This is a genomic window from Corynebacterium segmentosum, assembly GCF_900637825.1.
Taxonomy (GTDB): domain Bacteria; phylum Actinomycetota; class Actinomycetes; order Mycobacteriales; family Mycobacteriaceae; genus Corynebacterium; species Corynebacterium accolens.
In genome coordinates this window covers 2,304,850-2,362,260 of record NZ_LR134408.1, presented here as the reverse complement: position 1 = coordinate 2,362,260, position 57,411 = coordinate 2,304,850, and the positions used below count along the sequence as shown (strand labels likewise).

The window sequence follows — 57,411 nt, the reverse complement described above, 5'->3', positions numbered from 1 at the left end:
ATTCCACTCCCCGTCCCTGGTGAGGTTCCACAACGAGGTCCAGATGACCGCGCGGCTGAGCCCATCCTGGACCTCGGAGAGGTGATCGCTAATGGTGGCAAGCGAAACGTCGTCGAAGCGGACCTTGGTGTAGGTGTGGTCGGCATCGTTAACCAGCAGCAGAGCCGGGGCCTTCTCACCCGCTGCCTCATCCACGATGGTGCGGTGACCACCGGCGGGAAGGTCGATGTCGAACTCGCGGTACTTGTTCAGGCGGGCATCAAAAAGCGCCACGCTCAGGCGGTGCGGGCGGGTCGTATCCTCGGCCTCGGCGCTCACCGCGAGCTCGGTAATCTTCTCGCCCTCCGTGTGCAGCTCCGGGGTGAGGGTATCCGGACCCCAGGTGCGCAGCCACGCCTTTGACCAAGAATCGAGGTCGCGGTCAGTGTGCTTTTTCAGGGCCGTGAGCAGGTCATCGAAGGTGGCCGCGGCAAACGCATGCTCCTGGAAGTAATCCCGCGCCCCCGCATAAAAGTTATCGCGGCCCACGTAGTGCACGAGCTGCTTGAGCACCGCCGCGCCCTTGGCATAGGTAATGCCATCGAAATTCTGGCGCGCGGCATCCACGTCTGGGATCTCGGCCTTGATGGGGTGCGTGGTGGGAAGCTGATCTTGCAGGTAGGCCCAGTTTTTGCGCTGGCCGGCGAAGTTGACCCAGGCCTCTTCGTAGGCGGTGGCGTGCACGGAGGCATCGGCGCCCATGAACTCGGCAAAGGACTCCTTGAGCCAGAGATCGTCCCACCACTGCGGGGTGACAAGATCGCCGAACCACATGTGGGACATCTCGTGCAAAATGGTATTTGCGCGAGCGGCCTTCTGGCTGCGCGTGGCCTTAGAGCGGAAGATATAGCTTTCCGTGAAGGTCACCAGGCCCGGGTTCTCCATGGCGCCGAGGTTATATTCCGGCACGAAGATGGAATCGTACTTGCCCCAAGGGTAGGCAAAGCCGAAGTTCTCGTGGAAATAGTCCATGCCCTGCGCGGTAAGCTCCAGGATTTCCTCGTCCAAATACTCAAACATGGAGGCGCGGGCAAAGGCGCGCAGCTGCGCGGAGTGATCGCCATCCGGCGAGTTCCAGGTGCGTTCTTGATACTTATACGGCCCAGCGGCAAAAGAGGTGAGGTACGTCGAAAGCGGCGGGGTGGGCGCAAAGCGGACCGTGGCATTGTCCCCGTGCTCCTCGCGCTCGGTCTCCGGCTGGTTGGAGAGGATCTGCCAGTCCTTCGGCGCGGTCATGGTGACGTGGAACGGCGCCTTGAGATCCGGCTGCTCAAAGCAGGGGAAGATGCGGCGGGCATCGGAAGGCTCAAGGTGCGAGTACAGATAGGTCGCGTCATCGGCCTGGTCGTGCATGCGGTGCAAACCCTGGCCCGTGCGCGAGTAGCGCGAGACGCCAGTGATCTCAATCGTTAGCTCCTCCCCCACCGGCAGTTCGTGGAGGCGGATAAGGCTGCCATCAAAGTCGACGTCCTGCGCCTGACCGTTAACCGTTACCTGTTCTACCGATTCTCCCAAGTAGTTCAGGAAAAGCTCGGGCTCGGTGGTGGTGGTGAGCTCTATGCGGCTTGTCGCACCGAACGTGGGGCTTTCCTTCACCTGAGATAAGTCCAGGTGCAGGTGGTATGCCCGCAGGTCTACTGCCGCAGCGCGCTCCCGAAGCAGCTCGTGTTGGGTTTTATCGCGTTGTGTCGTCATAGTTAGAAACTATAGTTACCGCAGCGGGAGATGTAACAAGGTATTGGATTTGGTAAGCGGAGTGTGGCGATGCTGGGCTCAGCATTCACTTCTGCTGAGATTTGATAATCGCTACAGCGGCGAAAGCAACGTATGCGATCAGTGCGCCAGCAGTGGCAAAGCTAAAGGATGCCATTGCGGAACTTGAAATGTTCTCTCGGACTGCAAAGCTCACAGCTGACACAATCCCGGCGGCTATCGCAATGGAATTAACGGCAAGTGGAATCGTCGCCTTATAGTGATGAATCTGCCAAGCGGTGACCGCCGTTCCAAAAAGCAGGCCAATAATTACAAATGCATTGTCTTGCATGTACATAGCCCACAGGCACGAGGAGACCGCCAATATCCCCAGCGATGCGTAGGTGAGGCCTTGTGAAGTAGTGGCCGTTTTCATGGTGTTCTCCTTGCGTCTCGTCCCGGCAATCAAGATCTGCCTGATTATTCGCGTAGGCGCAGATTCATACATTAAATCCACGTACCTCAGTGAGGCGTACACCATCATTATTGCATCCTAGGAGCAAAGGAAGGGTGAGTTTGCTCTGGTATGGGCGCCGTGCCACGCTAGCGCGGGCGCAAGATTGAAAGTCTTGGGCAGGGAATATGACTAAAGCCCGCAGCCGAGTGGGTACGCGGCGCGGGCTTTAGCTGTTGGTAACCAGGGGGCTGTGAGAGCCCAAGGTTTTCAAAGAAGTGCGATTACTGCTTGATGGCAGAAACCTCGAGCTCGATCTTGATGTCTTCAGAAACGAGGACGCCGCCGGTCTTGAGCGGAGCGTTGAAGTCGATGCCGAAGTCCTTGCGGTTGATCTTGGTCTGTGCCTCGAAGCCCAGGCGGAAGTTGCCGAATGGGTCCTCAGCGGTAGCGACCTCTTCAACCTTGAGGTCGACGGACTTGGTGGTGCCCTTGATAGTGAGGTCACCGGTGACGGTGCCGTTGCCGTCCTCATCAACGTTGACGTTGGTGGTGGTGAAGGAAAGCTCTGGGTACTCTTCCACGTTGAAGAAGTCTTCGTTCTTTACGTGGCCGTCGCGGTCCTCGTTGCCGGTGGAGATGGAAGCAGCCTTGATGGTGGCCTCTGCGGTGGAGTCAGCGATGTTCTCGGCGACGTTGATGGTGCCTTCGAATTCACCGAAGTTGCCGCGCACCTTGGTGACCATGGCGTGCTTGGTAACGAATCCGATGACGGTGTGCTCTTTGTCGATGGTGTAGGTACCTGCTGCGAGGGACATAATTGATTCTCCTAACGTTGTTGTTGATGTAACACCAACTACGATACCCGATTGGGCGTTTTAGTCAAGCCTTGAAGTAAAAATTCTTTTTCCAACCCGCTGACCTCGGTATTAAGGATGGCCTACAAGCTGGACCTCCCCCAGTGTTACCTCTTTTGACTTAGGCAGTTCTGTGATGACTATGAGCGCGGCATCGAATTGTTGGGGCGTTTCTTTGAGCTCCAGCTCCTCGTTTAAGTGCTTGAACTTTCCTTCCGCCAATTTGGGAAGAGAGCTCAGCTGCGGGTGCTTGGGATCGAAGTCGTCTTTATTAACGCCATAGATTTCGTAGTGCGCGCCATTGGACCTGGTGTGGGTCACGGTCATGACAGAAAGGTGGGCCGGGTTATCCAGGGTGACCAAGGCGCCGGAACCGGATTCCTTCGTGGACCAGGTGGTGATCGTCTTGCCATCGATTAGCTGCTCATTATCCTCGCCATCTGGCACCGTGATGGCGGATGATTCCTTGAGGTGCACCGGCGGGGTATCCGGGATCATCGTGGAGCCCTGCACGGTTTCGGTAACCGAACTGGTCTTTTCTACATCGCTGAGCAGGGACATCACCCACGTCGTCAGCGCCGCCATGCCTACGACGAAGATGGTGGCGAAAATGCCGATGACCACGACGCCAGAGCCCGAATAACCGCGGCCGCCAAAGCCGGGTTCTTGCTTCGGATCCTCTTCCTGCGTGGGCTCATCTTCAACGACCACGGGGAGGGCCTCGGTCTTTTCTTCCTGCTCTTCCGGGGCGAATTCGCGCAGGCGCTTGGCGATACCCGCCGAGGTCAGCCCCTCCGCCTCCTGCAGCTCTTCCAGCTTTTCTTCGCGGGTCTCTGCATCCGCAGCGTCAAAGGCCAGCCGTGCTGCTTCGAGTCGCTCTGCGGCCTCATCGGCGGTGAGGTTGGCGTCATCGGAAATATCGCGCAGCTTCTTCGGCGATGGTTCGGTGGATTCGACCAGCATGCTTAGCGCGGAGCTGAGGGCCGCGCGGTCGCTTTCTGCAGACGTCCCATCCAGCACCGCGGGGAAGGCAACCTTGACGATGCCGGAGGTGGATACGCGGAAGCGGTCGCGGTGCTCCACGCCGAGGATGAGGCCGGCGTCGTGGGCGGTGGCGGCATCGGCGAACAGCGGCGCGGTAGCGCGGGCGACGGAGTTGGGGTCGAGGTTATCTGCCTCTGCCACCTGCTTGAGGGAGGTGCCCTCAAACCAATCCGCCACCACCAGGCAGCCGGTGCGGTAGGACAAAATCTCGATATTATCCGCCATGGTCTCCAGGTTGAGCTCGGCCAAACGCCGCGTATTGCGGGAGATTTCGGCGGAGCGGCGGGCAGAGACCGTGGGCGTCGACGGCGCGATGGGCGCCTGGGTATTGGTATCGACGAACGTCAGCGCCACGAGGCGTCCGGTGGCTTGTTCGCGGGCCTGCCAGAACCGGGCGCCGGATACAGCGCCGTGATCCTGCAGGAGGCGGAAGCGACCGTCCGATACGGGGGCGCCGGGGACCAAGCGCGGGCCGCGGACGATACCGGCGGACATTGGTGGCGGGACCAAGGTGGCGTTGAAGGAATCCTGCGTATAGACCGGCTGGATTTCCTGCAGGTCTGGTTCCTCGACTTCGATGGCCTTAGAATTGTCCACCGTGATGAACCGGGACATTCCCGGGATGCGCTGGAGGGCGCGCGCCAGGTTCTGCACCTCGGGCAAGGAGGACTTGGACAGCACCAACCCAGTGATAATCACAAAGACGATGCCCAGCACGACGACCTTGACCAGCGAGACGATCGAAGGCAGCTGCTCCGGCAAGACCAATTGCATGAGCCAGTACAGCGCCCAGGACACAATCAGGCCTACCGCGCCGGCACCGGAGGACCAGAGGACCGTCTGGGTCACGGCCTTGCCGCCTAGGCTGCCCAGCTTGCGCTTGAGCAGGAAGCCGCCGATGACCGCACCGGAGACAAAGCCAAAGCCGTTGGCGGTACCGAGAAGGATGACCACCCGGTCCGGGTTGCTGGTCATCAGCGGTGCCAGCAAGGTCAGCACGATCTTGGTCAACGTGATGCCCGCAATGATGAAGGTGGGCGTCCACGCCTCTTCCCTGGCGTAGAAAACGCGCAGGTGCAAAAGCACCAACGCATAAGGGATCAAGGTAAAGGCGGAAAAACTGATGGTGAGGCCGAGCTGCTCTGCGCTATCTGCGCCGTAGGCGCCGTACTGGAATAGCGCGCGGGCGATGGGCACGCCGAAGCCCGTCATGAAAATGACGATGGGGATAAGCGCGATGAAGGTCAGCTTGGTGCCCAAGGTGAGGTCGCGCACCACGGCATCGACATCGCCATCGGCGGCATTGCGCGAAAGCCGCGGCATGATGGCGGTCAACAAGGTCACGCCGATAACGCCGTACGGAACCTGCAGCATCAGCCACGCGTTTTGGTAGACCAGCGGCGCACCGGCATCGGCATACGCCGCCACGCGGGAGGTGACCACGTAACCTAGCTGGGAGATGGCCACATAGGTAATAATGGCCAGCGCCATGCCGCCGAATTGCTTGATGCGGGCATCGAGGCCCCACTTCGGGCGCAGGTTGATGCCGGCCTTTTTCAGGTACGGCACAAGGATCAAACACTGCACGATCACCGCCGTGGTGGTGCCTAGTCCCAGCAGCATGATGTGTGGATCCGCCACCGGCGTAGGATCGTGCGGGTCGAGGCGGCCTGGCAAAAAGCGATACGCCAGAAGGACGCTGATGGAAATGATGTTATTAACCACCGGCGCCCAGGCACCAGGGCCGAAGATATTTTTGGTATTTAAGACCGCCTGGAAGAGGGCGAAAAGGCCGTAGAACAGGATCTGCGGCAAGAGCAAGAAGGCCAATGATGTCGCCTGCACGGCATTGGCCTTGGAATCTTCAGGCAGCATCATCCTCGTTAAGAACGGCGCGAAGATAACAGAGAGGATGGTGACGATGCCCAAGATGGAAAACGCCAGGGTAAAAAGTCTTCGGACGAAGGTTTCGCCGCGGTCCGAGTCCTCCTTTTCCGCGCGCACCAAGACCGGAACCACCAGTGAGGTCAGCACCGCGCCCAGCACGATTTCGGTGACCAGGTTGGGGATCTGGTTGGCGCTACTAAAGGCCGTACCCACCGTGGCACCAAGGGTCGCGCCAATCAGCATCTGCCGCAGGAAGCCGGTGATGCGCGAGAGCAGCGTGGCGATGGCCATCGTTCCCGTCGCCCGGATGACGTCCTGATTGGAGGCCTCGATTTCCGCATTGCGGCCAGTCAGCGCGGACTTATCTTCCTCAGGGGGCACAGTGGTGTTCTGCACTGAGGGCGTGGGCCGCTTTTCTGGTACCGGTGCGGGTGGAGAGGCGCGCACGATGCGGCCGCGCGCGCCGGCGGTAACCGGGACACGGTTTTCTTCCGCATTGGGGGCGGTATCCGTGGGGTCTACCGCGCCTGCAGGTGCCTTCTCCGCGTGGTGGGCCTGGCGGCCATCTTTTTCGGTCATAGAGGATACAACTTCAACTTTTACTTTTCAGCCTTGTGATTTTTGCGTCGGTGACGGCCAAGCCGAAAGAGCGTAGCCAAAACCAGCGCGAGAGCGCCGGCTATGCCGGCAGCGTATAAGGTTACGATACCGGCACGTGTCTGCACCGAGATAGTGATGGGCTGCGAAATGGTCTGGTTTTTAGGAGTGGCCAGCCACAGCCCAATGTCCGTGCGATCCGCGTCCTTCGGCATATCAGCGGTCATGGATACAGTAATAGAGCCCTTAGCGGGAATACGGACGCTTTTGGGCGTGTTGAGCCGCGCGCCATCGGGGGCATCGTATTGCAGCTTCGCCTCCACCGGCAATGGCAGGCCATTTTCGGCCACGATGAGCAGTGGCGATGACTCAGATACGCGAGTATAAACATTGCCCGGCGGGATGAGGGAGACGGAATCGCGCAGATCCCGCAGCGTATTGGAGTGCATCTCCATGGTGCGGGAAAAGGACTGGCGCGCTGCGGCGTGGGTGCTCAAGCTATCGCGATTATTAAGCGATAAGGAATTGAGGAGATCGCGGCGCAGTGGCAGCACGAATTCAGAGCGCGTCATGGTGATATCAGGGTCATCCACCACGATATTCATCAGCTCATCGGTATAGCGCGCCTGTTGCTCAACGCGGGCCAATTCGGGTTCCGAAAAGACGGCCGGATCGATAAAGGGGCTGCCGGTGGGAGCGTTCGGATCGCCCTGCTGCAATTCCACTGTGCTGATCCCACGGGGACGGGAGTGGCCGGAGTCGAGCAGTTCTTCCGCGGCGTCGAGTGCATGCTCGGCCGCGCTTGGGTCTAAGTAGTTGGGAAGCTTGGCCACGGTATCTTCCCCACCCGCGAGGCTGAGGGCCGCCCCGCCCGTGATGGCGCGAGACAGAGCAGAATCTTTGGCGTAGTCATAGCGCAGCTCCGGGTTGGAATAGCCAACCGTCTGCGGCTTGGAGCCGGTTTGGGATAGCAGGGCGCCAAGGGAGGCATCGAAAGTCGCGGCCTCGCCGGACCAGTTCGAATTATCCGCAACCAGGGATGGCACCGGCAATTTTTGGTCAATATAACCGGAACCTACCGCCAAGATATTGCTGGCCGGTGCCTTGCTCAGGATGCGCTCAATGGTTTGATTGCCGCGCTGCAAACCCTCAAAGAGAAGGGCGGGATTATTGGCCCGTGCCACAGCAGAGGCATTCGCATTGGCCCAGGGCATGGCGATGAAACAATCCAGTTCGCGCAGGCGCTCCAGCCACCGCTCGGCATCATTTTTTGCCTCGCCCGGCTCTCCCTTGTCATCGTCATTGCCCCGCGACCAAGAATCGCGCAGGCGCTTAGGGCGATCGCCCTGCGCGGGGCGCGTGGAATTGACCGTATAGCCTTGCGCCATGCGGTTGACGGTATCGAGCAGCGCGGGGTCGATGGCCACGCAGCCCGCTCCCTGCAGGTCATGATCCTCGTAGGTAGAAATCAACCTATCGAGGCGGCCGCCTTTGCGTAGCTCGTGGCCTAAATTATCGGAGGACAAGATGAGCTCTTCTCCCCCAAGCCCGCCGGGGACGATGTCCAGGTTCGCGCTGATGGGATAAACCACCGTGAGATCGTGCGGTTGGGAATCCTCGGCATCGTCGTGTTCTTCTTCTGGTGCCGCTTCTTCCGGTGCCGCGGCCGCAGCGGGATCTGTGGGGCCCTCTTCGGAGAACTGGGCCACGAAGCGCTCTTCTGCCAGGCTCACCGCATCGCCCTCGAGAGTGCCGGTCAGGGTAAAAAGCAGCGGATAGGCGCCCGGTTCATTGATGGCCAAGGTGCGCTCGGCATCCAATCCACTGGGTACGGTAAAGCTTAATTCCCGGGTTTCACCTGGTTGCAGCGGCGCGGTGATCATGCCCGGGCCGTAATAGGGAAAATCACCGGTGGCCATTTCCGTCCGCGCTTCTGCCGCATTAGCCACGCTATCGCCGCGCCGGCTAGTTATCTGCAGATCTTCTAAGGGCTGATCGGTGGGGTTGTGCACGCGGAAGCGCAGCCGCAGGTCATTGCCTACGGTAAAGGGCTGGGCATCGATAAGGTCCAGATCGGCGCGCTCCGGGCCGCGCGCGCCCAGCCAAGCCTGGATATCCATCTGCTTGTCCGGAGCAGAGTCCATTTGGGCCGCCGCGTTTGGTAGGAACAATCCCCAACCGGCGAGTACCGCGCAGCCGCCAGCCGCGGCGAGTGATTTCAGGCGCTGGTGCATTAGCGTGGGGTCGCTTTCCCTGCGTCGGCTTCCTTTCGTGCGAGATCGGGGAGGAGATCGTGCGCGATGCGCGCGAGCTTGCGTTCGTCCGCGTACGCCAAGTGCTCGATGAGTTCAGAAACGGGGATCCAGGACACCTCGGTCACCTCTGGATCCTCATCGTTCATGATGCCGTCCACAAAACGCAGGAGGTGGTGGTGCACCGTCTTGTGAATGCGCACGCCATCAGAGACGAACCAATAATCGATCACCCCGAGGTCAGCGAAAACCTCGCCGGAAATGCCGGTTTCTTCCCATACCTCGCGCTCCGCGGTGACCTCCTTGGCCTCGCCATTTTCCACATGCCCCTTAGGCATGGACCACAATAAACGCCCGCGACGGTCTAGGCGCCCGATAAGAGCCACGTAGACGCGGGACAGGTCCGCTTTACCGTTGCCGTCGACGCACTCGGCCAGCCCGGAGATTACGAGCCCGCCCGCCGAGGTTTCATCGCGGGTCTCCATGACGGTGGAGGTGCCGTGATTATTGCTACCGCGTTGCTGCCTGCGCTGCTGGTTAGTGCGGCGCGTGCGGTTATCCGGCCGCCGCCGGCGCCGGCGCCGGTTACGGCTACGGCCGCCTCCTTTGGAGGGGCCTTGCGCGGAGCCTTGTTCTTGGTTAGTCATCCCTGCCAATCGTAGTAGACTCTCACCCGTGAATTTTCAGGACACTCAGTTAATCGGCGTTCTTGCGCGCGCGGAGTCTACCGTGAACTCGCTCAGTGGCTTATTGAGCGGGCTGGTAGACAAATTCAGCGCGCGCGGGCATGCCCTCTACCTCGTGGGCGGCTCGGTGCGCGATGCGCTCCTCGGCCGCTTGGGCAATGATCTGGACTTCACCACCCCAGCGCGCCCGGAGGTGGTCAAGGAAATCCTGGATGAGTGGGCCGAAACGGTATGGGATACCGGCATTGCCTATGGCACCGTGTCCGCCGTGTACAAGGGCCAGCAGATTGAAATCACCACCTTCCGCTCCGATTCCTATGATGGGCAGTCCCGCAACCCCGAGGTCATCTACGGCGATAGCCTGGAGGGCGATCTGGTGCGGCGCGATTTCAAGGTCAACGCCATGGCCATTGAGCTGCTTGCCGATGCCACCTTTGAGTTCCACGATCCCCTCGGCGGCCTCCACGATGTGGCCAATAAGGTGCTCGATACTCCGGATAAACCGGAAATCTCCTTCCACGATGATCCGCTGCGGATGCTGCGCGCCGCGCGCTTTGCATCCCAATTGGAGTTTCACGTGGCAGACCGCGTGGTGGCCGCCATGCGCGATATGGCGGCAGAGATCCAGCGCATCACGGTAGAGCGCGTCCAAGTGGAGCTGGACAAGCTCATGTGCGGCAAAGCCCCGTGGGATGGCATCGACCTGCTGGTTAATACCGGGATTGCGGATTACATCTTCCCGGAGATCCCTGCCCTGCGCATGACCACGGACGAGCACGCCCAGCACAAGGATGTCTATGCGCACTCGCTGAAGGTGCTGCGCCAGGCCATGGATCAAGAAGAAGACGGCCCGGACCTGGTTTTGCGGTGGGCGGCGTTGCTGCATGACATCGGCAAGCCCGATACCTTCGATAACACCGACGGTAAGGTCTCCTTCCACCACCACGAGGTGGTGGGCGCCAAGCTGACGCGCAAGCGCCTGCGGAAGCTGAAATACCCCAAGGCCACGACGGAAGATATTGGCCAGTTGGTCTACCTGCACATGCGGTTCCACGGTTTCGGGGAAAATCAATGGACCGATTCTGCCGTGCGGCGCTACGTCAATGATGCCGGTGACCTCCTCCCCCGCCTGCACAAGCTGGTGCGCGCCGATTGCACCACCCGCAATGCCAAGAAGGCGCGGCGTTTGCAGCGAACCTATGACCAATTGGAGGAGCGAATCGCAGAGATCGGCCGCAAGGAAGACCTCGCACGGGTGCGCCCGGATCTAGATGGCAACGAGATCATGGAGATCCTAGGCCTCTCCCCTGGGCCCGAAGTGGGACAGGCTTGGTCCTATTTGAAGGAAATGCGCCTGGAGTACGGCCCCCTCGAGCGGGAAGAAGCTATTGCGAAGTTGCGCCAGTGGTGGGAGTCTAAACAGTGATGTTTGCCGATAGATTATTTAATGCCCTCGAGCGCAACGATCCCGCCCCAGGGCAACTACTCGTGTCCGCCCCAGGGATGCTGTCCCCGGAATTCGCCCGCTCCGTTATCTTATTGGTTGAGCACAATGACATGATGACCTTTGGCGTGGACCTCACCAAGCGCTCAGAAGTGGCCATTTTTAACGTGCTCCCAGAGTGGATGTCCGTCGTTGCTAAACCGCAGGCGCTGTATATCGGTGGTCCGCTCAACCAGCAGTCCGTCGTGGGTTTGGCGCAGACCAAGCAAGGCGTGGACCCAGATAAAGAAGAACAACTCAACCGCCTCGCACCGCGTCTAGCGCACGTGGATCTGCGCTCCAACCCGGAAGATATCGAGCCACTGGTCACCGGCATGCGCATGTTCGCCGGCTACGCCGAGTGGGGTCCCGGGCAGCTGGAGGAAGAAATCGAGGCCGGTGAATGGTTCGTAGCACCCGCCCTAGCACAGGATGTCGTGGCCCCAGGCCCGGCCGATCTTTGGGCCGATGTCATGAAACGCCAGCCAATGCCCCTGCCGCTGTATTCCACCTATCCCGTGAATGTGGATGATAATTAATTCCTAGCGGCCGGTATGTGATCGGTTACACTGACCCGTATGCGCGAGGAAATCCACAAGGGCATTAAAGACACGTGGGCGGCGGCTCTCGGGCTAATTCCATTGGGCTTGGCTTTTGGCCTCTTGATGGTGCAATCCGGCTTTAGCTGGTGGTGGACGCCCATATTTTCCATCGTTATCTACGCCGGTTCAATGGAGTTTCTCGCCATTTCCATGGTTACCGGTGGTGTCTCCGCGCTGTCCTCGCTCCTTACCGGGTTTATGGTGAATTTCCGCCATATCTTCTATGGGCTAACGTTCCCCCGCAAACGGATTAATTCCCCCGTGGGCAAGGCCTATTCCACCTATGCCCTCACGGATGAAACGTATGCCATCGTCTCGGCGCTCCCGCGCGAGGAGCGGCCTACCGGCACCCGCATTTTGAGCATACAAATCTTTTGCCAAATTCTGTGGGTAGGCGGCGGCATCGTTGGCGCGCTCGCCGGCCAGGTAATCCCCTCTTCTGTCGAGGGAATGGAATTCGCCCTCGTAGCCCTATTCGTTGTCTTGGCGATGGACTCCTTCCGCAATAATCAGGATCTGTCCCTGCCGCTATCGGCCGCGGCCTTGGGCATCCTCGCCGCATTCATTACCCCAGGGCAGCTGCTAATGGTCTCTCTGAGCGCCTATTTCTTATTGCTCATCATTCGCTACCTATCGCCTCGCGTTGATAACGCGCTCACCTGGCGGCTGCAGCCGCTTGCCTCCACGACCGTGAAGGAGGAGAACTAAATGCCAGCTGGAGTCAGTTTAGGGGCGATTGCTGCGGTCCTTATCCCTGTAGGTATCGTGACCGTTTTATTGCGCGAGCTTCCCTTCTCCGCAAAGAAGTGGATGAAGGATAGCGAGTTCTTTTCGCTGCTGGGGTTGATGATGCCCGTGGGTGTTATGACCATCTTGGTGGTCTATGCTGTTGCCGGACAGGCGGACGGCACCGGCGGCCTATGGCCAGTGTTGCTGGGCGTGCTGGTCACCGCCGGGCTGCACAGGTGGAAGCGGGATTCCGGATTGTCCATCTTCGGCGGTACCGCTTTCTACATGCTGCTGGTGAACGTGGTGCTTTAGTCCGCGCTTAGCTAAAGCCCAAACTTGGTGGTAGCTTCCGTCCACAGCGCCTCAAACTGTTCTTGGTCCATGTAGCGGGCGCTAATATCCGGGAACTCATCGTAGGTTTCGGGGTGCGGAACCACTTCCTGCGGCGTGTCGACGTTTCCCGTGGAACTATTAGGGGTTGCTACGCCGACCACGGAATCCGCGGGATCCAAAGCGATCATGCGGTGCATGCGGCAGCGCTGGGCGTCGTGTTCTTCTAACTCTGCGAGGTGGACCGCTGAGCCCACTCCCGGGACGGTCAGTTCGGTGCGCACATAAAGGTAATTAGCCATGGGCACCTAGTGTAGTTGCTCCTCGTCCTCCTGCGCGTACCGGGAGGCCAACACAGAACAGATCATCAGCTGCACCTGGTGGTAGATCATCAGCGGCAGGATCAAAAGCCCAAGGGACGTCGATCCTGAGGCGAAGATGACAGAGGCCATGGGAAGACCAGTGGCCAAGGACTTCTTGGACCCGCAGAATTGGATCGCGATGATATCGGCACGTGAGAATCCTAGTTTTCCAGAGATAAACCGCGTCAGCCACAACATGAAGATGACGAAGGCTGCGGCGAAAACCACGAGGAACACGATCTCCCAGACAGAGATGGAGGACCAAATTCCATCGACCACGCCCTTAGAAAAGGCCGAATAGACCACCATGGCAATGGAGCCGCGGTCCACCACCTTTGTTGCCTTGCTTTGAGCGAAGTCCGCAATCCAGCGCCGGGTTAATTGGCCCAATATGAATGGCGCGAGAAGCAAGAGGGAAATTTCCCCAAAGACCGAGGTATCGATATGCAGGCCGGAACCAGTACCCATGAGCAACATGACCAGGACGGGCGTGATGAAGACGCCGGCCAAGTTTGAGGTTGAGGCGGAGACGATTGCTCCAGATACGTTTCCCTTAGCAATGGAGGTAAACGCCACCGAGGACTGCACGGTGGACGGGACCAGCGTAAGGAATAGGATCCCCATGTACATATCGTCAGTGATGAACCCGGTAAGGGGCCGCAGGGCCAGACCGGTGAGGGGATAAATCACGAAGGTGAACGCGAGAATGGTGAGGTGGAGCCGCCAGTGCTTAAGGCCATTCAAGGCCTCTTGGGTGGATAAGCGCGCGCCGTAGAGGAAGAACAAGAGCGCGATCGCTACATTCGTCAGATTCCCAAATACGTCAGCAAAGGTGCCGCGGGCCGGTGCAATGATCGCGATTGCCACGGCCGCAAGGATGAGGACGATGAGGGGATCTGGCTTTTTGAGTCTGTGCAGCATGACCCAAAGTGTAAACCGTCGTGCGTGGTTCCACGAAAGGTAGTGGGGATATTTTTCGCCCCTGTGCTCTTCTTAAGCCGCATGGTTGCACGTGAAACCATGAGTATAAAGCGTGATATGCCGGCGTGTATTTATGCGGTGGAGACCTTTGAGCCTTCTTGGCTTACTTCGTACTCTTTGAGCGGGTCTCGGCCTGGGCCTTCGATGACTGAGCCATCCTGCAGGTTGTAGGACGTATGATGCGCCGGGCAGGTGGCAGTCATGCCGTCGATCTCCGTGATGGGATTTTGTTGGTGCGGGCAGGTTTGGGAGTAGGCCTTAAACTCCCCTTCTTTCGGCTGCGTGAAGATAACTCCGTCAACGATGATTCCGGAGCCTACTGGAATGTCCGTTGCCGCGATTTCCGCGGACGGTTCTGAGCCACAGGCCGCGAGGTATGCACCTGCGAAAGTCGTAGCGGATCCGAGCAAAAACATGCGACGCGAACAGATAGTCATAGCCTCTACTCTATCCTGAATGGTTCACGGCCGGAACATGATTTCGGCAACGGTTAATCATATGTCGGGGCAGCTAAAGTGAAATGGTTCTGTGTAGGTTTCACGTGAAACACGAAATTAGGACAGGTTGCCGTTCCAGGTTGCGACCGGCCCGGCCTCGGTGGGCGTGAGTTCATAGGTGCCGGAATCTAGACCTAAGTCATTAACGATGGGATGTGGCCCGTCCCCTCCTGCGGCGTGCGATTCAGGTTCGACGCGGTGGGAGTCGGTGACATAGGAACCGATGCTAAAAGTGGAGACGGCGATTGCGGCGAGGGCTGTGGTTTTCTTCATGCCTCCCATTGTCTACCCTTCCCCGCTCTAGGTGTAGTGGCGGAGCCGAGCTCTGCGGAACCTCTATGCGAGTTCTAGGAATTCCCACAGGAATCCCCGTAGGTTGTGGCACGCCACTATAGATGGAGTCCAACATAGGTTGGTTTCGTTAAATACCCCCTACTTAATTTAGCTGTGACGAAAAGTGTGCGACACCGTGGTTGGAATAATAACGTCACAGTGTCATAAAACTCTCCCTGCCCCGTACTTGTGTGGCGCGATTGCCGGACAGGAATGGGAGGGAGAAGGAAACTCGAAAACTAGTTATTTAATTATCAGAGTGGCGGGCGGCTTGGCGGAGGGCACCCAGATCAACCTCGGGTTGAGCGGCGGAGTCTGTGGCCGCCTCTTCCCCACTGCAGCCGCCGGAGCCACAGTTGCAGCTATCGCCACAACCGTCCTCATCGGCATGCGCTTGCTCATAAAGAAATGCCGCGCGGGAGCCAAGGTTTGAGCCGACGGAAAGCGAGAGGATGGCGATTACGAAAGTGGTGACCGGAATAAGCCACATCCAACCCTCCGCGCGGAAGGCTACGACGCCGCCGAAAAGCAGCGAAACTCCGCCAAGGGCCCAGAAGGGCCCCGCAACGGCGTGAGCATTATCCCACGCTTCACGTGACTTTCGGATCTCTTGTAAGCGCAAGCCGATGTATTTATTGCCGGGCAACCGCTTGGTGGCGGCGAGTGCGCCCACCGCGATAAGGAATACGGCAAGGATTAAAAATATGATTCCCACTGCGACCATATCCACAGTCTAATCCTGCAGGGCGAGATTGGAAATTAAGCTACGGGGTTGGTGTCTTAAATATAAGGTGCCTCGGGTAATATTCATTTTGGATCGACCGATAGATATTCGTTCGATTTTGCACCTGCACCACGCTGTCTCTCCTTCCGTTGGACCGCACCCAAGTGAGTCCCCGGACTGGGAACACCTAACCTGATTGTGATTGCATGAACCTCAAGAAAATAGCGGACTCTCTCCTTTTCCGCATCGTTCTCGCCATCGTGCTTGGCATTGTCTTTAGCCTCTTTGCCCCGGAGTGGTTTGGTCGAGCATTTGCGACCTTCAACGGGCTCTTTGGAAACTTCCTCAACTTCTTCATTCCTGTGCTGATTTTCGCCCTTGTCGCCCCGGCGATCGCCGGTCTTGGCAAGGGCGCAGGAAAATGGTTGGGGGTTACGGCGGGCATTGCCTACGGTTCCACCATTCTCTCGGGCTTGATTGCCTATGGCCTGGCAAAGTGGCTTTACCCCTCGATGTTGGCGGGCCAGACCCTAGTGACCAACGTGTCGGACGTGGATGAGGGCTCTCTCTCGCCTTATTTCGAGGTGGAGATGGCACCACCGTTTGAAGTGATGACGGCGCTCCTGCTTTCTTTCTGCATTGGCGTCGCCATGACGACGGTCAAGTCCGATACGCTCTATACCGTCACCAAGGAACTGGAAAATGTGGTGGTTAAGGTCATTTGGGGATTCGTTATTCCCATCTTGCCGTTCTACATCTTCGGCATGTTCCTTGGCCTGGGTATGAACGGCAATATTGGCGATGTCCTTTCTGCCTTCGCGAAGGTCCTGATCCTGGCCGTGGTCATGACGCTGGTGTACCTCGTACTCCAGTATGTGGTCGCCGGGGCCATTGCAGGTAAGAATCCGTTTAAGGCGCTGCGGAATATGCTGCCGGCATACTTCACTGCATTGGGTACGTCTTCTTCTGCTGCGACCATCCCGGTGTCCTTGGAATCCAGCTTGCGAAACGGCATCTCGAAGCCGGTCGCGAGCTTTGTGATCCCGCTGTGCGCGACGATTCACCTGTCCGGGTCCATGATGAAGCTGACGCTCTATGCCTTCGCCATCGTCTTCATGGCGAATATGGATATCAGCACTGGCACCGGTCTTGGCTTTATCTTCTTGCTGGGAATCATGATGATCGCCGCTCCAGGTGTCCCGGGTGGTGCCGTTATGGTGGCCGTTGGCCTCTTGGCGGACATGATGGGCTTCGATGACGGAATGGTCGCGCTGATGATCGCCGCTTATATTGCGATTGACTCCGTCGGCACCGCAGCGAACGTGACCGGCGATGGTGCCATTGCGATGGTCGTCGATAAGTTCGCCCGCGACAAGGTCGGTACCCTGAACGACGAAGAGGCGGAGACTGCGGCCTAGTTTCCCGTGAAACATTTGCGCCCCCTGGCTTCCCTACCCAACAAATGTGGGAGGAAGCCAGGGGGCTCTTTCGTGCGCTGCTACCTTTTAAAGGGCACTATTTCTTGGTCGCCTTCTTCATCGCGGAGATGAATTCGGTCAGCTCAGCGTGCAAGGCATCGGCATCCTCGATCGTCCCAGCGGCACCGGTTTCACGTGAAACATGGCGGTCGATGATCTTGGTGATCGCGGATCCAGTAATGGCGCCCGCGGCGTTTGCGGCGATGGCATCGGCGACGTGCTGCGGTGAGGAGATGCCGAACCCGAGCAGCACTGGTGGACCGTCGAAGCGCTGAATGCTGGCGACCACCTCGTCCAGGCCGGTGGTCTCGGATTCCTTCTCGGTGCCCGTGACGCCATCACGGGAGATGGCGTAAATATATCCCTGTGAATGCTCGGCAACGCCGGCGAGCGTGCGTTCCGCGGCGCGCGCAGGGGCGATGAAGATCGGGTTGATACCGGCTTCCTTTGCCGCGGCGATGAATGGGGCGCCTTCGCGCACGGGGACATCGGGAAGCAAAATGCTATCGGCACCCGCTTCTGCGAACTCCGCATAAAACCGGCCCACCCCGCGGGCGAAGGCAACGTTGCCGTAGATCAACATGCCGATGGGTAGATCCGGGAACTCGGAACGAATCGTCCGCACCTGTTCCAAAGCACTATCAAGGGTCGCTCCCCCATCGAGGGCGCGAATGTGAGAAGCCTGGATGGTGGGGCCATCCGCCACCGGGTCCGAGAAGGGGACGCCGAGCTCGAGGGCGTCCGCCCCGGCGGCGACTGCGGTGCGGATGATATCCACGCTCGCCTCAGGAGTTGGATCGCCCAGCATGATGAAAGGGACAAACGCGCCCTCATTCTTCTCACGCAACGCGGCAAAAAGTTTATCGTAACGGCTGCCCATGATTAGTTCTCCTTGAGTTGCAGTTCAGGGTGGGATTCCAAGGTGTGGCGGACATGGTCGATGTCCTTATCGCCGCGGCCAGAAAGTGAGACGAGGATGGTGATGTCTTCGGCCTTGCGCTTGAGGGCGTACGCCAGCGCGTGAGAGGATTCGAGGGCGGGAATGATGCCTTCCTTCTTGGACAAGAGTTGGAATGCCTCTAGGGCCTCGGCGTCCGTAATTCCCACGTATTTCGCTCGACCGGTTGCGTGAAGGTGCGCGTGCTGCGGCCCCACGCCGGGGTAGTCCAAGCCGGCGGAGATGGAATAGGATTCTTCCACCTGGCCGTCAGAATTGCGCATGAGGTAACTGCGCGCGCCGTGGAGGATGCCCACCGTGCCATTGTTAATGGTGGCCCCGTGCTCCCCGGAATCGAGGCCCGCACCGCCTGGCTCTGCGCCAACCAATTCCACTTGTTCTTCGTCGATGAAGTCTGCGAACATGCCGATGGCGTTGGAACCGCCGCCCACGCAGGCGACGACGAGATCGGGCAGGCCGCCCGTCTTCTCAATGAGCTGCGCCTTGGCCTCGGTAGAAATGACGCGGTGGAACTCGCGCACGATAGTGGGAAATGGGTGCGGCCCCGCCGCGGTGCCGAGCAGGTAATGGGATTCATGGAAGGTAGCGGTCCAATCGCGCAGGGCCTCGTTGACGGCATCCTTCAACGTCCCGGAGCCGGTATCGACGGGGATGACCTTTGCGCCCATGAGTTCCATGCGGAAGACGTTGGGTTGCTGGCGCTGGACATCCTTGGCGCCCATGTAGACCACGCACTCGAGATCGAGCAGCGCACAGGCCAAAGCGGTTGCGGTGCCGTGCTGGCCCGCGCCGGTCTCGGCGATGATTCGCTTCTTCCCCATGCGCTTAGCCAGGAGGGCCTGGCCGAGCACCTGGTTCGTCTTATGGGCCCCGCCGTGGACGAGGTCTTCGCGCTTTAGGAAGATCCGCGCTTTCCCGCCGAGCTTTTTTACCTCGGTAACGGGGGTCGGACGACCCAGGTAGTCGCGCAGCAATCCTGAAAGCTCTTCGCGGAAGCTGGGATCATTCTGGGCATCGACAAACGCCTGCTCCAATTGATCCAATGCGGGGATGAGGGATTCTGGCACGTATTGGCCGCCGAATTCCCCGAAGTATGCGGGAAGGAGTGTTTCACGTGAAACGGGCATGGTTAATCTTTCTTGTCAGGTTGGTTGAATAATCGGATGGTGCGGAACGCTTGCGATATCAGGGCGGCGTCTTTGTGCCCGGGGCGCGTTTCTAATCCTGAGTTCAGGTCGAGCCCTGCTGTTCCCACGCGGAGCGCGCCTTCCAGGTTCTCGAGATTGAGGCCACCGGCCAAGAGGCTGTGGGCCTTGATGTCATCCGGGATTGCCGTCCAATCAAAGCTGCGCCCGGTGCCTCCCCTACCCGAGTCGAGCACGAGGCGGTCCACGCTCGCGGCGAGTTCCGGCGCCATCTCTACCCACTGAGGGTCGGTCATGTCGATGGCCCGCCAGACAAACTCTGCGTCGGTGTCCGCGAGGGCAGCGCGTGCGCTTTCGATTAGTGCGAGGTCTCCATCCACGCTGCCCTGGAACGGGGCATGCAACTGGATTCCGGACAGGCCACGGCTTGTCGCTATCTCCCGCAACTCGGCGGGGTCGTCGCTGCGGCTCACGGCTACGTAGTCCAAGCCGTGTTCGGCGGCGATGATTTTCTCGGCGGTTTCACGTGAAACATTGCGCGGGGAATCCGGAGCGAAGATGAGCCCTCCGTAGCGGGCACCGGCGGCGCGGGCGGCTTGGGCGGTGGAGGCGGCGGTGATCCCGCAGACCTTATTCGCGCCAAAGAGCAGATCCCGGGCGGCGCGGTCGATGTCCTCGTGGGAGGTCAGCTGGGAGCCGACGAGGAAGGCATTGGCGTGGGCACCCAAGCGCCGGACGGTGTGGTTATCGCGGATGCCGGATTCGGAAACGACGACTTTATCGTTAGGCACGTACCTGGCGAGCTGCTCGGTGCGGGAGAGGTCGATGCTCAAGTCATGGAGATTGCGGTTATTAATGCCGATGATCTCCACCCCGAATGACAGCGCGCGGTCCACCTCCTCCTTGGTGATGGCTTCAGTCAAAACATCGAGCCCCAACTCATCCGCCAAGGACTTCAGTTGCGCAAAGGTCTCATCGTCCACGATGGACATCATGAGCAAAATCGCGTCCGCGCCGTAGTAGCGCGCGGCATAGACTTGAATCGGATCGACGATGAAGTCCTTGCACAAGACCGGCAGATGCGTGGACTGCGCCACGGTCTGCAGATGATCGTAATCCCCGCCGAACCGCTCTGGCTCGCACAGCACGGAAATGGCATCCGCGTAGCGGGAATAGACACGCGCTATATCGCCGGGGCGGTAATCCTCGCGGATCATCCCGAGCGACGGCGACGCGGATTTGCACTCCATAATGAAGCGATTGGTGCCATTGAGCGCCGCAAAAAGCGAACGGCGGGATGGCTCAAGCTTGTCCACATCTACGTGGGCGATGCGCTCGCGAATGCCGGCAAGGTGGGTGCGGCGCTTCGCCACAATCCCCTCGAGCACCGTCGGCAGTTTTTGTTCTGTCATTTCTTTTCCCTCGTGTGGCCTTCTCAGTATTCCGCTTGCTCGTGGATGCGCAGCCATCGGTCCACGTCCCCGCTATCGATGAGCTCCTTGGCGTGGGCGACGCCCTCTGCAATCGAGGCCGTGGTGCCAGCCAGATAAAACATCGCTCCAGCCGATGCCGCGACCGCATCATAGTGCGCCGGCTTGCCCGAACCATTGAAGATGGCGCGCACGTGCTCGGCATTATCCTGCCCGTCCCCACCGGCGAGCTCACTGAGCTCATGCTTGGCGATGCCCAACTCTTCCGGCGTCAGCTCATAGTGCGAAATCTCGCCATCTTTCAGCTCCCAAACCTGCGTGGTGCCGTGGGTAGCGATCTCATCGGTACCGGCGCCGTGGACGACGAGCGCCCGCGTGCGCCCCAGCTCCCGGAAGACCTCCGCGATCATGGGGCCCTGGGAGGGATTGGCGATGCCCATGATCTGTAGCTCGGGGCGGCCCGGGGAGAGCAAGGGGCCCAAGGTATTGAAGATGGTGGAGACCCCGAGCGCCTTGCGCACCGGTTGTACGTGGGCCACAGCCGGGTTGTAGGCCGGAGCGAAGAGGAAGGTGAAATTGGAGGCCTCGAATTGCCGGACGGCGCGGTCCACGTCGAGGTCCAGTGGAATATTTAGTGCTTCGAGCACATCGGCGGAACCGGACTTGGAGGAAACGGACCGGTTGCCGTGCTTAACCATCCTTACTCCCCCAGCGGCGGCAACCAAGGAGGCCGCCGTAGTGATATTGATGGTATTCGCGCCATCGCCACCGGTCCCCGCGGAGTCCATGAGGCCCTCACCAGTAATGGGAAATGGGTGGCCCACTTTCAGGAATGCCTTGGCGGCACCCGTGATATCCGCGAGGGTTTCGCCGCGGGTGCGGATATGGGTCAGCAGCGCGGAGATCTGAATATCGTCATAATCGCCCACGGCGACCGGGGTAAAGACCTCGGTGGCCTCCTCCACGGTGGGCGCGGGATTATCCAAGAAGGCTTGCAGTGTTTTCAGCGGGTTTTGGTTCGTCATTAGTGTTTTAGCTCCATAGTGGGATGAGTGGATAGTCGGTGGATGCAGCGGTCCAGCATGTCTGGGCCGCGAGGCGAGAGGATCGACTCGGGGTGGAATTGCATGCCCAGCGCCATGCCATCGTCTGTCTCGGCGGCCATGGCGATGGTCCCGATCTCTGCCTGCGTCTCCGCGAGCACCCGCATGCCGGTTGGCACCTGGGTGCACCCCAAGGAGTGGTACCGGGCCACTGGGACCTGGGTGCCGGGGACGCCGGGTTGTGCTGGATCGGCATCGGTGGCTAGCCCGGCGAAGACTGGGTGGGCGGCGCCGGCATCGGTAAGCGTCATGGGCATGGACTTGCCGTGCACCGGACCGCACGGTCCTACCCCGCCATCGTGGTATTCCAGCAGCGCCTGGAAGCCCAAGCAGACGCCGAGGATGGGAATGGTGCCCAAAGTGGCATCGATAAGCTCCATCATGCAGCCAGCGTCGCGCGGGTGGCCGGGGCCCGGGGAAAGGACAATAATATCGGGCTCGGCCGCCAGCACCTCCGCGACGGAGACACTATTGCGGTAGACGGTGGTGCGGTAACCGGCGAGGGCGTCGACGAGGTTATAGACAAAGGAATCGTGGTTATCGAGCAGAACCACGTGCGGTGAATTCATCGCTGTACCTCCAGGGTGGCGTTGTGCGCGAGGGCAATGGCGTGGAGAACGGCATAGGCCTTGTGCAGGGTTTCATCGGCTTCGGATTGGGGGACGGAATCGTGCACCACCCCGGCGCCTGCCTGGACGGCGGCCGTTCCGCGGTGCACGAAGGCGGAGCGAATGACAATGCAGGTATCCATGGCGCCGTCGCCGCGCAGGTACCCCACCGCGCCGCCGTAGGAGCCACGGCGTTTGTGTTCTGCCTGGCGGATGAGCTCGCTGGCGCGCAGCTTGGGCGCGCCGGTCAACGTACCCATGTTCATGCAGGCGCGGTAGGCATCGAGGGCATCGAAGTCCTCGTGCAACGTGGCGGTCACGCGGGAGACCAGGTGCATGACCCGGGAATAGCGATCCACTTGGAGCAGGTCCGCCACCCGCCGGGTGCCGGGCTCTGCCACGCGGGCGAGGTCATTGCGCGCGAGATCCACCAGCATGGTGTGCTCGGCTAGCTCCTTGGTATCCGTGCGCATTTCTAGCTCATTGCGGATATCCAACTCATCGTTGATCGTGCCATCCGGGTTGAGCCCGCGGGGCCTAGTTCCGGCAATGGGATAGAGCTCCACCTGCCGCGTCGCGGGGTCAAACTTCAGATTGGATTCCGGTGATGCACCGAAAAGCTCGTAATCTTCTCCCCGCAGATAGAACATATACGGCGAAGGATTGGTCTCCCGGAGCTGGCGGTAGGCCGCGAAGGCATCGGGGCAGTCCACCGTGAAGGTGCGGGCGGGGACGACTTGGTAAATATCGCCGGAGTCAATATTGCCCTTGAGCCGCGTTACCTGCTTGCAAAACGCGGCATCGTCAATATCCGCGGTCGCCGTCAGGGTCCCCGCGGTTTGGCCTGGCGCCGGATTCTCTATTGCGGTGATGGGCGTGGCGGCAAGCGCGTCGAGCTTGTCTTCCAAGCGGGCTTGGTCGATATCCCAGCCCTCTACGCGCGCCGTCTGCGTTAGGTGATCCACCGCGAGGACGGTCTGGGCCACGAGGAATTCATAATCGGGAAACTTATTGGGCCCCTCGCCTACCTCGGGCAGGTTTTCAAAGGTGGCCAAATAGTCATAGGCAAAGCCCCCCGCGACGAAGGGCAACAGGGGCGAGGAATAGGAATCATCGCGTTGCAGCGCGCGGAGGATATCGGCCGTCGATTCATCCAGCAGTCGCTGCCGTTCATCGGACTCGCTGGAGGGTGAGAACTCAAAGACAATCTCCGTGGTTTCACGTGAAACAATCCGGTCTGTGAAGCGCGATTGCAGCATGGTGATGAGCTGCTCCCCCGCCGGGCTGAATGCGAGTACGCGAACCCGCTGGCCGGTACAGGTCACTTTGGCCGCGGCATCGAGCACGGCGAGGCACGTGAGGTTCTTCTTGGTTTCAATATCCGCGCTTTCCAATAATAAGGAATCGCTCGGTTGCGCCAAGCTATGAAATAGCGCGGAGGCATCCCGGCAATAGGCAATATCGCGGGTGGCGGTGTATGTCATTGCAGTGCCCTTTCGGGAGTAACTGAGGTACAGAGTGCGAGGGACCCGGAGTATCCGCGAGCAGAAGGCACTGAAAACGCCGAAAGGCCCGCAGAAAGCGAGCCTAAAAATGGGGTGCGAAGAAAGGCCCGCGAGTTACGCGCGCCACCACCAACGAGTAGTCATTTTCTTCATGCGCACTAGCCTAGCCTAAATTTCTATAGGGCGGAAGAAACAAATGAAAAATATTCAAACCGGTTCTTATGTGTCTTTTATGTGTCGCCCGAAAGCGACCTAAGGAGCTCGACTCTGAACCACGTCGATCCAAGCCGAAATCGGAGTAGTGTGGTGTAAGTCTATATTTTCAAGAAAGGTGATGGTTATGAGCATCAATATCGAAGAGGTAATTGCAAAGGTTCCTACCCAATTGCTCATCGGTGGTGAGTGGCGCGACTCCGCCTCCGGGGAGACCTTCGACGTAGAAAACCCGGCCACGGGTGAGAAGCTCGCGACGCTTGCTTCCGCGAACTCAGAGGATGCCACTGCCGCCCTGGATGCCGCCTGCGCCGTACAGGATGAGTGGGCCCGCACCACGCCACGCGAGCGCGCAGAGATCTTGCGCCGGGCCTTCGAGCTCGTGCAGGAGCGCGCGGACGACTTCGCCGCGCTGATGACCCTTGAGATGGGCAAGCCCTTTGCGGAGTCCAAGGGCGAGGTCACCTACGGCGGGGAGTTCCTCCGTTGGTTTAGCGAGGAAGCGGTGCGCGATTACGGCCGCACCGCAACCGTTCCCGAAGGTACGTTGCGGATGATCACCCGCCGCAAGCCGGTGGGCCCTTGCCTGTTGATTACCCCGTGGAACTTCCCGCTCGCGATGGCCACACGCAAGGTGGCCCCCGCGGTGGCAGCGGGCTGCACGATGGTGCTCAAGCCGGCGAAGCTTACTCCCCTCACCGCGCAGTACTTCGCGCAGACCATGCTCGATGCGGGTCTGCCCAAGGGCGTGCTCAACGTCGTATCCGGCAAGTCCGCTTCCGCTATTTCGGAGCCGCTGCTTGCCGATGCCCGCCTGCGCAAGCTTTCCTTCACCGGTTCCACCCCAGTGGGCAGGACCCTGCTGAAGGGCGCGGCCGATAACGTTTTGCGCACCTCCATGGAGCTCGGCGGAAACGCGCCGTTCATCGTCTTCGAAGATGCGGACATTGATCAGGCGGTTAAGGGCGCGATGGGCGCTAAGATGCGCAATATCGGTGAGGCCTGCACGGCGGCCAACCGCTTCTTGGTCCACGAATCCGTGGCTGAAGAGTTCTCCGAAAAGCTCGTCGCGGAGTTTAAGAAGCTCAAGCTGGGCAACGGCATGGATGAGGGCGTGACCTGTGGCCCGCTCATCGAGCCTAAGGCCCTCGATAGCGTCTCCGGCCTCGTGGACGATGCCGCCGAGAAGGGCGCCACCATCCTTACCGGCGGCAAGCGCGCCGGTGGCGACGGCTACTTCTACGAGCCGACCGTCATTAGCAATGTTTCACGTGAAACACGCGTTTCTCAGGAAGAGATCTTCGGTCCTGTTGCCCCGATTATCACCTTCAGCACCGAGGAAGAGGCGCTCGAGATCGCCAACGACACCGAGTACGGCTTGGCGTCCTATGTCTTTACCGAAGATTCCGATCGCCTCTGGCGCGTGGCCGATGGCTTGGAGTTCGGCCTGATGGGCTTCAACGCCGGCGTTATTTCGAACGCCGCCGCCCCATTCGGTGGCGTCAAGCAGTCGGGTTTGGGCCGCGAGGGCGGCGCGGAAGGCATTGCGGAATACACCACCGTGCAGTACTTGGGCATCCGCGACCCTTATGCGAATGCCTAATACCGCCCAGCAATCACAGTTTAGAACGCTCTTATAACCGCGTTTGATTAAACAATTAAGTGCCCGCGGCGTATACTCACTCCCCGCATAATTGTGATTGCTTTCCTTCTCCCCGCACGCGGCCCTTCTGGGGCCGTGCGCGGTTGGGAGGATTTTTATTTTTTATTTGGAGTGAGTTTTGTCAATAACGAATTCAGCGGCAGCTCAGCCGCCATTGATTACACCCACGTTCCTTTTGGCGTGGGTGGCTAATTTTGGCCAGTTTCTTGTCTTTTACCTAACTGTGACGACCATGGCCCTCTATGCCGTCGAGAGCTTCGGGGCATCCGATACCGTCAGTGGTTTTGCCTCTAGCGCCTTCGTTTTGGGCGCGACATTCATGCGCATCGTCTCCGGCTGGTTGGTGGACCGCGTGGGGCAAAAGCGCGCCGCCCTGACCTCGCTGGCCTTGGTCAGCATCGTGACGGTGGGCTATTTCGTGGCGCATAACGTGGCCGTCCTGATCCTGGTGCGCCTGCTTCACGGCGCGGGCTATGCGCTAACCTCTACGGCGCTGATGGCCGTCGCCCAGTCCGTTATCCCCCAGCAGCGCCGCGCGGAAGGCACCGGCTACTTCGCCCTCGGCACGACGCTGGCTACCGCCTTCGGCCCCGCGGTGGGCTTGTTCTTGGCCAATAATATTGGCTATAACACCCTCTTCGCGGTCGCCCTAGGCTCCAATATCGTCTCCCTCGTGCTGGCGCTCGTGCTGCGCTACCCGGCGGAGCTCGATGAGGAAAAGCCGGCCTTCAAGTTGCGCAACGCGGTGCACCCCAACGTGTTGCCGATCGGCTTTTTCATGCTCCTGGTGGGCATCGCCTACTCCGGCGTGGTCACCTATCTCAATGCCTATGCGCGCGAAGAGGATCTGGCCACTGGTGCCGGCCTCTTTTTCATCGGCTACGCCGTAGTCATGCTCATCATGCGCTTCTTCTTGGGCCGAATCCAGGACCACAAGGGCGATAACTCGGTCATGTACCTGGGCCTGGTGTCCTTCGCCATCGCCCTTATCATCATGGGCTTTCCCAGCAATGACGTCATGCTCGTGGTTGCGGGTGCGTTTACGGGCATGGGCTACGGTACGCTAAGCCCCGCCTGCCAGGCCATCTCTGTGCGCTCTGTATCGGCCGCCCAGATAGGCGCGGGTATTTCCACGATGTTCCTCTTGATGGACTTCGGAATTGGCCTCGCCCCCTTCGGGCTTGGCCCCATCGTGAGCGCCACCGGCTTCGATACGATGTACCTCATCCTCGCCGGCCTCATCGTCGTCGCGGCGGTGTACTACTACATGGTGCACGGGCGCTACCCCAAGGCGAAGGCGCCCGTCGTCAGCGCCGCAGAGGGCACGCAGCCGGCCTAAAGCCGCAAAGATTTTTGGCTCCGGGTTTATACCCGGAGCTTTTTTGCGTGCTGGGGCGGCAAGCACTTGGCATCGACCACGCGCCGGGCCAGCGCCCGGTCCCCCATTTTGGCCGCAAACGCCATGCGCATGGTGATATCGTGCGCGGGAGCGGGGCCACAGGTTATGGCATCCCCCGCAGAAATGCGGCCGGGCGTGATGACGCGGAAGTAGACGCCGCAATCGCCGCGCGCGGTCCACCGCTTGAGCCAGCCCTTCTCCTGCACCCAGCCGGAAAAGGTAGCGCACGGCTGGCGGGGTATGGAGACCTCGAGAGTGGTCGTGCCGATGTGGAGGCGTTGATTGATAAGCAGCGCGGACAGGTCAATACCGCGCGTGGTGAGGTTCTCCCCAAAAGACCCCGAAGCCAGCGTGCGGCCCAGCGAATCCTCCCAATAATCCAGTTCCTCGCGGGCATAGGCATAAACGGCCTTGTCACTTCCACCGTGGTGATCGCTATCGCCGATAGAATCACCGCGCACGCCAGAACCATCGCCGTAATTGGGGCCGGGAGCGGAGATATCGATGAAGTCTTGGGGGCGCTTGTCGATGCCCGAAAACTCGTGCCTCCCGCTCGGATCCGGCCTGCGTACGGCGACGTTGGTGGAAATAACCTGCATATCAGTCACTGTAGTCGCGGGTAAGTGCCTCCGCAGTGAGAATATCCCGGTAAAACAGCTCCGGGGCCAGCGAAACCGCCTCCGCGAGCTGCGGGAGGGCGTTATCTAGCGCGGAGGCCACGGCTGGATCGGTGAGCTTCCCATTGGCCACCCCGCGCGCGGTAATGGCAAAAACATAGGAAATAAACGGCATCCAGGCAGAGCCGCCAAGATCCGTGTTTCCATCCCCAAAGGCATCGAGGGCGAGCAGGGTGTGCAATACCGACTTATCTACGCCCAATTGCTGCAGGGTTACCCGCAATTGCAGCGCGGTAGAGCGCAGGTTGGACATGGTTCCCAGGCGGGTCAGCGCCAAGTCGTTATTGAAGCACTCGCGCAGCGCGGCGATGCGGTGGGCGTCATCGCACAGCTGCGCGCTATCCGTTGCAGGCGTTGGGGCCTCGCCGGTGGCGCTCATGAGCAGCATGGGGCGGGTGACATCGTCTACGCCCGTGGTGGCCGTACGCCACAGCGAGGGGGAGCCGGAGTGTTCGACGTGGGCCTGGTTGGCATCGGCAAGCGCGGCGAGCACCGAAGAGGGTTCCGCTGCCTCTTCCCCATCGCCGTTAAAGGAACGGGTAATCAGGCCCGTGCGCACCAACGCACGCATGCGCTGGCCGCGCTCGAAGTCCACCTGCATGAGCGCATCGAGGCTGGCGCGCGGATCGGCCTCGATGTCCTTGATAACGCCCTCGAAGGTCTCCTTGGCCTTGGGGGCGAGGCGGCGCAGGGCGGCATAGGTCTCCCACGTGCCGGCGGTATTCTCGCTCTCGCCATCGTGGAAGATGATGAGCGAGCTCGCCGGCGGGTACTGCGGGGCGGCGAGATCGCTGGCCGGTTCATCCTCGCGGAAGTCCACGATGAGATCGCCCGCCTCGTGTAATTCCTCCGGCAGCTCGAAGCCCTCCTCCACCGGCTCCACGGGCAGCGGCTCGCTGGCGGGGTTGCCAAGCGGCCACGTCCACGCCAAGAGTTCCACCTCTTCTTCGTGGGTTTGCTCGGGTATCAAGATGCCATCTTCGATGGTGGCGCGGGCGACCAGCGGCGCCTTGCGCACCGTGGCGATGGCGGCATAGATCAGATCGCTTGCCGCGGTTGCCTCGTATTCCATCACGCGGCGGTCCATGCTGCGCTTTAGATGCGCCGCTCGCTCCTTATCCGGCAGGCCCTCCAGGTACTCCGCGTAGGACAGCGTGGACCACAGGAGGTAGAGCTCCAGCGAGGACTTCTTTGTCAGCGCTGCCTTGAGGGCGCGATTCGGCACGGAGAGAGTATTGGTCGCCTCCGTCGAGCCATTGGCGGTGACGAGATCCCGGATCTTCTGGTTCTTATCAATGACCACGAATTTCGCCAGCGGCAGCGGCTCCGGCGAGTGCACCGTAAAGAGCGCATCCGCATCCAGCTGATCCGCCAGGATGACCTGCTTATCCATATAATCCACGGGCTCGGCCGCGGTGCGCTTCACGCGCGTGCGGATGGTCGCCGGGATGACCTCAAAGGTCAGCTCGTAGCCGGCTTCGCTGCTGATGGTCTCCTCGCGCACCGATTCGTCTTCGCCAAATACGCGTTGGCCCTTTTCCATGTGAATGGGCTTATTGGGGGACGAGGCCAAGGCATAGCTAAACGGTGACAGGTTCCCCAGCGCATCGATGAAGCGGAAGTTGGTGCCGCGGGGCCCCTCGTTCTTGGAGCGCATGTGGAGGGTTTCGGCAAAGTTGAGATAGTGGACATCGACAAGCTCTTCGCCCTTAAACAGGCTAAAGCGATACCGGCCCACCCAGGGGTCCTCGAAGACGTCGCCGGGTAGAACCTCATGGATTCCCTCCGGCAGCTCATCTTCTAAGATTTCCTCCTCTTCCCCACCGATGGGGACATAGGTCAGCTGCAGGTGCAGTGGGGTATTGACCAAGAGGCGTGGGGATTTCGTGTACACCAGCTCGCCGTCCAACCCGCGCGCGTTGGGCAGGGACTTGACCGCCATATCCCAGGAAAAATCCGCGCCCTCCGCAACGGTGATGGTGGCCTTGTCCTGGCGCGGCACAGCGATGGAGAAGGAATCTTGTGCCGCTACCTCAAAGATGGACCAGCCTTCCCACGCGCCATGCGGGCGCGGCTGGCTATCCGGGGCGGGAGTTAGCTGCGTGCCGGTCGGTGCGATGAAGGTGTACGCGCCCTGCGGGATGGGCTGCGTGCTATCGACGGGCCGGTGCGCGGAATCGAGCAGCAGGCCACCATTGGCAATACCCGCAAACTCCAGCGTCTGCTCCGCAAACGTTACGGCAAGGTGGGTAAAGGGCTGCGGCATGGAAACCCACAAGCCAGGTTCTTCACCGGCGACGTAATAAAACTTGCGGGTGACCTCCGTGCCATCCAATAGCTGCGTGGTCACGGTCCATTGCGGGTCTTCTGGTTCATAGGCCGCGCTTACGGCTGGCAGGTAAAGCTCTAAAGTATCGGTATCCGGCGCGAGGCGAAGATGCGGGACCCCCTGAAAAACCGCCGCGTCTAGAAAAGATGATAGCTGGCTACGAAACTTCTCCTGGCTCATTTACACCAGCCTAGATCATTTTTGAAAAGATGTGGATTCTGCAGGCAGAGGGCAAAAAGAAGGCTTTCACCACCAAGAGTGATGAAAGCCTTTGCGCGCAATTGATCGCCCAGGATTAGTGGAAGAAGTTCCGCCACGCATTCGGGTTGATGGTGATGATGCCCAGCTTTTGCGCCAAGAAGGCAATGGCCCCGATGGCCAGCGAGGCGATACCGGCACCGGCGATGCCGGCGAAGAGCCCGCTCTTGGAGGAACCGTCACCGCCATTGTCATTGTTGCCAGGCTGATCGGATGCAGAATCGTCTGCTTGGTCGTTGCCGCCCTGGTCATCGTGCTTTACCCACCATTCATTCAAGGTGAGCTTGGCCAAGGTGGTGTTATCGATGTAGTCACCGCGCACGGGGTCGGTGTGGGTGGCCTTCGCGCGAAGGGCCTCGGAGCCAGCGCCCTTGAAGAAGAATGGGACCACCTGATTGGTGTGCTGCGTGGAGTACCACTGGTGGCCAGTGGGCAGGGTATTGCCACCGCCACCGTTCATGGAGTTGAACTTGCCCTCAGAGCGCTCATTGGCGCCGGAGAGGTATCCCGTTTCGTGGTCAGCGGTAACGACCAGCAGGGTCTCGTCCCAGGAGGAGTTTTCTTCTACCCAGTCGATGGCGGCATCGACGGACTTATTGAAGTCCTGTACCTCTTCGATATCGCGGGCGGATTCGTTGCCGTGGCCGCTCCAGTCGATGGCACCGCCTTCGATCATGACGTGGAAGCCCTCGTCATTTTGGCCCAGCGCGTTGAGGGCGCCGGTGGTCATGGTGGGAAGATCCACGACATCGTTAAACGGAATGTCATAAGGCACTGTGGACTCGCCGGAGCGCCCCTGCTGCAAGGTAGAGGCTACAGGCGCCAGGCCGAAGTACTTCTCCCCCGCCGCGACATCGCCTTGGGCCAAGGCCTCAAATTGCTCCTTGGTTTCGGCGTAGTTCCAGTCGGACTCGCCGGAAGACAGCTTGTTGTAGACCTCTTCAGATAGGTACTTGTACTTGGCCTCATCCTTCTTCTTATTGTCATCGTCGTAGAACGGGTGGCCGGCACCCATGATGACATCGAGATCGGAGTTGAACATCTCATCCGCAATCTCCAGGTAGTTATTGCGGGAAATGTTGTGCGCCGCCCAGGAAGCCGGGGTGGCGTGGCTAAACGGCACGGAGGAGACCACACCGGCGGACTTTCCGGACTTCTTGGCGCGCTCGGAGGTGTTTTCCTGCTCGTGGCCGTAATCGTTCACGCCCAGCTTGCCGTTATCGGTCTTCACGCCGGTGGACATGGCGGTGCCGGCGGCAGAGGAATCGGTGTATCCCTTATCCACGTACTCATGGCTAGCCCACGCCTTTTGTGGGTCATAGGAAGAGTTATTTGGGTAAGTGGTCATGGACAGGCGGTTGAAGTCTTCGAAGCGCTGCACGGATTCGCCGTCGAGTTCTTCTGGACCTTCGGCGCTAAATGCGCCGTCGACCAGGTACTTGGATTGGCCGGTTTCGTAGAGGTTATTGAATGCCACGTGGCCGTAGCCCATGCCATCACCAATCATGTAGATGATGTTCTTTGGGCCCTGGGATTCGGCGGCGGTGGCTGGGGCAATTGCGCCAGCGGTAGCCACGGTTGCGGCTACGGCAGCGGCGCCAATGCGGAGAGAGGTGCGCATGAATTGTCCTTTGTGGAAGTGAGAGACGAAGAGATGCCGGCCTTGCGAGCAAGAGAGAAATGACCCAGACATGGCTGGGTGCAAAGCCTTGAATTGAAGATAAAGGCGTGATTTAACCACGAAAGGAACTGTGCGTTAATAGCTCCTAAACACTGCCGGAACATCTCGTGGCGGGCCTTAGTCCTTGCCCCAGGCCCCCGCCGTCACCGCCGGAGTGCCAGTCCGGTGCCAGATTAGTGGAGCAAAACCCACCTCTGCCTACCCCGCGCCGGGCTGGGGCTATTACACTGTGTGTTTATGACTAAACCGAGCGATTCCACGTCGTACCGCTACACCCCTGAGCTGGCGAACCAGATCGAAAAGACTTGGCAGCAGTATTGGAAGGACCATGAGACCTTTAACGCGCCGAACCCGGTCGGTTCGCTAGCCACGGGTGCGGGCGAGCTGCCCAAGGAAAAGCTCAACGTGCAGGACATGTTCCCCTACCCTTCCGGTGCGGGCCTGCACGTGGGGCACCCGTTTGGTTATATCGCCACTGATACTTACGCCCGCTATAACCGCATGCTGGGCAAGAACGTGCTGCACACCATGGGCTACGATGCCTTCGGCTTGCCGGCCGAACAATACGCCATCCAGACCGGTACGCACCCGCGGACCACCACGATGGCCAATATCGACAACATGCGCCGCCAGCTGGGCATGCTGGGCTTGGGCCACGATCCGCGCCGCTCGGTGGAATCCACGGATCCAGAATTCTTTAAGTGGACCCAGTGGATCTTCTTGCAGATTTATAATTCCTGGTTCGATGAAGAGCAGCAAAAGGCCCGCCCCATTGCTGAGCTCATCAAGGAATTGGAGGCCAATAAGCGCACCACCAAGGACGGGCGCTACTACGAGGACTTGTCCGCGCAGGAGAAGGCCCAGGCCGTCGATGAGTTCCGCCTGGTGTACCTGTCCAACTCCACGGTGAACTGGTGCCCGGGCTTGGGTACCGTCTTGGCCAACGAGGAGGTCACCGCGGAAGGCAAGTCTGAGCGCGGCAACTTCCCGGTATTCCGCAAAAATCTGTCCCAGTGGATGATGCGCATTACCGCGTATTCGGATCGCCTGCTCGATGATCTGGAGCTGCTGGACTGGCCGGAGAAGGTCAAGTCCATGCAGCGCAACTGGATCGGTCGCTCCCGCGGTGCGGAGGTAACCTTCCCTGCGGAAGGCTACGGCATCGACGTGTTTACCACGCGCCCAGATACGCTCTTTGGTGCGGAATATGTGGTCTTGGCACCGGAGCATGAGCTTGTCGATGCCCTCTTGTCCCCTATCCCCTACGACGATGACGTGGACGAGCGCTGGACCTACGGCAATGATGACCCAAAGGAAGCCGTCGAGTCCTACCGCGCGGATATCGCGGCGAAGTCGGACCTGGAGCGCCAGGAAAATAAGGAAAAGACCGGCGTATTCTTGGGAACCTATGCCACCAATCCGGTCTCTGGCAAGCGCATCCCTATCTTCATCGCGGACTACGTGCTGACCGGGTACGGTACTGGTGCCATCATGGCGGTGCCCGCGCACGATACGCGTGACTATGAGTTTGCCCAGGCCTTTGGCCTGCCGATTACGGAGGTCGTCTCCGGCGGCAATATCGAGGAAGAAGCCTGGACCGAAGATGGCGCATTGCTAAACTCCGCCAACGACAAGGGCCTGGATCTCAATGGCCTGGATAAGGCGGAGGCCATTGCCCAGACCATCGAATGGTTGGAAGAGGACGGCTCCGGCCGCGGCAAGATTCAGTACAAGCTGCGCGACTGGCTTTTTGCTCGCCAGCGCTATTGGGGCGAGCCCTTCCCCATCGTCTATGACAAGGATGGCATGGCCCACCCACTGCCAGAGTCGATGCTGCCGGTTGAGCTGCCCGAGGTGGAAGACTACAAACCGGCCTCCTTCGATCCAGAAGATAAGGATTCGGAGCCACAGCCACCGCTGGCCAAGGTCCGCGACTGGGTAGAGGTAGAACTGGACTTGGGCGATGGCCCGCAGACCTACTACCGCGATACCAACGTTATGCCCCAGTGGGCAGGTTCTTCCTGGTACCAGCTGCGCTATATCGATCCCCGCAATAGTGAGGCCTTCTGCGATATCGAAAACGAGCGCTACTGGACCGGCCCGCACCCAGATGAGCATGGTGCGAACGACCCAGGCGGCGTGGATCTGTACGTCGGCGGCGTCGAGCACGCCGTGCTGCACCTGCTCTACGCCCGCTTCTGGCACAAGGTGCTCTTTGACCTGGGCTTTGTCAGCTCGCAGGAGCCGTACCGCCGCCTGTACAACCAAGGCTATATTCAGGCCTACGCCTATACCGATTCTCGCGGCGTGTACGTCCCTGCCGCAGAGGTAGAGGAAAAGGACGGCAAGTTCTACTACAACGGCGAAGAGGTCAACCAGGAGTACGGCAAGATGGGCAAGTCCCTGAAAAACGCCGTGGCCCCGGATGATATTTGCCGCGACTTCGGCGCCGATACCCTGCGCGTGTACGAGATGTCCATGGGCCCGCTGGATACCTCCCGCCCGTGGGCGACCAAGGACGTTGTCGGTTCGCAGCGCTTCCTGCAGCGCCTGTGGCGCCTGGCCATCAATGAGGACACTGGCGAAGTCGCTACTACCGATGCCGAGCTCACCCAGGATGACCTGAAGCAGTTGCACCGCACCATTGCGGGCGTACGCGATGATTACGAGAACCTGCGCCTGAACACGGTGGTGGCCAAGCTCATCGAGTACGTCAACTACCTGACCAAGACCTACCGCACCGAGGCACCGCGCGCGGCGGTGGAGCCCATCGCCCAGCTGGTCTCCCCCATCGCCCCGCATATTGCGGAGGAACTGTGGCAGCGCTTTGGCCACGATGAGACCATCACCTACGAGCCACTTCCCTCCTTTGAGGAGAAATACCTGGTAGATGATGAGATCCAGGTGCCAGTCCAGATCAACGGCAAGGTTAAATCCCGCATCAACGTCGCGGCCGATGCTGACCAAGACACCGTATTCGAGGCCGCTTTTGCCGATGCCAAGGTGGCTGACCTCACCTCCGGCAAGAACGTGGTGAAGAAGATCTACGTTCCCGGCCGGATGGTGAACCTGGTGGTTAAGTAACCAATGAGCGTGGACGTCTCGGGCCTCTCGCCGTCCAATCAGGACTATCTCAAGGCCCTGTTTAAGCTGGGCGAATGGCACGACGAGCCCGTGACGGTAAAGATGCTCGCCCAGCACATAGGCGTACGGCTCTCCAGCGCGTCGGATGCGGTGCGGCGGCTGGAGAAAAAGGGTCTCGTCACCCATACGCCGTATGGTGCCATCGGGCTGAGCACCGAGGGGCGTGCCTTTGCCCTCGCCATGGTGCGGCGGCACCGCCTTATTGAAACTTTCCTGGTGGAATCCCTGCACTACCGCTGGGACCAGGTCCACGCGGAGGCTGAACAATTGGAGCACTGCGTCTCCGATTTCTTTCTGGAGCGCATAGACGCTGAACTGGGGTTCCCGCGCCGCGATCCGCATGGAGACCCCATCCCCAGCGCCGCGGGTGACTACCCCGCAGACTACGCCGCGCCCCCCGCGTCCGAGCCAGGAGATCTGCGCAAACTCAGCGATTTAGAGCCCGGCGAGGGCGGTGTAGTCGACCGCATCAGTGATGCGGATGCCGATCTGCTGCGCTTTTTCAGCGAGAATAACCTGACCATCGGCGCTGCCGTGAGCGTGCGCGAAAGCCAGCCCTATTCCGGCGGGATGGCCGTGCGCGTAGAGGGTAACCAAAACGAGAATGCCCAGAATGAACATTCCGCGGCGTTTTCTTTGAGCTCCCATGCAGCCCGCGCCGTGTGGGTGCGCATGTAACTTTCCTGCCCCTCCTCTTTTGGAAGGTGGGTTATTTGCGCATGTCAACGGTGGTTAGTTGCGGCGTAGTTAAAAGTACGTTAGATCTGTAGTTGAAGCAGAAAGTGCGCTTCGGCGCAGCCACTAAGGAGCGAGATGACTACAGCCTCGACGCCACCCTGCGGCACTAAGACCGCCGCTAATCTTGTGTATTTTTCCTCGGTCAGTGAAAATACCCACCGTTTTGTCCACAAGCTGGGCTTTCCAGCGGCACGCATTCCTTTGCGGCCGAAGCGTGAAGGAATGCTCTATGTCACCGAGCCCTTTGTGCTCATCGTCCCGACCTACGGCGGCGGCAATATCAAGGCGGCGATTCCGGTGCAGGTGCGCCAATTCCTCAACGTTCCGGAAAATCGCGCACTCCTGCGCGGCGTCATCACCTCTGGAAATACCAATTTTGGTGAGGCGTATTGCTGCGCCGGGCCACAGATAGCCCGAAAGTGCGGCGTGCCTGAGCTCTACCGTTTTGAGCTGCTCGGTACCGACCGCGATGTTGCCCGCGTACGGGAGGGGTTGCAGGACTTCTTTGCGCACCACCTCTACCCCACCGCCCACGCGTCCATTGCCTGACGGCTAGGGCCTCGAAGACAAAGAAAAGAGAAAGTACCGATGAAATATCAAGAGCTCATTGAGCGATCCCAAACCCCGCCGCATTTTCGCCACGATGCCTCCACCCCGTTGCGCCCAGTGAACTGGAATCGCATCTGGGATGATAAGGATTTAGAGGTGTGGAACCGCCTGACCTCGAATTTCTGGTTGCCGGAGAAGGTCCCGCTTTCCAATGACCGCAACGATTGGTCGCGCATGGATCCAGCCGAGCGCGATCTCACCATTCGCGTCTTTACCGGCCTGACGCTACTGGATACCGTGCAGGCCACGGTGGGTGAAATCAGCCAGATTCAAGATGCCCGGACGGAACATGAGGAGGCCGTTTATACCAATATAGCCTTCATGCAGGCCGTGCATGCGCGGAGCTATTCCTCCATCTTTTCCACCCTGGCCAGCACCGAAGAGATCGAAAAATCCTATGCGTGGGCCGTGGATAACCCAGTGCTGCAGCAGCGCGCGACCAGTGTGATGGTGCATTACTACGGCGACGACCCACTAAAGCGCAAGGTTGCCTCTACCCTCTTGTCCTCCTTGCTGCTGTACGCCGGCTTCTATCTACCACTGCATTTTAGCGTGCACGGGAAGCTGACCAATACCGCTGACATGATCAGGCTCATCCTGCGGGATAAGGCGGTCCACGGCTACTACTCCGGATACAAGTTCCAGCGGGGACTCGACCACGCCACGGACGCTCGCCGCGAAGAAATGCGCGAATTCACCTTTGACCTGGTGCGCAAGCTCTATGACCTGGAGATGCGCTATTCCGGCGAGCTCTATGAACCATACGGGCTTATGGATGATGTCGCTACATTCGTGCGCTACAACGCTAATAAAGCCCTGATGAATCTGGGCTATCCCAACCTCTTCCCGTACGAGGAATGCCAGGTCAACCCGAAGATCCTTGCGGCACTCACGCCAGGATCGGATGAAAACCATGACTTCTTTTCGGGGTCGGGGTCCTCTTATATCATCGGCAAAGCCGTAGAGACCTCCGATGCCGACTGGGATTTCTAAAACTTACAAGTCTCCACAGAAAGGACACACATCATGAAACTTCTTGTACTCGTCGGCAGCCTGCGGCGGGAAAGCATTGCGAAAAAGATCGCCAACCACGCTATGGAACTCGTCCCCGAGCACGTTGAGTGCCAGCGCTATGACCTCCGCACACTCCCACTCTATGATTTCGACTACGACGATCCTGGCGTGGAGGATAAACCCACGCCGGAAGAGTACACCGATTTCCGTAAAGCAATTAAGGAAGCGGATGCCATTTTGTTCGTCACCAGCGAGAATAACCGGACCATCCCGGCGTGCTTAAAAAATGCCATCGATATCGGATCCAAACCCAATTCCGATGTCGCCTGGAAAAATAAGCCAGCAGGCATCATCAGCCACTCCGTCGGCCGCATGGGTGGTTATTCTTCCCACAAGAACGTGCGCCTAGCCCTGTCCTACTTCGACATGCCGATGCCCGGTCAGCCCGAGGTATTCTTGGGCAATTCTCCCCAGCTCCTTGGTGAAGACGGAAAGATCGAGCCGTCCAGCACCATCGAGTTTGTGAAGGACTACCTCGAGCGCCTTGTAGCCCTGGTACCTGCGGCTCCGCAACAGTAGGAGCTACCTCCTCCTAGCGGCGAGGCGGTTAATCCCAGTACTCCGTGGCGCATAGCGCGATGCCGTGCGCCCGGATTCCCTGGCCCGCCTCAACTGGGGCATCAACGATGAGCGGGAGTCCATCGATTTCGCATACCCAGTACTCCCCTCCCCCAAATTTATTGGTCTTTTTCTCGACGTTATTCACGGTGCCAGCTAGCTCGACCTGCGGGTTGAGCAGGCTGGGCTTGTAGTTTTTATAAAATCGTTCAGTCGCTGGGGATCGCAGCGAAAACTCCGCCGGTTCCGTTAATTCATAGTCCAGCGCAACGACTGCGGGCCGCACGCGGCCGCGCAGTTTTTCGCCGCCCACGGGGTTGCCGGTGGGAAGCGTGAAGGGGGCATCGCTAAGCACTGCCCACCGGAAATCTTCCATTTCTAAGATGCCAATAAATGGCATGGCGCGATATAGCGTTGCCTCAACGTCTTCCCCGCCTCGGAACGACGGCAATACGGTCCACTCCCCCTCGTACTCCATCGCCGTGACGGCGATGCCAGAGGGATCCGCATAGTAGAGCACTTGATCAAAAGCAGGCGCATCCCACAGGGTCCGGTCTGCGGGAAGCTCCGCGATGAGTTCTTCCGTGTCCAGGAAATCGAATCCGCAGGCGCTAAAAAGTTTATCCATGCCCGCCATCATAGACAGGCGTCTGCTCAATCGGAGTTGCGGGCGGTCTGAAAATAGGCCAATTTTTACTTAACAGAAACTAAATAATGAGAAAAGCAACCGAATACTAACACCAATAAATAGGTTATAAAAAGCGAAGTACATACGGTTAAACCGGCAAAAGTATGGCGCACGCGAATTATTGGTACGGTTAATCCAAGCCGTTTTATAATGTTGGGGGTTGATGGGTCAACTGTCACAGTCAATACATGGTTGAGTAATCAACTGCGCAGGGTATAATACCATTTAAGTCAAAAGCTAAAGGGAGAGATGCCGTGCGCGCAGAGGAAAGTGCAGCGTGGGCGGACTTTGTAGCGATGCAGCGCGCGTTGCATAAGGAGTTGGCCAACGCGCTGCATGCATCCGCGAATGTGAGTGAGGCCGACTATGCGGTGCTGGCCGTTCTGCAGCGCCGCCGTGGGCAGAGCACTCGGCCGCATGAGCTGGCCGCGGAACTTGGGTGGGAGAAATCGCGGCTGCATCGACAACTCGTCCGGATGGAGCGGCGCGAGTTGGTAATAAGGAGGCACGCGGAGGAGTTGGGACCCCGAGCTATTGCAGTCACAGTGACGAAAGTAGGCGAGGAAGCATTCGCTACAGCACTGGAGAGCCATACCGCGAAGGTGGATGACAAGGTGGTCTCCGTCTTGACGGGAGAGGAATTGCAGCAGTTGGGTTTCATCTCCAGAAAAATCATGCGCAGCTTAACGGGCGATACCTAGAACCCAAGGAGTCGATCGCACAAGAAAGGCACCCCGTCACTGACGGGGTGCCTGCCTATTTGTAGGTCCTAAAGACTAAGACCTTAGGAAATCTTCAACACCGTGCGGCCGTGGTGGCTGCCGTTGATGAGCGATTGCGCTTCCTTTACCGCATCTTCCAGGGGAAGGGTATTGGTCAGGGACTCCAGGATGGACAGGTCCAGGGTGCGGGCGAGGAGCTGCCAAGCATTCTGGCGGTAGTGCAGTGGGGCATCGACGGAGTTCACGCCGGCAAGGTGCACGTTGCGCAGGATGAAGGGCATGACCGTGGCGGGCAGGTCGGGGCCGCTGGCCATACCGGTAGCGGCAACGGTGCCGCCCCACTTGGTGCGGGCCAGGACATTGGCCAGCTCCTGAGAACCGGAGGTGTCTACGGCGCCGGCGTAGATGGCCTTTTGCAGGGGCTTGCCCGGTTCGGTGAATTCGGCGCGGTCGATGACCTCGTGCGCGCCGAGCTCGTGGAGGTAGTTGGCGTAATCGTCGGGGCGGCCGGTCATGGCGTGGACCTCGTAGCCGGCATTGCGCAGAAGGTTGACGGCGATGGAGCCGACGCCGCCGGTGGCACCGGTGACGAGGACGGGGCCCTCGGGAAGCCCGCGCAGCGAGTTAACGCACAGTGCCGCGGTGTAGCCGGCGGTACCGACGGCAGCGGCCTGTTCCGCGGTGAAATCTGCTGGCAGGGCAACGGTGGCGCGAGAATTGACGCGCTGTTTCGGGGTGTAGCCGCCGTGGCGGAATTCGCCGAGGCCATCGCCGAAGGAGGCAACGAGGGTGCCCACCGGCAGGCGCTGCACGTTGGACTCGGATACGGTACCGACCACGTCGATACCGGGCACCAGCGGGTTGGTGCGGACGACGCCGGGATCGCCGGTAATCGCCATTGCGTCCTTGTAGTTCAGCGAGGAATAAGAGACGTCAACGGTCAGGTCACCCTCGCCCAGGAATTCCCCTTCCTCAAAGGAGGTGGTGACGGATTTATCTTCGTTACGGGTAACAAGTAGCGTGCTCATGCTCACCATGATACGTGAATTGTGATGCAACCATTTTTGGGCAGCTAAAGGTCGGGGGAGCAGAGCTTGGCGATGTCCCCCGCGGTCTGCTTGGCAAAGGGGCTCACCCCGGTAATGGTTGCGGATCCTGGGCCCGTCCAGGTCCCGTAGCCGACGAGGAACAGGCCCTTGACGGTGGGGGTGCGGCCATCGAGAAGCGCGCGGAAAGGCCCCAGCGCCGGGCGGAACCCGGTGCACCAAATGAGGTGGTCTGCCTCCACCTCATCGAGGCTGGAGAACATCGGGGAGGCCTTAAGAAGGCCCTCATCGCGGGCGCGTTTGACGGGAGGAACAACGACGATATCGCCCAAGTTGGTATCCGCGCCGGGATCGGGCTCGCCGCGCATCATGGCGTTGAGGCGGGCGCGGTTGCGCTGAAAGAGCACCCGGCCGTCAACGTCATCGGGCATCCACCGCGGCGGCTTCGCCGTAAACCACGTGGTGTCTACGCCGGAGAGCACGAGCTCTGCGGCTATCTGGGCCCCGGAATTGCCGGCCCCAACGACGGCGACGGACTCACCGCGGAAGGGATCGGGCCCGGGGTAGACCGCCGAGTGCCATTGCCGCCCGGCAAAGGAACCGGGGTAGTAGGGGATAAACGGCGAGGACCACGTGCCGGTAGCCGCGACCACGGTGCGCGCGGTGAGGTGCTCATCATCGGTGGTGACGTGAAAGCGCTCGCCACCGTGGGTGACCTCCTGGACCCGCACTGGCCGGCGTACGGGCAGGTCATAGCGTTGCTCGTAGCGGGTGAAGTAATCGATGACGTGGCTGGCGGGCGGGAAGCCCTCATAGTGGGGCATCGGCCAGCCGGGCAGGTTGGAGGAGGCGCTATTGCTAAATAGCGTGAGCGATGGCCACGCGTGACGCCAGGCCGCGCCGGGGGCGGGCTCGGCATCAAGGATCTGGAAATCGAGGCGCTTTTTCCGCAAGTAATAGCCCGTAGCTAAACCTGCTTGGCCGCCGCCGATAACGATACAGTCCAGCATTAAATCAGTTTCCTTTCGCGGGCCACAGTTACCGCGGCAGTGCGGGTGTCTACGCCCAGCTTTTGATAGATGTGAATGAGGTGTGTTTTCACGGTGGCCTCAGAAATAAAGAGCTGGTTGGCCAGTTCCTTATTGGACGATCCGGTCGCGAGGGCGCGCAGGATCTCCAGTTCCCGGGTGGACAGGGATTGCTCCGGCTGCCCTACGCGCTGGGCCAATAAGTTTATTACCTCTGGGGCGAGGGTGCGCTGGCGCGCGGCGGTGTTTAACACGGCTTGGTGCAGCTCTTGCTCGGGCGAGTCCTTAAGCAGATACCCCATTGCGCCGGCCTCGACCGCGGCCAAGATATCGGCTTGGGTGTCATAAGTGGTCAAGATGAGCACGGGCGGGCCACCTGCTTCGGTGACCTTCTTGGTGGCGGTGATGCCATCGACACCTGGCATTTGGATATCGCAGACGACGACGTCGACTTCGGGGGCATCATCGGTAAAGAGCTTGTCCACGTCCGCGCCGTTATCGCCTTCCATGACCACGCGGACATCGGCAAAGGTATTAAGAATCGCGCGCAGCCCGGCGCGGACGACGGGGTGGTCATCGATAAGCATGACATTAACCATGGGGCTGCTCCTTGAGGGGGATTCTAATGGCAAGGGCGGTGCCGTCGCCGGATTCGAGGCTCAGGGAGCCACCGACGCTCTCCACGCGCTGGGACAATCCTTGCAGGCCAAAGCCGCTATCGCCGCCGTGGCGCGGGGGCTCAACTACACCGTGACCATTATCCACGACGTCCAGGGTGACCGCATCCTCAAAAAGACCCAAGGTGACCACCGAGCGGGAGGCGTGCGCGTGCTTGATCACGTTATTAAGGCCCTCCTGCGCGGCGCGCACGACCACCTGCTTGATATCGCCGGGCACGCCCCCGCTGCCGGAAACGACGAGGTCAAAGGTAGTGTCCTCACCAAGGGCCTCCGTGCGCCGGCGCATTTGGGACAGGATGGAATCCAACTGAGTCTCCAGGCGCTCATCGGGACCGGCGAGCTCGCGGACGAAGCGACGGGCCTCGGCCAGGTTCTCGCCCGCGGTGTCCTCGATGACGGCGAGCTGTTCGTTCTTGGTCTCTAGGTCATCGGTATTCCGGGCGGCGCGTGAGAGTAACAGGATGGAACTCAACCCTTGGGCCACGGTGTCATGGATATCCCGGGACAGGCGTTCGCGCTCTTCCAGGCGCCCGGCCTGGTGCTCGCTGGCGGCCAGCTCGGCCTGGGTTTCTTGCAGCTGCTTGGCGATGTCCCTGTGGTGCGCCGCCTCCGCCTGCAAGCGGCGCTGGATATAAAACACGCCCGCGGCAAAGGTCGTGCCGATAAGCGGGCCGATGGCCGCGGCGATGGACCAGCCATCCGGATGCAGCCACGCCGGAATGAAGGCGGCCGCCGCCCATAGCGCCGTGATGGAGATAAGCCCTGGCCACTTGGGCAAGGCACGCAGGAAAACGAAGATAAGCGGGAACTCGAGCCACATGAAATCCTGCGCGTGGACCATGAGCCCCAACCAGAGCAGGCACAGCCCGGTGAGCCAGAGCCAGGTGGGAATCCAGCGCGCGGCCGCGTACACCGCGGCTAGGCCGATGGCCAAAAGGATGGCGCGGGCGTCCAAGCGGTCATCGATATAGGCGCGGGCCACGCCGAAAAGCAGCAGGAACGCGAACATGGCGTGCAGGCCCCAGAGCCATAATTTCTGTCCAGAAAACACAATTTCCTACAGTATCTGCCGGAGGGTGGATGAGGGATCAACCAGTTGGTTGACTGGAGGTTCAACTAGGCCGCCGATTACTTCTGACCTGCGCAAAGGGACTATAGAAGTATGTTCTTAGCTATTCGTGAAATCACCGCAGCGCGCGGCCGCTTCGGGCTCATCGGCGGCACCGTGGCGCTTATCACCCTGCTCTTGGTTATGCTCTCCGGTCTGACGGAGGGTCTGTCCAAGCAAAATACCTCGGCGCTTGAGGCCGTGGCGCAAGATCACCCCTACGTCAGTTTTTCTACCGAAGAGCCCGCCTATAACGAGTCCGAGATCCATGAAAAGGATCTTTCCGGCGATGCGATTGCCTTGGGCATCGCGCAAACCAAGCTGGAGGGCGAGGGCGCGGTAGGCGTGATGGGCCTGCCGGCCGGTACGACCATCCCCAATACCAACGCCACCATTCCGGAAGATGGCGCCGTCCTGTCTGACACGATTGAGGCCTCCGGCACCGTGAATATCGGCGGGGTAGACCTTTCCGTAGAGGGCACCGTCGCCGAAACGCAGTTCTCCCACTCGCCGGTGGTATGGGTATCTACCCAAACCTGGCAGGAGGTAAGCCACGCCCCAGGGGACGTAGTCGGTACGGTTGCCCTGCATTCCAAAGAGGTCCCCGGTTCGGTCGAGATGTCTGATTCCTTCTCCGGCCTGCCCGCTTACCAGTCCGAGCGCGGTTCGCTGCTGACCATGCAGGGCTTCCTCTACGGCATCTCCGCGCTGGTCACCGTGGCCTTCCTGACGGTATGGACCCTGCAGCGCACCCGCGATCTCTCCATCCTGCGCGCCCTGGGCGCCACGGTGCGCTACCTGCTGCGCGATGCCCTGGCCCAGGCCGCGCTGATTTTGGCGGCCGGCACCATCCTCGGCGCGTTCGTCGGCTGGCTGCTTGGCCTGCTGGCCTCCGGCACCGTCCCCTTCGACGTATCCGTGCGCACCATCATCATTCCCGCGGTCGGCATCTGGATCCTGGGTATGGCCGGTGCCCTGGTCTCTACCCGCCGCGTAGCCAAAGCCAACCCCCTCGATGCATTGGGAGGAAATGCCTAAAATGTCCACCATTCTTGATATTCTCAACGCCACCGTCACCTTCCAGGACGGCACGACGACGACCACGGCGCTTGATGATGCCACCTTTAGTGCCGACTCCGATACCCTCACCGCAATCGTGGGCGAGTCCGGTTCCGGTAAGTCCACGCTGCTCTCCGTGGGCGCCGGGCTCATCACCCCGGACTCCGGCACCGTAGAGGTCAACGGTACGAACTCCATCATCTTCCAGCAGTCCAACCTGTTGTCCTCGCTCAAGGTGCGCGATCAGCTGCTCATCATGGATCACATGGCCGGGCGCAAGCTGCGCAAGGATCGCGCCGATGAACTGTTAGAATTCGTTGGCCTTAAGGGAATGGGCAATCGCCGCATCGGCCAGCTTTCCGGCGGCCAGGCCCAGCGCGTCAATATCGCGCGCGCCTTGATGGATGAGCCGAATCTACTGCTTGCCGATGAACCCACCTCCGCCCTCGACTCCCACCTTTCCCAGGAAATCATCCGCCTGCTGCGCGATATTACCCAGGAGATGCACACCGCCACCGTGCTCGTAACGCACGATCGCTCCTTGCTCACCTTCGCCGACCACGTGGTGGAGGTTAAAGACGGCCGCGTGAGTAAGCGGGACGCTAGCGTTGCATAACGAGCAATCGCGCGATGGACTGGGGCATCGCCGCAGCGATCTGGGAAGCGGAACAAATGCCGAAACCATCGGGGGTATGCGCCGCGATGGCGGCCGCGTGCTGGTGTAGGGCGGCGGCGTGGAGGATCTCCATAATGATGTACTCGGCATCGGCCTTTTCGTGGTCTACCTGCGCGATCGTCGCGCCGAGGATGCCGGATAAAACGTCGCCGGAGCCGGCGGTGGCCGCATAAGAGTGGCCGGCATTCATCCCATAGATGGCGTGGCCGGGCGCGGTCACCGTGGTGATTCGGCCCTTGTGCAGGATAAAACAGTCCAAGTCCTCGGCCAGCTCGCGCTGGCGCGGGCCCACGCCCTCGCTGAGATCGAGCTCGCGGCCGAAGGTAGCCTCGTAGAGGCGGCGGAACTCACCGGCGTGTGGGGTAAGGATGACCCGCGGGTGGGAGCGGACGCGATCGCGCAGATCGGCGCTTTGGGCGAGCAGCGTCAGGGCATCGGCATCCAGGATGGTGGGCAGCCCGCGATCCAAGACGGCGCGGAGCTCACGGGCCGCTGCTTCATCGGTGCCGCGGCCGGGGCCTACCACCCACGCTTGGGCATGCACCTTATCCTCGGCGTTCGGGTGGGGAACCACCTCGGGCAGGTGGGGGACCACGGCATCGTTATCTATCACCCGCACCATGGAGGGCGTCGCGCGCATCGCGCCGGTAGCCGCCAGGATGCCCGCGCCGGGATACGCGTTGCTGCCAGCACAGATGGCGGTGACCCCGCCGGTGTATTTCGTGCTCGAAGCCTGGGGAGTGGGGTCCACGATGGGCCCCGTGCAGCCCACGGGCTTGGGGGCGGTGACGTGGCCTAGGTGGGCATCGGCAAGCACGGGCTCCGCGGGCCACTGGAAGGGGAGTTCGATGGTGGGCTCGTTGGCGATATAGCCCGCCGGCTCTGCGGTGGCCGTTAGCTCCTCCGCAAAGGAGCGCGGCGCGTTGGGCAGCTGCAGATCGCAGAGGACCACCGTGCCGCATTCCGGGGCGAAGACGTGGCCAGCGCGCGCCCAACCGAAGCTCACGGTAATCGTTGCCTCGACCGCGTTCTCCGCGGCCACGCCCGTATCGGCGTTGATGCCAGAGGGGATATCCACCGAAAGCACCGGGGTATCGTGCTGCTTGGCCGCGCGGTACGCGGCAAGGCCCGCACCGCTAAGCCCGCGGGTGGAGTTGAGGCCGGCGACGGCATCAATGAGTAGGCCGGTAGCCTCCGCGTGCGGTTGATCTGTAATGGTCCCGCCGGCAGCGGTAAAAGCTTGCAGCGCTGGGTCGTGCGCAGCATCGGCGACGAGTATCGCGTCAACGCCATAGCCCTCCTCGGCGAGGAAAGCGCCTGCATAAAGGCCATCGCCGCCATTGCCGCCAGGCCCGGCGAGGATGGTGATGCGGCGAGGCGCAGGGCCCGTCAGTATGGATTTCGCCGCGGCAGCAACGCCTCTAGCGGCCAGGCGCATGAGCTCATCATCGTGGCTCTGCTGCGCGAGGAGCGCGGATTCGGCGGAACGAACGGTGGATACACTATAGGCAGGTCGCATGCCCGCCACTATAGGCCTTAAGCAGCAGATTGGCAGGTGGGGCACCAGAAGAGGTTTCGGCCCTCCATTACTTGTTCCGTAATCGGCGTGCCGCAGACATAGCAGGGCAGGCCGGCGCGCCGGTAGACGTAGACTTCGCCGCCGTGATCATCCTTGCGCGGCTCACGCCCCATGGCCTCGGGGGAGTGCTCGGCGCGCACGGTATCGATGCGGCCGTGCTCTACGCCGTAGTTCATGAGCTCTACCAGGTCTTTCCAGATGGCGAAGAATGTTTCACGGGAAACATCCTTGCCAGGGGTGAAGGGGGAGAGGCCGGCGCGAAAGAGGGCCTCCGCGCGGTAGATATTGCCCACACCGGCATACAGGTGCTGGTCCATCATGAGGGAACCGATGCTGCGGCGGGACTTGCTCACCTTGGCCCACAGGACTTCAGGATCGGCATCGGCGCGGAGCGGATCTTGGCCCACTTTGGTCAGCCGCGCCTGGTAATCCTCCTCCGTGAGCAGCAGGCAGAATTGGGGCCCGCGCAGCTGCGCGGCCTGCGCCCCATTGTCTATGCGTATGCGGATCTGCCCGCGGGTGTCCTCGCGGGGTTCGAAGCTGAGCTTGCCGATGAGCCCTAGGTGAATATAGAGGATATGTGCCGGGTTGGCGGCGGTGAAGTGCACGAAGAGGTGCTTGCCAAAGGCCTCTGCGTGGTCGATTTCTGTACCGTCCAGGATGGCCGCCTCGGTGGCAAACCGGCCTTGCGGGCTGGTCACGCTGAGTGGCATCCCGCGATAGTCAGCGTTGAGTGTGAGGGCTAGGCGGTGGATCACGTGACCTTCAGGCATAGCTTCAGTGTAGTGACATCATTGGTCGCCCCCCCAACTAGGGCGCGTGGCGCCGGGGGATGAAAAAGAGTAAACTCGAAGCGCGGATTGATTTTATTTCTATTGAAGGGTCGATAAATCATGACGCATAAAATCGGTTTTGACCGAGAAAAATACATTGAGCTGCAGTCAAAGCACATCCAGGCCCGCCGCGAAGAAATCGGCGGAAAGCTCTATCTGGAAATGGGCGGCAAGCTTTTCGATGATATGCACGCCTCCCGCGTGCTGCCGGGCTTTACCCCGGATAACAAGATCGCCATGCTGGAGCGCATCAAAGAGGAAATTGAAATCCTCCCGTGCATCAACGCCAAAGACATTGCCCGCCACAAGGTACGCGCTGATTTAGACATCCTGTATGAAGACGACCTCCTGCGCTTGGTGGACGTATTCCGCAGCCGCGGTTTCTTGGTTGAAAACATCGTCATGACCCAGGTGGAAGACGGAAATGCGCAGGCAGAAGCGTTCATCGAGAAGCTCGAGCGCCTCGGCCTTAAGGTAGCCCGCCACCGCGTTATCCCTGGCTATCCCACGAATACGGACCTCATTGTCTCCGAGGATGGCCTTGGCAAGAACGAATTTGCCGAAACCTCCCGGGACTTGGTGGTTGTCACCGCCCCTGGCCCTGGTTCCGGCAAGCTTGCCACCGCACTATCGCAGGTCTACCACGAGCACCAGCGCGGCAATAACGCTGGTTACGCCAAGTTTGAGACCTTCCCCATCTGGAATCTTCCCCTCGAGCACCCGGTCAACCTCGCTTACGAGGCCGCCACCGTGGACTTGAACGATTCCAATATTATTGACCACTTCCACTTGAGCGCCCACGGCGAATCCACGGTGAACTACAACCGCGACGTTGAGGCCTTCCCGCTGCTGCGGACCCTGCTGGAAAAGCTCACCGGCACCACGCCGTACGAATCGCCCACGGACATGGGCGTGAACATGGCCGGCTACTGCATTACCGATGATGCGGTCTGCCGCGCCGCCGCCCAACAGGAAATCATCCGCCGCTACTTCAAGGCCAAAGTAGAAGAAGCCCGCGCCGGGCTGGGCGATGAACAGTCTGAACGCGCCGCCGTCGTCATGGCGAAGGCTGGCATAAAGGCCGATGACCGCCCGGTGGTTGGCCCGGCCCGCAAGCGCGCGGAGGAAACTGATGGACCCGCCTCCGCGATGCAGCTTCACGATGGCACCATCATCACCGGCCGCACCTCCCCGCTGCTGGGCTGCTCCGCGGCGATGCTGCTCAATGCCCTCAAGTACCTGGCCGGCATCGATGACGATACCCACCTGCTTTCACCCGAATCGATAGAGCCAATCCAAACGCTGAAGACGAAGCACCTGGGCTCTTCCAACCCCCGCCTGCACACCGATGAAGTGCTCATCGCGCTATCCGTATCCGCCGCGAAGGACGAGGATGCCCGCAAGGCGCTGGAACAGATCAAGGAACTCGCCGGCTGCGACGTCCACACCACCACCATCCTGGGCTCGGTGGATGAGGGAATCTTCCGCAACCTTGGCGTGCTCGTGACCTCGGATCCGGTCTTCGCCCGCAAGAAGGCGCTCTACCAAAAGCGCTAAGGAATTGGGGATCTTGCCGGTAGCGGGCCTAAGATTATGGGCGTGACTATCGGCAAAGTTCTCCTGTATTATTGCTTTACCCCCATCGAGGATCCCACCGCCGTCATGCTATGGCAGCGCACCCTGTGCGAGTCCCTGGGCTTGAAGGGGCGCATCCTCATTTCGGAACACGGCATCAATGGCACCGTCGGCGGCGACATGGATGCCTGCAAGCGCTACGTGCGCCAAACCCGTGAGTACCCGGGCTTTAAGCGCATGCAGTTCAAGTGGTCCGATGGCGGAGCCGAGGATTTCCCGCGCCTATCGGTCAAAGTGCGCGATGAAATCGTGGCCTTTGGCGCGCCGGGCGAGCTGAAAGTAGATGAAAACGGAGTCGTTGGCGGCGGCACGCACCTCAAGCCGGAAGAGGTCAACAAGCTGGTAGAAGAGCGCGGCGATGAGGTAGTCTTCTTCGATGGCCGCAATGCCATGGAAGCAGAGATTGGCAAGTTCAAAAATGCCGTCGTGCCGGATGTGCGCACCACCCATGATTTCATTGAGGAACTGGAATCCGGCAAATATGACTGGATGAAGGACAAGCCGGTCGTCTCCTATTGCACCGGCGGCATCCGGTGCGAGGTCCTTTCCTCCCTGATGAAAAATCGTGGATTCAACGAGATTTATCAGATCGATGGCGGCATCGTGCGCTACGGCGAAAAGTACGGCAATGATGGGCTGTGGGAAGGCTCCATGTACGTCTTTGACAAGCGCATGCACCAGGAGTTCGGCCAAGGACTAGAAGACCCGGGCTTTATCCAATTGGGTCACTGCGTGCACTGCGGCAAGGGTACTAATACCTTCCACAACTGCATTAATGAGGACACGTGCCGCCAGCAGGTGCTCATTTGTGATGACTGCATCCAACACGTAGAGACCCAGCACTGCGGGCGACCAGATTGCGCTAAGGTAGCTGCGAATCTAGTCGATCAAAATTCGAAGTTTTGATTATGGATTGTGAGAAGTTGCTAGGACCTGGCCCCTGTTTGGTGGACACTTGATATCCAGCCCGGTCGGGCTGGCAAGATTGATAATCTTGCCATCATGTCCAGGTACTGAGAACAGTTCACACGCCATGGTGTGGCCCCCTATAAGGAACAAGGAACGCTGAGGTTCTCTCGCTGAACTCAGCATCAGCAGAGCTCGGCATCAACCGTGCCTCGCTACATTCATGGGGTCAACAAGTGCGGCCCCGGAAAGCGTGTCCGCATAAAAGCGCTGCATGATAAAGCCCAAGAGGCGAATGATCCTGAGACGGATCCGCCAACTAGAGAAAGAAAATGCGAAGCTGCGCGAAGAACGCGACATTCTGTACAACGCCGCGACATAGTGTGCTGAAATATTGTGCTTCACGCAGAATCACAGGAGTTGTGCTTCTCAGTGTTTCTATAGTCACCGAATAGAGTACTCGCCTTGTACGGATGTGTGATGTGTTAAAGCTCAATCGCTCCTCGTTTTACACATGGGTGCCCACCTGTAAAAGCGCAGGATAGAAGATGCAGTCTGACGGTCTTGATGGTCTTATTGGTGCAAGAATAAAGACCATCTTCGACGATGAGCACGGGCTTTACGGTACTCCAACGCATCGCCGCGCCCCTCAAAGAAGACCCGGCGTATACCCCGGCTAATTACAAGAAAGTTGCAGAATCATCACAAGCCATGAGGTTGCGTGTGGGCTTATATGCTTGATGGTCATGGCCCCTACGACCGTTTTTGACCGCGCAACTATTTGTCACAACCTCACCTCCGCTCGTGGTTTGATACTGCCACGGAAGTCGCGCACGCGACTTCCGTGGCCCGTGCGCGATTGTCACGTACGGACGCTCGCAGCTACCGCTAGCGTTTGTCTGACACAACCAGGTCGTTCGAAATAACTGCCCCTTTCCATGGAAGCGTGGGCTTTGCTTTCGTTCATTCTTTGGGTGACACAATCTGTGCGACTGATAGACTGGCTCCAATTTTCTTTCAATAAATGAAATAGTTCATCGCTTTAAAAATAAACTCGTACCAATTAGGAAGGTCGCGATAGACATCGTAGCCCAGGAAAAAACAGAGAAAGTATAGCCAGCGTGGTCGATGCAATATCCGCCGAGAAGAGCGCCTAGCGGAACTACGACCATGACTGCTGTTCGCATCGAAGATAACCCGATTCCGATTTTTCCTTCAGGGAGTTGACTTACGAAAAAATTCATTGCCGCCACGTTGATCAGCACAACGGATGCCGACCACAATGCGTTGGAAATTGCGGTAAAAGCGAATGCGGGAGCGTCCAAGATGACTACGGATAGAAAAGCTAGCGTGGCAAAACCTGTCCTAACGTTGCTATTGTGACGAGTTCTGCAAATTTAAATCTGTCAATGATCCGTACCGCTAACAATGAGGCGAGGAGCCCTGTGATAGCCCCGACAATTTTCAGGTTGGAAAATTCTGAGGGGCTCATGCTCATTTCGCGTAGTAGAAAAAGAGTCTTGGGGGAGTCAATAAAAGCTAGTCCAAAGTTACCGGCTGCGATAAGAAGCACTGGAACCAAGCTTTCTCTATCGTGAGCGATGAGCTTAAATCCCGTTAGCAGCGAGCTCTTTTCCTTTTCCGACATTGTTTCTTGATTTTTACCGGAGGTACTAGCAATTGCGGAGCCGGAAGATTGCCGAATTAACTTTCTGACGGGGAATGCGATCATCACTAGCGCACATAAAGCTAAGGCCGCAACCCCTATGTAGCCCCCTTTATAGAACTCCTTGGCTGCGATAAGCGCCACTACAGCGGGGGCTAAAATTCCGATTGTTTTATCTGTCGATTCAAGCCGAGGAACGAGTTTTGAGTCCCCGAGTGAGGATTGAATTGAAGTGGCAGTAATTATCTGAGAGTTATCAATGAAAATACCAACAACAGATTGAAGCACCTGGAGAACGAGAACGGTCCAAAAAGATAAGCCGTCACAAACATAGAGCCAAGCAAGTGCAATTAGAACTGACGCTTTGACAGCTAACGCTGCAACTAGGACAGTAACCGGCCGTAGACTGTCAACCAGTCTTCCAATTGGGACTGCTGACATTAGATACAGAATGATCGATACGGAACTGAGTATACCTAGGTCTGTGCCGGTAAAACCCAGTTGGGTTACCACTATTATCTGCGTTATTAAACTCGCGGTGCTTCCAGCTAGGGCATCTAGCATATTGGAGCTAACGAAGTATGTTTCGAGACGTTTCATTCGTTCCCATCACTCTTACGGTTACGTCCACTAGTGTGGTGTATCTGGAGCCCGTGGTAAGCCTCGTTCCGGTGCACAATAAGGCGATTATCGTGGCTACCTTTCGAATCAACTTTTACCTATCCTCGAAAGGAAGTTACCCGCAAGCTAAATGCAAAAATAGATGGCCACCTGGGCTATTACTTTGATGATAGAGCAGCTAACGCTAGTGCTGGAAGAAGATAATTACCGCAACGGGACGTATCCGAAACCGGAGATTCTAATTGCGGACCTGATCCTTCGACGTATCTAATTTCTGGGGGTCAGGCCCGTGCGATTCTCTATACGGCAGCCGAGTCCACCAGAATTAGCTGGATATCGCTAATGGCCCAGATCATGAAATTGAAGGCCATCACCCAGAAGATCGCCATCCAGCTACGCCAGCGCAGGTAGCGGCGCAGTTTGCGCACCATAATGATCGCGCAGCCGATCATGCCCAGCAGCGGGATGATCATGGTGGAAATGGCAAAGAAGGTGCGTTGGCCCTCGGTGCACAGCCAGCTCGCGGTGCCGTCCTCACACAGAGGGCCGCCGCTAAGGCGCGAAAAGAGTGCTACGCCGAAGCCATACAGCGCGGAGATAACTAGTACGGACACCATGTACCAGATGGCTTGGCGGGTGGAGCGCCGGTTGGCGGCGGCTACCTCGACGGGATCGGGCTCGTCTGCCAAATCATCGAAGCTCTGCGGCTCGGGTCGGCGCAGGTTGGCATAATCGGCGTCGGTGGTTAGGTCGTTTTCGGGGTGCTCTGGGCGCGAGCTCATGGATCCAAGCCTAGTCGGTCGCGGGGTGAATGAGTACCGGTACGCGAATATGAGGGAGCAACTCGGTTGCGGTAGAGCCCAAAAAGACCCGCGCGATGGGCCCCTGCGGGGCAGAGGCCATCAACATCAGATCGCCCTTTTTCCACTTGAGCGAATCAACGGCACCGGACCACCCGGCGCCAGAACCGATCTCGGAGGTGACCTCGACCTCCGGGTAGGCATCTTGGATGTGGTCGCGGGCACGGTCGAGCATGGCCAATGAATCCTCGTGCCACTCCGCGGTGAGCTTAAGCGCAATATCGCTTTTATCCTTCGACGGGGAATGAAGCAGGTCATCCGCTGAGAAGGCCAAGATGCGCAGTGGTAGATCCCAGCGATCCGCCAGCGCGGCTGCGCCCAATAATTCCCTATCCGCGCGCTCACCGCGTTCAGTAATGACAAAATTGAAGCGGGTTACGCCGTGCTTCGATAATTTGGCCTTGCGTGGGATAAGCCCTAAGGGTAGTGGCGAGTAGTGCAGGAGGGTATCCGCGGTGGAACCGGGGAAAAAGCGGCCCTTGGGTGCGGCCTGGTTGGGGCCTAGAAGGATGATATCGGCCTGAAAATCCTGGGCCATCTCAGTAAGGAGCTGGGGGCGGGAGGGGCCATCGACAAGCACGGAGGGCGTATCGTTCCAGTACTTTTCCGGGATACCTGCCTCCGTCAGGGCCGCAGCGGTGGCTGTCGCGCATGCTTGCTTCTGCTCTTTAAACCATTTTTTGTATTTCCCGCCCAACTTGGACAAAGACGTCGTGGTCCAGGGCTGGAAAACCGTGGAAATAACGCGCACCTCAATCACCGCGGTGCGCGATAGCCAGGCGGCGAATTCGAGGGGTTCCGTACCGGAAGAGGAAGGACTCCAAGAAATGAGGATGCGCAGCGGCTCTTCGGCCGAGCCCTTGTGCAGGGTCGGCAGCAGCGGTTGGTGAGATTTTTTGCCCATAGAAAGAATATGTATGCGAAAGCTTAGTGAGTACTAAAGCTCATTATCGTCTGTTACGGCCGCAAAACTAAAATTGCATGTGGCCGCAAGCGCGCTACTCGCTATCCATAGTGGGGCGGTAGACATCCGCAAGCTTGGAAATGACCGCGCCCATCTCGCGCGCGGTGGCCAAGTCCTCGGGCTCGAGCCACCGCATAATCTCTGCAAGGGCCGCGGCGCGTTGCCCGGAAACTATGGCCAATTCGGACTCGCCCAGTTGGGTGAGCGCGACGAGCACGCCGCGGCGATCTTCCTCATCGCGGTGGCGTTCCACGAACCCGCGGCGCTCTAGTTGGTAGAGCGCGTTGGACGCGGTGGGCATGCGAATAAGCTCCGCCTGGGCAATGGTGGATACGCGGGAAGGCCCGCGCAAGCGCAACTGATTCATGATGGAGACCTGCGAGGTAGTCAGCGATGAACCCTCTGCGGTGCGCTGGAAAATAAGGATTAACTTATTGAGCGCCGGTTGGATATCCCGGGCTACCTCTACCGCGTCCTCGTAGTCGGACGGGGACTTCGTTGGGTCCGTCTCATCATGGTGTTGCGTCATAAAACTAAATTCTATCGTGCACTACCGCCTGGCGGTAGTATCGCGACGAAAAAATTAGCTTCCCTTAATAAAATCTTCCAGCTCGTTGCGCGCGACGTCGTCGGCCTTCTGTACTGGAGGGGACTTCATTAGGTAGGAAGAAGCGGAAAGTACCGGTCCGGCGACCTTGCGGTCCAAGGCGATCTTGGCGGCGCGGACGGCATCGATAATAATGCCGGCGGAGTTAGGGGAGTCCCAGACCTCGAGCTTGTACTCCAGGTTCAGTGGGACCTCGCCGAATGCGGAACCCTCCAAGCGGACATAGGCCCACTTGCGGTCATCCAGCCACTCCACGTAGTCCGAGGGACCGATGTGGACGTTGCGGTCTGCGCGCTTGCCAGCGATAGGGGAATTGTGCACGTTGGAGGTCACGGACTGGGTCTTAGAAATCTTCTTAGACTCCAGGCGTTCGCGCTCCAGCATGTTCTTGAAGTCCATGTTGCCGCCCACGTTGAGCTGCATCGTGCGGTCCAAGCGCACGCCGCGGTCTTCAAAAAGCTTTGCCATAACGCGGTGGGTAATGGTGGCACCAACCTGGGACTTGATGTCATCGCCCACGATGGGCAGGCCTGCGTCCTCAAATTTCTTGGCCCACTCTGGGTCGGAAGCAATGAAGACCGGCAGGGCATTCACGAACGCGCAACCAGCGTCGATGGCGGCTTGGGCGTAGAACTTATCTGCTTCTTCGGAACCAACCGGCAGGTAGGAAACAACAACCTCGGCACCGGCCTCGCGGAGGGCAGCTGCGACATCGGCAGGAGCTTCGTCCGATTCCGTGATGGACTCCTGGTAGTAGCGGCCCAGGCCATCCATGGTGGGGCCGCGCTGAACGGTGACGCCTAGGTCTGGGACGTCTGCGATGGTGATGGTGCAGTTGCGGGAGCTGCGGGTAGCCTCCGCAAGATCCTTGCCCACCTTGTCCCCATCGACATCGAAGGCCGCGACGAATTCAATATCGCCGACGTGGTAAGGCCCGAACTGGGTGTGCATCAGGCCAGGAATATTTTCCTCCGCTGCGGCGTTGCGATAAAACTCCACGCCTTGAATAAGGGACGTGGCGCAATTGCCGACGCCGACGATGGCGACCTTTACTTTGTCAGACACACTATGCTCCTTTATTAATTCGTTGCTGTGTGGTGCCTGCGCAACGTTAGGCCAGAAATTATGCCTGGTGGTAGCACGACGGCATATGGATCGATCAAGAAGAGGAAATTAAGATAATGCGGGTGAATTCCGTTGCCTTCAAGCACGAACTTTCCCACGAGTGGGAACGCACCCAACACGTCCGCGAATACCGCGCCGGGCACCTGAGGCGCGACGAGGTCTGCGATGCGGACTTCCTCCTCCGGGCCGCCGCTGAGCACCACGGCCGCACCATGGATAAGCCCTGCCCGGTCTGCGGGGAGGACCTGCGCCTGACCCGGTGGGTGTACGGCGAGAGCCTGGGCCGGCGCGCCGGGAGCGCCCGCAGCGAGAAAGAAATAGCGGAATTTGTCGGCGAAGGCCTGGAATTTACCGTGCATGAGGTGGAGGTCTGCCGGCACTGCCGGTGGAATCATTTGTTGCGTTCTGCGACGGCTTTTAACGCGTGTTAGTTTTCGACGCACCGCGTTAGGCAGTAAGCTGCAATTATTTAGTTTGTTACCAGGGATGAATGAGGACACGAATCAGTGACCGAGAAGGAATCTACTGGCGAGTCCACTAAGGTGGACCGCCGCAAAGAAGGCGAAGAACCCCAAAAGCGCCGCATCTGGCCGTGGGTCGTTGTGGCCCTCCTATTGGTTTTTGTGGCACTGCCTGCAGGCCTTTTTGCGTATGCCTATTCGCAGTACACCGTTCCGGAGCCCAAAGAGCTGGCCAATAACCAGGTCTCTACCATCTATGCCTCCGATAACGACACCCAGTTGGCGCGTTTGGTTCCGCCGGAAGGCAACCGTACGCACGTGACCTTGGATGAGGTCCCCGTCTTTGTGCAGGACTCCGTGCTCGCCGCAGAGGACCGCGACTTCTGGGATAACTCCGGCTTTTCCTTCACCGGTTTGGGCCGCGCGGTACTGGGTAAGGTCACCGGCAACGACACCGCCGGTGGTGGTTCCACGATTACCCAGCAGTACGTGAAAAACACCCTGGTGGGCAACGAATACTCTTACGTGCGCAAGGCGCGCGAGCTCATCTACTCCATCAAGATGACCAACGAGTGGGAAAAAGAGGACATCCTCAACGCCTACCTGAATACGGTCTACTTCGGCCGCAATGCCTACGGCATCCAGGCCGCATCCAACGCCTACTTTGATAAGGACGCCAAGGACCTCACCCCCGAGGAAGGCGCCATGCTCGCCGGCCTCATTCAGTCCCCGTCTGGCCTAGACCCCCGCGTGAACCAGGAGGGTTCCGAAAGCCGCTGGAACTACGTGCTTGACGGCCTCGTGGACATGGGCGATCTCAGCAAGGAAGAGCGCGATGGAATGGTCTTCCCAGAGACCCGCGATCCCGCTGAGTACTCGGCATACACGGAAGCCCCAGGCGCGAATGGCCACATTAAGGATCAGGTCATCCGCGAGCTCGAGGACGTAGGAATTACGGAAAACCAGGTCTCCACCGGCGGCCTGCGCATTACCACCACCATCGATATGAACGTGCAAAACAACACGAT

General features: G+C 59.5%; 51 protein-coding genes (2 of these 51 cut by a window edge). 19 read left to right on the top strand and 32 right to left on the bottom strand.

All coding sequences use genetic code 11. The features are described 5' to 3' along the window. From pepN to EL217_RS11095, 6 genes are all read right to left on the bottom strand, one after another. Positions 1-1,734, bottom strand: partial view of an aminopeptidase N gene (pepN, locus tag EL217_RS11120; RefSeq protein ID WP_126319993.1) — the 5' portion only. The gene continues 789 nt to the left of window position 1, outside the view; the window shows 1,734 of its 2,523 coding nt (coding positions 1-1,734); the start codon lies at positions 1,732-1,734; its stop codon lies beyond the left edge, outside the window. Between the two features lie 85 nt (positions 1,735-1,819). Continuing rightward, positions 1,820-2,167, bottom strand: a complete 348-nt coding sequence (locus EL217_RS11115) for a hypothetical protein (RefSeq protein WP_232018315.1) — start codon at positions 2,165-2,167, stop codon at positions 1,820-1,822. Between the two features lie 302 nt (positions 2,168-2,469). Then, positions 2,470-3,003, bottom strand: a complete 534-nt coding sequence (locus tag EL217_RS11110; RefSeq protein ID WP_005275938.1) for a YceI family protein — start codon at positions 3,001-3,003, stop codon at positions 2,470-2,472. Between the two features lie 111 nt (positions 3,004-3,114). Further along, positions 3,115-6,552, bottom strand: coding sequence for a murein biosynthesis integral membrane protein MurJ (murJ, locus tag EL217_RS11105; RefSeq protein WP_005280450.1), 3,438 nt, complete (start codon positions 6,550-6,552; stop codon positions 3,115-3,117). Positions 6,553-6,572: 20 nt separating this feature from the next. Continuing rightward, positions 6,573-8,804 (bottom strand): DUF6049 family protein, encoded by a 2,232-nt coding sequence (locus EL217_RS11100; RefSeq protein ID WP_005280449.1) that lies wholly within the window; start codon positions 8,802-8,804, stop codon positions 6,573-6,575. Next, a complete protein-coding gene (locus EL217_RS11095; RefSeq protein WP_005280448.1) occupies positions 8,804-9,469 on the bottom strand; it encodes an NUDIX hydrolase in 666 nt (221 codons plus the stop codon). The genes EL217_RS11100 and EL217_RS11095 overlap by 1 nt, the downstream gene beginning before the upstream one ends. Before the next feature lie 28 nt (positions 9,470-9,497). Between EL217_RS11095 and EL217_RS11090 the strand changes: the two genes are divergently transcribed. From EL217_RS11090 to EL217_RS11075, 4 genes are read left to right on the top strand one after another with little or no spacing between them, the layout of a single operon-like run. Next, a complete protein-coding gene (locus tag EL217_RS11090) occupies positions 9,498-10,934 on the top strand; it encodes a CCA tRNA nucleotidyltransferase (protein ID WP_005280447.1) in 1,437 nt (478 codons plus the stop codon). Then, on the top strand, positions 10,934-11,530 hold the full coding sequence (locus EL217_RS11085; RefSeq protein WP_005280446.1) for a YqgE/AlgH family protein: 597 nt from the start codon (positions 10,934-10,936) through the stop codon (positions 11,528-11,530). Before EL217_RS11090 ends, EL217_RS11085 begins: the two co-directional genes overlap by 1 nt. Positions 11,531-11,569: 39 nt before the next feature. After that, on the top strand, positions 11,570-12,301 hold the full coding sequence (locus EL217_RS11080) for an AzlC family ABC transporter permease (protein WP_005280445.1): 732 nt from the start codon (positions 11,570-11,572) through the stop codon (positions 12,299-12,301). Beyond that, positions 12,302-12,634 (top strand): branched-chain amino acid transporter permease, encoded by a 333-nt coding sequence (locus EL217_RS11075; protein ID WP_005280444.1) that lies wholly within the window; start codon positions 12,302-12,304, stop codon positions 12,632-12,634. An 11-nt stretch (positions 12,635-12,645) separates the two neighbouring features. Here EL217_RS11075 and EL217_RS11070 read toward each other — a convergent pair whose 3' ends face one another. From EL217_RS11070 to EL217_RS11050, 5 genes are all read right to left on the bottom strand, one after another. After that, positions 12,646-12,954 carry a hypothetical protein gene (locus EL217_RS11070; RefSeq protein ID WP_005280443.1) on the bottom strand — a complete coding sequence of 103 codons (309 nt, stop codon included), beginning with the start codon at positions 12,952-12,954 and terminating at the stop codon, positions 12,646-12,648. Positions 12,955-12,960: 6 nt separating this feature from the next. Continuing rightward, positions 12,961-13,935 carry a bile acid:sodium symporter family protein gene (locus EL217_RS11065; RefSeq protein ID WP_126319991.1) on the bottom strand — a complete coding sequence of 325 codons (975 nt, stop codon included), beginning with the start codon at positions 13,933-13,935 and terminating at the stop codon, positions 12,961-12,963. A gap of 131 nt (positions 13,936-14,066) precedes the next feature. Further along, a complete protein-coding gene (locus EL217_RS11060; RefSeq protein ID WP_023028016.1) occupies positions 14,067-14,432 on the bottom strand; it encodes a Rieske (2Fe-2S) protein in 366 nt (121 codons plus the stop codon). 117 nt (positions 14,433-14,549) lie between these two features. Next, positions 14,550-14,765, bottom strand: coding sequence for a catechol 1,2-dioxygenase (locus EL217_RS11055; protein ID WP_232018313.1), 216 nt, complete (start codon positions 14,763-14,765; stop codon positions 14,550-14,552). A 307-nt stretch (positions 14,766-15,072) separates the two neighbouring features. Next, complete coding sequence (locus EL217_RS11050) at positions 15,073-15,549, bottom strand: SdpI family protein (protein ID WP_126319990.1); 477 nt, start codon at positions 15,547-15,549, stop codon at positions 15,073-15,075. A 206-nt stretch (positions 15,550-15,755) separates the two neighbouring features. On the opposite strand from EL217_RS11050, the gene EL217_RS11045 reads away from it, so the two are divergent. Then, entirely contained in the window at positions 15,756-16,967 is a 1,212-nt protein-coding gene (locus EL217_RS11045) for a dicarboxylate/amino acid:cation symporter (RefSeq protein WP_126319989.1), read from the top strand. Between the two features lie 97 nt (positions 16,968-17,064). On the opposite strand, the gene trpA is transcribed toward EL217_RS11045, so the two are convergent. From trpA to EL217_RS11015, 6 genes are read right to left on the bottom strand one after another with little or no spacing between them, the layout of a single operon-like run. Then, entirely contained in the window at positions 17,065-17,907 is an 843-nt protein-coding gene (gene trpA / locus EL217_RS11040; protein ID WP_126319988.1) for a tryptophan synthase subunit alpha, read from the bottom strand. Between the two features lie 2 nt (positions 17,908-17,909). Next, positions 17,910-19,112 (bottom strand): tryptophan synthase subunit beta, encoded by a 1,203-nt coding sequence (gene trpB / locus EL217_RS11035; protein ID WP_126319987.1) that lies wholly within the window; start codon positions 19,110-19,112, stop codon positions 17,910-17,912. Between the two features lie 2 nt (positions 19,113-19,114). Then, positions 19,115-20,542, bottom strand: coding sequence for a bifunctional indole-3-glycerol-phosphate synthase TrpC/phosphoribosylanthranilate isomerase TrpF (gene trpCF, locus EL217_RS11030; protein ID WP_126319986.1), 1,428 nt, complete (start codon positions 20,540-20,542; stop codon positions 19,115-19,117). 23 nt (positions 20,543-20,565) lie between these two features. Continuing rightward, positions 20,566-21,585 (bottom strand): anthranilate phosphoribosyltransferase, encoded by a 1,020-nt coding sequence (trpD, locus tag EL217_RS11025; RefSeq protein ID WP_126319985.1) that lies wholly within the window; start codon positions 21,583-21,585, stop codon positions 20,566-20,568. Beyond that, complete coding sequence (locus EL217_RS11020; protein WP_126319984.1) at positions 21,585-22,232, bottom strand: anthranilate synthase component II; 648 nt, start codon at positions 22,230-22,232, stop codon at positions 21,585-21,587. Before EL217_RS11020 ends, trpD begins: the two co-directional genes overlap by 1 nt. Then, positions 22,229-23,755, bottom strand: coding sequence for an anthranilate synthase component 1 (locus EL217_RS11015; protein WP_126319983.1), 1,527 nt, complete (start codon positions 23,753-23,755; stop codon positions 22,229-22,231). Before EL217_RS11015 ends, EL217_RS11020 begins: the two co-directional genes overlap by 4 nt. A 361-nt stretch (positions 23,756-24,116) precedes the next feature. Between EL217_RS11015 and EL217_RS11010 the strand changes: the two genes are divergently transcribed. Together EL217_RS11010 and EL217_RS11005 are read left to right on the top strand one after the other, a co-directional pair. Continuing rightward, positions 24,117-25,592 carry an NAD-dependent succinate-semialdehyde dehydrogenase gene (locus EL217_RS11010; protein WP_126319982.1) on the top strand — a complete coding sequence of 492 codons (1,476 nt, stop codon included), beginning with the start codon at positions 24,117-24,119 and terminating at the stop codon, positions 25,590-25,592. Positions 25,593-25,806: 214 nt separating this feature from the next. Then, positions 25,807-26,991, top strand: a complete 1,185-nt coding sequence (locus tag EL217_RS11005; protein ID WP_232018416.1) for an MFS transporter — start codon at positions 25,807-25,809, stop codon at positions 26,989-26,991. A gap of 26 nt (positions 26,992-27,017) precedes the next feature. On the opposite strand, the gene EL217_RS11000 is transcribed toward EL217_RS11005, so the two are convergent. The 3 genes from EL217_RS11000 to EL217_RS10990 all read right to left on the bottom strand — a co-directional run bounded on the left by EL217_RS11000 (position 27,018) and on the right by EL217_RS10990 (position 31,936). Then, positions 27,018-27,650 carry an MOSC domain-containing protein gene (locus EL217_RS11000; RefSeq protein ID WP_126319981.1) on the bottom strand — a complete coding sequence of 211 codons (633 nt, stop codon included), beginning with the start codon at positions 27,648-27,650 and terminating at the stop codon, positions 27,018-27,020. Position 27,651: 1 nt separating this feature from the next. Then, the gene (locus tag EL217_RS10995; protein WP_126319980.1) at positions 27,652-30,237 is read right to left on the bottom strand and encodes a hypothetical protein; all 2,586 of its coding nucleotides are present in this window, start codon (positions 30,235-30,237) and stop codon (positions 27,652-27,654) included. A gap of 115 nt (positions 30,238-30,352) precedes the next feature. Next, positions 30,353-31,936: an alkaline phosphatase gene (locus EL217_RS10990; protein ID WP_232018312.1), complete on the bottom strand. Its 1,584-nt coding sequence runs from the start codon at positions 31,934-31,936 to the stop codon at positions 30,353-30,355. Between the two features lie 297 nt (positions 31,937-32,233). On the opposite strand from EL217_RS10990, the gene leuS reads away from it, so the two are divergent. From leuS to EL217_RS10965, 5 genes are all read left to right on the top strand, one after another. Continuing rightward, positions 32,234-35,080, top strand: coding sequence for a leucine--tRNA ligase (leuS, locus tag EL217_RS10985; RefSeq protein WP_126319978.1), 2,847 nt, complete (start codon positions 32,234-32,236; stop codon positions 35,078-35,080). A 3-nt stretch (positions 35,081-35,083) separates the two neighbouring features. After that, entirely contained in the window at positions 35,084-35,818 is a 735-nt protein-coding gene (locus tag EL217_RS10980; RefSeq protein WP_023029741.1) for a metal-dependent transcriptional regulator, read from the top strand. A 135-nt stretch (positions 35,819-35,953) separates the two neighbouring features. Further along, positions 35,954-36,427 carry a class Ib ribonucleoside-diphosphate reductase assembly flavoprotein NrdI gene (nrdI, locus tag EL217_RS10975; RefSeq protein WP_023016373.1) on the top strand — a complete coding sequence of 158 codons (474 nt, stop codon included), beginning with the start codon at positions 35,954-35,956 and terminating at the stop codon, positions 36,425-36,427. Between the two features lie 39 nt (positions 36,428-36,466). Beyond that, positions 36,467-37,480: a class 1b ribonucleoside-diphosphate reductase subunit beta gene (gene nrdF / locus EL217_RS10970; protein WP_023016372.1), complete on the top strand. Its 1,014-nt coding sequence runs from the start codon at positions 36,467-36,469 to the stop codon at positions 37,478-37,480. Positions 37,481-37,513: 33 nt separating this feature from the next. Beyond that, on the top strand, positions 37,514-38,080 hold the full coding sequence (locus tag EL217_RS10965; RefSeq protein ID WP_005280424.1) for an NADPH-dependent FMN reductase: 567 nt from the start codon (positions 37,514-37,516) through the stop codon (positions 38,078-38,080). A gap of 28 nt (positions 38,081-38,108) precedes the next feature. On the opposite strand, the gene EL217_RS10960 is transcribed toward EL217_RS10965, so the two are convergent. Further along, a complete protein-coding gene (locus EL217_RS10960; RefSeq protein ID WP_232018310.1) occupies positions 38,109-38,747 on the bottom strand; it encodes a hypothetical protein in 639 nt (212 codons plus the stop codon). Between the two features lie 314 nt (positions 38,748-39,061). Here EL217_RS10960 and EL217_RS10955 point away from each other — a divergent pair, with 314 nt between their 5' ends. Further along, a complete protein-coding gene (locus EL217_RS10955; RefSeq protein ID WP_126319976.1) occupies positions 39,062-39,508 on the top strand; it encodes a MarR family winged helix-turn-helix transcriptional regulator in 447 nt (148 codons plus the stop codon). An 83-nt stretch (positions 39,509-39,591) separates the two neighbouring features. Here EL217_RS10955 and EL217_RS10950 read toward each other — a convergent pair whose 3' ends face one another. Genes EL217_RS10950 through EL217_RS10935 form a run of 4 tightly spaced genes read right to left on the bottom strand, consistent with a single transcriptional unit; the run spans position 39,592 to position 43,292 of the window. Beyond that, positions 39,592-40,566 carry an MDR family oxidoreductase gene (locus EL217_RS10950; protein WP_126319975.1) on the bottom strand — a complete coding sequence of 325 codons (975 nt, stop codon included), beginning with the start codon at positions 40,564-40,566 and terminating at the stop codon, positions 39,592-39,594. A 35-nt stretch (positions 40,567-40,601) separates the two neighbouring features. Next, positions 40,602-41,585: an NAD(P)-binding domain-containing protein gene (locus EL217_RS10945; RefSeq protein ID WP_126319974.1), complete on the bottom strand. Its 984-nt coding sequence runs from the start codon at positions 41,583-41,585 to the stop codon at positions 40,602-40,604. After that, the gene (locus EL217_RS10940) at positions 41,585-42,202 is read right to left on the bottom strand and encodes a response regulator (RefSeq protein ID WP_126319973.1); all 618 of its coding nucleotides are present in this window, start codon (positions 42,200-42,202) and stop codon (positions 41,585-41,587) included. The genes EL217_RS10945 and EL217_RS10940 overlap by 1 nt, the downstream gene beginning before the upstream one ends. Continuing rightward, positions 42,195-43,292 carry a sensor histidine kinase gene (locus tag EL217_RS10935; protein ID WP_126320066.1) on the bottom strand — a complete coding sequence of 366 codons (1,098 nt, stop codon included), beginning with the start codon at positions 43,290-43,292 and terminating at the stop codon, positions 42,195-42,197. The genes EL217_RS10940 and EL217_RS10935 overlap by 8 nt, the downstream gene beginning before the upstream one ends. A 153-nt stretch (positions 43,293-43,445) precedes the next feature. Between EL217_RS10935 and EL217_RS10930 the strand changes: the two genes are divergently transcribed. Both EL217_RS10930 and EL217_RS10925 read left to right on the top strand, forming a co-directional pair. Next, entirely contained in the window at positions 43,446-44,429 is a 984-nt protein-coding gene (locus tag EL217_RS10930; protein WP_126319972.1) for an ABC transporter permease, read from the top strand. 1 nt (position 44,430) lies between these two features. Then, on the top strand, positions 44,431-45,066 hold the full coding sequence (locus EL217_RS10925; protein WP_126319971.1) for an ABC transporter ATP-binding protein: 636 nt from the start codon (positions 44,431-44,433) through the stop codon (positions 45,064-45,066). On the opposite strand, the gene EL217_RS10920 is transcribed toward EL217_RS10925, so the two are convergent. Beyond that, entirely contained in the window at positions 45,053-46,645 is a 1,593-nt protein-coding gene (locus EL217_RS10920) for a bifunctional ADP-dependent NAD(P)H-hydrate dehydratase/NAD(P)H-hydrate epimerase (protein ID WP_126319970.1), read from the bottom strand. The two genes, EL217_RS10925 and EL217_RS10920, sit on opposite strands and share 14 nt — an antisense overlap. A 17-nt stretch (positions 46,646-46,662) precedes the next feature. Continuing rightward, positions 46,663-47,478, bottom strand: coding sequence for an Fpg/Nei family DNA glycosylase (locus tag EL217_RS10915; RefSeq protein WP_126319969.1), 816 nt, complete (start codon positions 47,476-47,478; stop codon positions 46,663-46,665). Positions 47,479-47,598: 120 nt separating this feature from the next. Between EL217_RS10915 and EL217_RS10910 the strand changes: the two genes are divergently transcribed. Together EL217_RS10910 and EL217_RS10905 are read left to right on the top strand one after the other, a co-directional pair. After that, positions 47,599-49,095: a DUF1846 domain-containing protein gene (locus EL217_RS10910; protein WP_126319968.1), complete on the top strand. Its 1,497-nt coding sequence runs from the start codon at positions 47,599-47,601 to the stop codon at positions 49,093-49,095. Positions 49,096-49,137: 42 nt separating this feature from the next. Next, entirely contained in the window at positions 49,138-50,079 is a 942-nt protein-coding gene (locus tag EL217_RS10905) for a rhodanese-related sulfurtransferase (protein WP_126319967.1), read from the top strand. A 1,345-nt stretch (positions 50,080-51,424) separates the two neighbouring features. Here EL217_RS10905 and EL217_RS10900 read toward each other — a convergent pair. The 5 genes from EL217_RS10900 to EL217_RS10875 all read right to left on the bottom strand — a co-directional run bounded on the left by EL217_RS10900 (position 51,425) and on the right by EL217_RS10875 (position 55,862). After that, a complete protein-coding gene (locus EL217_RS10900; protein WP_126319966.1) occupies positions 51,425-52,345 on the bottom strand; it encodes an MFS transporter in 921 nt (306 codons plus the stop codon). A 320-nt stretch (positions 52,346-52,665) separates the two neighbouring features. Beyond that, positions 52,666-53,148 (bottom strand): hypothetical protein, encoded by a 483-nt coding sequence (locus EL217_RS10890; protein ID WP_126319964.1) that lies wholly within the window; start codon positions 53,146-53,148, stop codon positions 52,666-52,668. Between the two features lie 10 nt (positions 53,149-53,158). Continuing rightward, a complete protein-coding gene (locus tag EL217_RS10885; RefSeq protein ID WP_126319963.1) occupies positions 53,159-54,130 on the bottom strand; it encodes a universal stress protein in 972 nt (323 codons plus the stop codon). Between the two features lie 94 nt (positions 54,131-54,224). Further along, a complete protein-coding gene (locus EL217_RS10880) occupies positions 54,225-54,719 on the bottom strand; it encodes a MarR family winged helix-turn-helix transcriptional regulator (protein ID WP_023016357.1) in 495 nt (164 codons plus the stop codon). Between the two features lie 54 nt (positions 54,720-54,773). Then, entirely contained in the window at positions 54,774-55,862 is a 1,089-nt protein-coding gene (locus tag EL217_RS10875) for an inositol-3-phosphate synthase (protein ID WP_023016356.1), read from the bottom strand. A 116-nt stretch (positions 55,863-55,978) separates the two neighbouring features. On the opposite strand from EL217_RS10875, the gene EL217_RS10870 reads away from it, so the two are divergent. Next, positions 55,979-56,353 (top strand): DUF5318 family protein, encoded by a 375-nt coding sequence (locus tag EL217_RS10870; protein ID WP_005275810.1) that lies wholly within the window; start codon positions 55,979-55,981, stop codon positions 56,351-56,353. Between the two features lie 75 nt (positions 56,354-56,428). Next, positions 56,429-57,411: the 5' end (the start) of a transglycosylase domain-containing protein gene (locus EL217_RS10865; RefSeq protein WP_126319962.1), read on the top strand. The gene runs 1,276 nt beyond the window's last position; the window shows 983 of its 2,259 coding nt (coding positions 1-983); it begins with the start codon at positions 56,429-56,431; its stop codon lies off the right edge, out of view.

What these genes read in the sequence shown, in the direction of transcription:
- EL217_RS11115 (WP_232018315.1), bottom strand. Translation starts at nt 2,167, where the DNA reads ATGAAAACGGCCACTACTTCACAAGGCCTCACCTACGCATCGCTGGGG.
- EL217_RS11110 (WP_005275938.1), bottom strand. Translation starts at nt 3,003, where the DNA reads ATGTCCCTCGCAGCAGGTACCTACACCATCGACAAAGAGCACACCGTC.
- murJ (WP_005280450.1), bottom strand. Translation starts at nt 6,552, where the DNA reads ATGACCGAAAAAGATGGCCGCCAGGCCCACCACGCGGAGAAGGCACCT.
- EL217_RS11100 (WP_005280449.1), bottom strand. Translation starts at nt 8,804, where the DNA reads ATGCACCAGCGCCTGAAATCACTCGCCGCGGCTGGCGGCTGCGCGGTA.
- EL217_RS11095 (WP_005280448.1), bottom strand. Translation starts at nt 9,469, where the DNA reads ATGACTAACCAAGAACAAGGCTCCGCGCAAGGCCCCTCCAAAGGAGGC.
- EL217_RS11085 (WP_005280446.1), top strand. Translation starts at nt 10,934, where the DNA reads ATGTTTGCCGATAGATTATTTAATGCCCTCGAGCGCAACGATCCCGCC.
- EL217_RS11080 (WP_005280445.1), top strand. Translation starts at nt 11,570, where the DNA reads ATGCGCGAGGAAATCCACAAGGGCATTAAAGACACGTGGGCGGCGGCT.
- EL217_RS11075 (WP_005280444.1), top strand. Translation starts at nt 12,302, where the DNA reads ATGCCAGCTGGAGTCAGTTTAGGGGCGATTGCTGCGGTCCTTATCCCT.
- EL217_RS11070 (WP_005280443.1), bottom strand. Translation starts at nt 12,954, where the DNA reads ATGGCTAATTACCTTTATGTGCGCACCGAACTGACCGTCCCGGGAGTG.
- EL217_RS11065 (WP_126319991.1), bottom strand. Translation starts at nt 13,935, where the DNA reads ATGCTGCACAGACTCAAAAAGCCAGATCCCCTCATCGTCCTCATCCTT.
- EL217_RS11060 (WP_023028016.1), bottom strand. Translation starts at nt 14,432, where the DNA reads ATGACTATCTGTTCGCGTCGCATGTTTTTGCTCGGATCCGCTACGACT.
- EL217_RS11055 (WP_232018313.1), bottom strand. Translation starts at nt 14,765, where the DNA reads ATGAAGAAAACCACAGCCCTCGCCGCAATCGCCGTCTCCACTTTTAGC.
- EL217_RS11050 (WP_126319990.1), bottom strand. Translation starts at nt 15,549, where the DNA reads ATGGTCGCAGTGGGAATCATATTTTTAATCCTTGCCGTATTCCTTATC.
- EL217_RS11045 (WP_126319989.1), top strand. Translation starts at nt 15,756, where the DNA reads ATGAACCTCAAGAAAATAGCGGACTCTCTCCTTTTCCGCATCGTTCTC.
- trpA (WP_126319988.1), bottom strand. Translation starts at nt 17,907, where the DNA reads ATGGGCAGCCGTTACGATAAACTTTTTGCCGCGTTGCGTGAGAAGAAT.
- trpB (WP_126319987.1), bottom strand. Translation starts at nt 19,112, where the DNA reads ATGCCCGTTTCACGTGAAACACTCCTTCCCGCATACTTCGGGGAATTC.
- trpCF (WP_126319986.1), bottom strand. Translation starts at nt 20,542, where the DNA reads ATGACAGAACAAAAACTGCCGACGGTGCTCGAGGGGATTGTGGCGAAG.
- trpD (WP_126319985.1), bottom strand. Translation starts at nt 21,585, where the DNA reads ATGACGAACCAAAACCCGCTGAAAACACTGCAAGCCTTCTTGGATAAT.
- EL217_RS11020 (WP_126319984.1), bottom strand. Translation starts at nt 22,232, where the DNA reads ATGAATTCACCGCACGTGGTTCTGCTCGATAACCACGATTCCTTTGTC.
- EL217_RS11015 (WP_126319983.1), bottom strand. Translation starts at nt 23,755, where the DNA reads ATGACATACACCGCCACCCGCGATATTGCCTATTGCCGGGATGCCTCC.
- EL217_RS11010 (WP_126319982.1), top strand. Translation starts at nt 24,117, where the DNA reads ATGAGCATCAATATCGAAGAGGTAATTGCAAAGGTTCCTACCCAATTG.
- EL217_RS11000 (WP_126319981.1), bottom strand. Translation starts at nt 27,650, where the DNA reads ATGCAGGTTATTTCCACCAACGTCGCCGTACGCAGGCCGGATCCGAGC.
- EL217_RS10995 (WP_126319980.1), bottom strand. Translation starts at nt 30,237, where the DNA reads ATGAGCCAGGAGAAGTTTCGTAGCCAGCTATCATCTTTTCTAGACGCG.
- EL217_RS10990 (WP_232018312.1), bottom strand. Translation starts at nt 31,936, where the DNA reads ATGCGCACCTCTCTCCGCATTGGCGCCGCTGCCGTAGCCGCAACCGTG.
- leuS (WP_126319978.1), top strand. Translation starts at nt 32,234, where the DNA reads ATGACTAAACCGAGCGATTCCACGTCGTACCGCTACACCCCTGAGCTG.
- EL217_RS10980 (WP_023029741.1), top strand. Translation starts at nt 35,084, where the DNA reads ATGAGCGTGGACGTCTCGGGCCTCTCGCCGTCCAATCAGGACTATCTC.
- nrdI (WP_023016373.1), top strand. Translation starts at nt 35,954, where the DNA reads ATGACTACAGCCTCGACGCCACCCTGCGGCACTAAGACCGCCGCTAAT.
- nrdF (WP_023016372.1), top strand. Translation starts at nt 36,467, where the DNA reads ATGAAATATCAAGAGCTCATTGAGCGATCCCAAACCCCGCCGCATTTT.
- EL217_RS10965 (WP_005280424.1), top strand. Translation starts at nt 37,514, where the DNA reads ATGAAACTTCTTGTACTCGTCGGCAGCCTGCGGCGGGAAAGCATTGCG.
- EL217_RS10960 (WP_232018310.1), bottom strand. Translation starts at nt 38,747, where the DNA reads ATGGATAAACTTTTTAGCGCCTGCGGATTCGATTTCCTGGACACGGAA.
- EL217_RS10950 (WP_126319975.1), bottom strand. Translation starts at nt 40,566, where the DNA reads ATGGTGAGCATGAGCACGCTACTTGTTACCCGTAACGAAGATAAATCC.
- EL217_RS10945 (WP_126319974.1), bottom strand. Translation starts at nt 41,585, where the DNA reads ATGCTGGACTGTATCGTTATCGGCGGCGGCCAAGCAGGTTTAGCTACG.
- EL217_RS10940 (WP_126319973.1), bottom strand. Translation starts at nt 42,202, where the DNA reads ATGGTTAATGTCATGCTTATCGATGACCACCCCGTCGTCCGCGCCGGG.
- EL217_RS10935 (WP_126320066.1), bottom strand. Translation starts at nt 43,292, where the DNA reads ATGTTCGCGTTCCTGCTGCTTTTCGGCGTGGCCCGCGCCTATATCGAT.
- EL217_RS10930 (WP_126319972.1), top strand. Translation starts at nt 43,446, where the DNA reads ATGTTCTTAGCTATTCGTGAAATCACCGCAGCGCGCGGCCGCTTCGGG.
- EL217_RS10925 (WP_126319971.1), top strand. Translation starts at nt 44,431, where the DNA reads ATGTCCACCATTCTTGATATTCTCAACGCCACCGTCACCTTCCAGGAC.
- EL217_RS10920 (WP_126319970.1), bottom strand. Translation starts at nt 46,645, where the DNA reads ATGCGACCTGCCTATAGTGTATCCACCGTTCGTTCCGCCGAATCCGCG.
- EL217_RS10915 (WP_126319969.1), bottom strand. Translation starts at nt 47,478, where the DNA reads ATGCCTGAAGGTCACGTGATCCACCGCCTAGCCCTCACACTCAACGCT.
- EL217_RS10910 (WP_126319968.1), top strand. Translation starts at nt 47,599, where the DNA reads ATGACGCATAAAATCGGTTTTGACCGAGAAAAATACATTGAGCTGCAG.
- EL217_RS10900 (WP_126319966.1), bottom strand. Translation starts at nt 52,345, where the DNA reads ATGAAACGTCTCGAAACATACTTCGTTAGCTCCAATATGCTAGATGCC.
- EL217_RS10890 (WP_126319964.1), bottom strand. Translation starts at nt 53,148, where the DNA reads ATGAGCTCGCGCCCAGAGCACCCCGAAAACGACCTAACCACCGACGCC.
- EL217_RS10885 (WP_126319963.1), bottom strand. Translation starts at nt 54,130, where the DNA reads ATGGGCAAAAAATCTCACCAACCGCTGCTGCCGACCCTGCACAAGGGC.
- EL217_RS10880 (WP_023016357.1), bottom strand. Translation starts at nt 54,719, where the DNA reads ATGACGCAACACCATGATGAGACGGACCCAACGAAGTCCCCGTCCGAC.
- EL217_RS10870 (WP_005275810.1), top strand. Translation starts at nt 55,979, where the DNA reads ATGCGGGTGAATTCCGTTGCCTTCAAGCACGAACTTTCCCACGAGTGG.